The following is a 57,671-nucleotide window of genomic DNA, read 5'->3' as shown; positions in this document are numbered from 1 at the left end:
TAGAGGCGGCGCTCAGAGGCGGGTCCAGGACCAGGTGGTCGCCGCCTCCAGCGGCTCCAACGGGGTGACCAGGCGCGGAAGCGTGTTCAGCCCGTCCGGCGGCCCGGTCTGCGGCTCCACGCACACGGCCGCTTCCTGCTCGTCGTAGACGACCACCCACTCCTCGCGGCTGGTCACCTTCAGCTCCAGCTGTCCGGGCCAGGTCAGCGTGACGTCGACGCCGCCGGGCATGCCGAAGCAGTCGTCCCAGGGGCCGGGCTTAGGGGCGACGCGGTTGCCGGTCGGCAGATGGTCGTCGCCGCGCTCCTCCTGCCAGGCCGGGTCGAAGGAGACCTGGACGTCCTGTCCTTCCCGCCCGTCACGGCCGCCGAGGTTCCGGTTGAACCAGGGGTGCCAGCCGATCTGCGCCGGGAACGACGAGTCGAGGGCCTCGACGGACATCGCGATCCGCAGCTCGGCCCCGGCCAGCGTGATCACCTGGGTGACCAGTCCCGGGTAGGGCCAGGGCTCCACCAGCGCGTATGTCAGCACCACCTCGTCGGCCTTGCGCCGCGCCACCTTCCAGGCGCCGTCGCGGGCGGTGCCGTGGATGGCGTTCGGGCCGGCGTTGAGCGGCATCTGGCGTACGGTCGCGCCGTCCCGGAAGCGGCCGTCGCGGATCCGGCCGCACCACGGGACCATCGGGAAACAGCCGAACCGCTCACCCTGGCGCAGCAGTTCGAGCCCGCCGACCCGCAGCCCACCGACCCGGCCGCCGTTGCCCGGCTGCACGGTCACCTCCGCGTCACCCGCGGTCAGCGTGATGTCTTCGTCACTCACGGGACGACCCTACTGGGACAGGACGAAGGGTCCGCGGAGCAGGGGGCCGAGGAGCGGCGGGAGGGGCCGGGGGGACGTCCCGTCCGGCCGTCGGCGGCCGTCAGCCTCGTCGGCGCAGCGCCCTGCCGACCACGATCGCCGACGCGACCACCAGCGCGGCTGCCGGCGCGGCCCAGCGCAGCGTGCTGTTCGGCGCGACGGTCTGCGGGGCCGGGACCGGCGCGTAGCGCCCGCGCGGCGGAGCATGGTCCACCTCCTCCGCGCTGCGGCCGATCATCGTGCGGCGCGCGTGCGCGGCCTCGGCGGGCGGCTCTCCGGGGCCGGCGAGATCGTCCGGCTCCGACGAGGACGGCTGCGCCTCGAAGGCGCCCTCATGGGCGGCGGGTTCCTCGACGTCGTCCGTCTCACCGGCGTCGCCCAGGTCGTCGGGGCTCTCCGGAGCCTCCAGGTCTTCGGCGTCGACGACCGCGCCGTCCGCCTCGCCGCGGCCGGTCGCCTCGCCCTCGCCCTCGCCCTCGCCCTCGCCCTCGCCTTCAGCCTCTGCCGCGCCGTGGGCGGGCGTCTCGTCGGCCGCGTCGGCGCCGGTGGGCTGCCCGGGGGCATCGTTGCGGGGAGCGGCTCGACCCGGAGTCCGCGGCGTTCCGGCAGCCGACGCGTCCTCGGCCGTCCACGCGGTCCCGGCGCCCAGATTGCCCGCGAAGCGGTTCAGCAGGCGGGCGACCGCCGAGTCGACCGCCTCCGGCGGCAGCTCCGTGACCCGGCCGTCCGCCGAGGCCGTCCCCTCGAAGCGGAGCGTCGTGCCACCCTCGGCGTCGCGCAGCCGCAGCATGAGGGCGAGTTTCACGGATCCGTTGCCCCGGGCCTCGGTCGCGTCGCCTTCCACGGCGTATCCGCCGTCCTCGCGCGGCGAGACGCGGACGGCGCCCCGATAGGTGATGGTGTGGCCGCCGATCCGCACCTTCAGCCGCCCCGCCACGGGCTCGGTGCCGGCGTCCTGCTGGAGCCCGGGAACCGCCCGGGCCACCTGCGCGGGATCGGCGAGGGCCGCCGTCAGCCGCTCGGCCGGAACCGGAACGAACACCTCATGCTCCATGAGTGCGGAGCCTACCCAGCCCGCAGGGGAAACCACCCGGTGAAACCAGGATTCCGCCGCGCAGCGCTCAGACCGGTGGTACGCGCGCCCGCCGGGGTCACGCCGCCGTCGGGCCGTACGGGGGTGGACGCAGGACCTCGGCAGGTCAGTAGCGCGGATGCACCAATGTGGACGCCCGTGCTCCCGTCACCCGCGTGCCTTCGGCCGCTCGCGCGTCCGCCGTCAGAGCGGCCTGGGTCAGGGTGTGCAGGGGGCGCGCGTGCGGGTCGAGGCGCAGCGGCGGGCGGGCCTCGGCGGCGGCCAGGACGAAGCCCCAGTCGCGAGGCGCGCGGGCGACGTCGGTGGTGCGGTCAGGACCCGCGGTGAAGCCGGTGGCGCGGCCGTCCACCCGGTAGGGGGCCGTGCGCAGGCCGGCCGCGCGCAGCGTCGCCTCCACCGTCCAGAACACACGCGCCCGGCTCGCGACCGGGCCCGCGTGCACCACGAGGCGGCCGCCGGGGGCCAGGGCCCGCCGGGCGAGGCCGTAGAACTCCTGGGAGTACAGCTTGGTGCTGGCCGTGATGCCCGGGTCGGGCAGGTCGGCGACGACCACGTCGTACGTCGCCGCGGACGCCTCGCGCAGCCACTGGAAGGCGTCCGCGGCGCTGACATGGACGCGCGGGTCGCGGTAGACGCCGCCGTTGAGGCGGGACAGCGCCGGGTCGGTGCGGGCCAGCCGGACCAGGCCGGGGTCGGGGTCGACGACGTCGACGCGGCGGACGCCGGGATGGGCGAGGGCCTCACGGGCCGCCAGGCCGTCGCCGCCGCCGAGGATCAGCACGCGCGCGTGGGGGCCGTTCATCGCGGGGTGGACCAGCGCCTCGTGGTAGCGCCGCTCCTCGCGGCCGCCGAACCGCAGCCGGCCGTCGAGGTAGAGGTCGGGGGGACGGCCGTCGGCGCCCCCGGTGAGGACGATCTCCTGGACGCCCGTCTGCACCGCCACCCGGACGTCGTCGCCGTAGACCGCCTGCCGTGACGCCCGTTCGAAGTCGTCGACGAGGACGGCGGCGGAGGCGAGGACGCCGAGGACGATGACGTTGGCGACGAGCAGGAGGCAGCGGGCCCGGCAGGTGAGGTCGCGGCGGAACAGGCCCAGCACCAGGGCGGCCCCCGCCACGACGTTGACCGCGCCGGTCAGCAGCGAGCTCGTCAACTGGCCCAGGAACGGCAGCAGCAGGAACGGAAAGGCGAGGCCGCCCACCAGCGCGCCCACGTAGTCCGCGGCGAACAGGTCCGCCACCGCGCCGCCCGCGTCCTGGTGGCGGACGCGCTGGATGAGCTCCATGAGAAGGGGCACCTCGGCGCCGATGAGCAGGCCGATGGCGAGGGAGAACGCGACCAGCAGCACACGGGGGCCGCCGGCCCACAGGCCGCCCCAGGCGCCCGTCCAGGCGAACACCGCGTACAGGGCCATGGCGCTGCAGCCGCCGACCAGCGCGAGGGCCGCCTCCAGCGCGCCGAAGCCGGCCGCGGCGAACCGGCGCAGCCGTTTGGCGGCCAGGGAGCCGATGCCCATCGCGAAGACCATGACGGACAGCACGACGGACGCCTGGGTGACGGAGTCGCCGATCAAGTAGGAGGCGAGCGCGACGAGTTCGAGTTCGTAGACGAGACCACAGGCGGCGCAGACGAAGACGCACGCGAGGACCAGGAACCGCCCGGTGCCCGGCCGGACGGGGAGCCGCGCGGGACCCCGCCAGGACGGCGGGGCGCCGGGCGGAGCTGGTGCCTGCGCTTCGATCACGACTGCGACGTTACGTCACGGTGCGGGCACCCTTCGTCACCCACACGTGTGGAACTCGGGGCGCTGTGCGGGCCGGTGCGTTTAGGTCGCCGCCAACGGGACGGGGTCACCCGAGCGTGCCCGGATGCCCACTCTGGTGCGGGTCGCCACCAACTGGCCGTCCTGCGGGTAGGCGTGCCAGGTGCGCCAGTGCACCTGGCCCTCCTGCCGTTGGGCGAGCAGTGCGGTGAAGGCGTGCGGACTGCCCGGGAAGACGCCGGCCAGGCCGTGCGGGTGCTCGGAGACGAGGGCCAGGAGTTCCTGGGCACGGCCCGCGAACTGGCCCGGCGAGAGCACCTCGACGCGCGCCGCGAACTCGTACTCCCAGTCGCCCACCCGCTTGGCGACGCCCAGCGGGAGGGGGGTGCTGCTGCCGGGGATGCAGGCCACCGTCTCCGAACAACAGCCCTGCTCCTCCTCCAGCAGCACCTGGTGCGAGGCGCCGAGGAGTCTCAACTGCAACTTGGCAGCGGACAGTTCGAGGTCGAGGGTGGCGAGGGCGGGCAGCGGCTCGCGCCCCAGGGCCCAGGCGAGATCGGCCGCGCGCGTGTCGGTGTAGGAGGTGCTGAGGGTCGTGAGCATGGGTCGGCTCCGCGGAGAAGCAGAAGATGAGGAGTGGATCCGGCGCGCCCAGGACGACACCGGGAGACGGCCCCGGTCTGCCCGGTCTGGGAATGTCGTTTGCTCGGGGCGTCCGAAGAGGGTCCGAGGGGCTGCGTCGGTGGTTTAGAGGGAATCATGAACTGCGGAGCCGCCACAGCGTTTTTACCCAACTTCGTGGGGTTTCCATCCCTCAGGGGGCTACACAGCTCAATTGTTCAACTATGGCGTGCGCCGGGCGGCGTTCCGTGCGCCCGCACGCCCCACATGAAAGCCCGGGAAGCGGGTACACGCACCGGCCGTCCTGGGCGCGGTGCGACCGCGGGGCCGCCCGGTGGTCGGCGGCGGGCCCCGCGGTCCGGATGCGGCTCCCCCCGCGGGGAGCTCAGCTGCCCCGTGTCAGCTGCCTCCGCCGCATCCGCCGCCTCCCCCACAGGAGGAGCCGCCCCCGCAGGAGGACCCGCCGCCGCAGGACGAACCGCCGCCGCAGGAGTGGCCTCCGTGGTGGCCCCCGTGCCCCCCGTGGTGGCCCCCGCCGGAGCCGCCGTCCGCCCCGCCGGCCCACCAGCTGCCGGCGGCGGCCCCGCCTCCGGACGTGCCGCGCGAGCGGCCGCCACGGCGCGGCTTCGCGGCCCCGCCCTTACGGGCGTTGGCGAGCATGGCCGCCACGAACACGATCGCGATCACCGCCAGGATGATGCCGAAGACCATGGCGTCACCCTCCTTCCGAGTCCCCCGAAGCAACCCCCCGTGGGCGCCTCGCGCGGTGCCTGAGCGCCACGTGAACGGGGGATGCCCGTCCGCCTCACCGGCCAAAGCCGAGTTGAGGAACTTCAGAGGGTTCTCCCGCGGGAAAAGTCCCTGACCTGGGCAGAAGAGCAGGTCAGGGGCCATGTCACCGGCTCGAAATCCAGTGGAGCGCCGCCCCCGGCCGCCACTACCGTGCTGCCCGTAGAAGTCGTCTGGGCAAGGACGTGCCGTTGTACACCGTGTGAGACCTCCCGAGCGCTGATTCGTCGCGCGTCGCACCTGTGCGCCGCGCTGCTTTTTGCTGCGGACTTCTCACTGGAACCGGTGTACTTCTGTGTTCGAAAACTGGGTGGTCATGCCCACCTGCCTGCCTCTCGTCCTCCGCCGTTGCCCCGCCTGCGCGTCCGAGCGCTTCCGGGCGAACGGCAAGTTCCGTGTCAACGCCCACCACAAGCTCATCGACGCCTGGCTCCTCGTGCTCTGCACGGGGTGCGGGGACACCGCGAAGCTCACGGTCCTGGAGCGGGCGAACGTGCGCTCCGTACGGCCCGAGTTGCTGGACCGGCTGCACGGCAACGACCGCGGCCTGGCGGCCGAGTTGCTCCAGGATCCGGTCCTGCGGCGCCGTAACCGCGTCGCCCTCGACTGGGACGGCGCCTGGCGCCTCGACACCGGCGGAGCGGGTCGTCCCGACCGTGAGGCGATCGACGTCTCGGTCCGCTTCGCGGCGCCGATCCCGGTCCGTCCGGTGCGGCTGATCGCCGAGGGCTTCGCTCTGTCGCGGGCCGAGGTCGAGCGGCTGGTCGCGGAGGGCCGTCTCGTCTCGGCGGTCCGGTTGAGCGGCAAGCTGTCCGGGGACTTCACCTTCACGCTCAAGCGCTGAGCCGTTCCGGCGGGTGCTGAGCCGTTCCGGCGGGTGCTGAGCCGTTCCGGCGGGTGCTGAGCCGTTCCCACAGGCGCTGAGCCCTGCCTGGACGCCGGGGCCTGTCCGGCCGATCGCGCCGGACGGGCCCCGGCTGCGCCGGACGGGCCCCGGCTGCGCCGGCGTCCCGCGGCGCTCCCGTGAGTGGAGAACGCGACCCGGCCGGGGCTCCGTCGACCGCCGCGGAGATGCCATGTTCCTCGACGTGCCGAAGCTGCTCGGCCGAAGGCCGGCGTTCTCGTGGAGCAGGAGGCGGAGCCCGACGAAGAGCACGTAAACGTTCCCCGGCCCTCGACGGTCCCTGCACCGCGCGAGGCCGCGACCGGCCATGAGTCAGGATGGTCCCGGAGAACCGGCGAGCACTCGAGTGAGAACGGTGGATACATGAACGCCAGGCCGCTGCTGAACCGAAGGCTGGACGGACTCGGGACGACGATCTTCGCGGAGATGTCGGCGCTGGCGACCGCGACGGGTGCGATCAACCTGGGCCAGGGCTTCCCCGACACCGACGGACCCGAGGAGATCCGCGAGGCCGCCGTCCGGGCCCTGCGGGAGGGGAAGGGCAACCAGTACCCGCCCGGCCCGGGCGTCCCCGAACTGCGCGCCGCGATCTCCGACCACCAACAGCGCTTCTACGGCCTCTCCTTCGACCCTGACACCGAGGTCCTGGTAACCGCCGGCGCCACCGAGGCCATCGCCGCCACCCTGCTGGCGCTGCTGGAGCCGGACGACGAGGTCATCGCCTTCGAGCCCTTCTACGACTCCTACGCCGCCTGCATCGCGATGGCCGGCGCGAAGCGCGTGCCGCTCACCCTGCGCGCGCCGTCCTTCCGCCCGGACCTGGACGAGCTGCGCGCCAAGATCACCCCGCGGACCCGCCTCCTTCTCCTCAACACCCCGCACAACCCCACCGGAACGGTCCTCACCGCCGAAGAGCAGAGCGCCATCGCCGCACTCGCCGTCGAGCACGACCTCCTCGTCGTCACCGACGAGGTCTACGAGCACCTTGTCTTCGAGGGCACGCACCGCCCCATCGCGGCCCTGCCCGGGATGCGCGAGCGCACGGTCACCATCAGCTCGGCCGGCAAGACGTTCTCCTTCACCGGCTGGAAGGTCGGCTGGGTCAAGGCTTTTTCGCCTACCTATTGGACCCGGGCCGCGTGAACGCCCGGTCGGGCATCGGCGAGGATGGCCGCGAAGGATCGACGGATACCCGGGTGAGGATGGTGGAGAGATGAGCGGCAGGCCGCTGCTGAACCGCAGGCTGGACGGGCTCGGGACGACGATCTTCGCGGAGATGTCGGCACTGGCGACCGCGACGGGCGCGATCAACCTGGGGCAGGGCTTCCCGGACACTGACGGGCCGGAGTCAGTACGGGAAGCGGCCGTACGGGCGCTACGGGACGGGCGCGGCAACCAGTACCCGCCGGGACCGGGCATCCCGGAGCTGCGCCAGGCGATCGCCGACCACCAGCGCCGCTTCTACGACCTGAGCCTCGACCCCGATACGGAAGTCCTGGTCACCGCGGGGGCAACCGAGGCAATCGCCGCAGCCATGCTCGCCCTCCTCGAACCGGGAGACGAGGTGATCGCCTTCGAGCCCTTCTACGACTCCTACGCGGCCTGCATCGCCATGGCCGGCGCGAAGCGCGTACCGCTCACCCTGCGCGCCCCGTCCTTCCGCCCGGACCTGGACGAACTGCGGGCCAAGATCACCCCGCGGACCCGCCTCCTTCTCCTCAACACCCCCCACAACCCGACCGGAATGGTCCTCACCGCCGAAGAGCAGAGCGCCATCGCCGCACTCGCCGTCGAACACGACCTGCTCGTGGTCACCGACGAGGTGTACGAGCACCTGGTCTACGAAGGCACGCACCGCCCCATCGCGGCCCTGCCGGGCATGCGTGAGCGCACCGTCTCCATCTCCTCCGCCGGCAAGACCTTCTCCTTCACCGGTTGGAAGGTTGGCTGGGTCATGGCTGACAGCCCGCTCGTCTCCGCTGTCCGGACGGCCAAGCAGTACCTGACCTACGTCAGCGCGGGCCCCTTCCAGTACGCGATCGCCGAAGCACTGCGCCTGCCGGACGCGTACTTCGACAGCTTCCGCGCCGACCTCCGCCGCAAGCGCGACCTGCTCGGCGACGGCCTGCGCGCGGCCGGGTTCGAGGTCTACCAGCCCCAGGGCACGTACTTCATCACCACCGACATCACGCCCTTCGGTGAGAAGGACGCCTACGCCTTCTGCCGCGCTCTCCCCGAACGCTGCGGCGTCGTCGCCATCCCCAACTCCGTCTTCTACGACGACCCCGACGCCGGCCGCAGCCAGGTGCGCTTCACCTTCTGCAAGAGGGACGACGTTCTCGACGAAGCCGCCGGTCGGCTGCGACATCTGGCGTCTTGAGGTGATCTCTCACGAGGCCGGGTGACTGCCGTTCTTGGTGACTCGCCGAACCACCGTACTCGGCTGTCGTTCAGTTCCGTTTGGTCACTGGCTCGGTCAGAAACGGGCTGGGATTGCCGTGCCAGGTGATGGTGAGGGCGTCACGGGCACGTGTGGCAGCGACAAACAGCATCGAGCGGGCCTTACGCAACTCCCGGCGGTAGCGTGCCGGATCATCAGCACGGTATCGGTCGATCGAATCCGTGCGTGGGACAAGCTTGTTGCTTGCACCTACGATGACGAGGCGCTGGTACTCGAGACCCTTGAAGCGGGGCATGGTGCCCACATGAATCTCGCCGTCGCCGCGAGGGCCGTCCGAGGTCAGTTGGGCGTAGCCGAGACCTGCCTTTGTGGCGAGGTGGTAGATCACCTGGCTCACTTTGTCTCGGTCAGGGACTGCGACGGCGATCAGACCGCGGACGTCGCCTGCTGCACTGTTTTCGTGGGCAAGTCCGTCGCGCCATTCACGCAAGGTGGCGGCAAGGCCGTCGAGTTCCTCCTCCCAAGTGGCGTAGCCGCGCAGTTCGGGTACAGGTCCGTGCAGAACGGAACGGTAGCCCGACAGGGTGTCGGTCCCGTCGTCGAGGTCGTCATATGTCTCGCCGGACATCACCGTCAGGGCGCGGGCGAGGATCTCCTTCGTGGTGCGGTAGCTCAGGGACAGGCGGGCGGAGCGTCCTCGGACGTTGATTCCGAGAGAACCGAGGGAGACATGGTTGTCGTAGACCCGTTGGTGCGTGTCACCGGCGATGAACATGTCGTTGTCGCCGGGGGCGACCATGGCTCGCAGCATCTTCCAGTGTGCCGCGCGCAGGTCCTGCGCCTCGTCGACGACGATGTGCTTATAGCGGTGTTTCAGGTCGCTCATTGATGCCTCGGCGTCGCGGTGGATCAGGTCGCGACCGCCGACCTGATCCTTGTACGCCTGACGGGACTGGATGCGGCCGGCGCGCTCCATCTCGTAGCGGGCGGCGCGTTCGGCGGCTTGGCCCCAGGTCTCGATGTCCTTCTTGTCGAGGCGGGCGGTGAACTGGTCGAGGATTTTCCACACGGCGGCTCGTTCGGGGCGAGTGAGCGGGCGTCCACGGCCAGCTCGGCGCGTCTGGAAATAGGCCGTGCGCGTCCCCACGGCCTGGCCGAGGATGACCTGTTCCCACTCCTCAATGAGGAACTCGGTTTCCCAGGACCCTTGCTGGCCGACCTCAGCGAGAACAGTGCGCAGCTCGGTGAGAGCCGTGCGGTCATCGACGCGGCGTTTGACGCTGCCCGATAGCGCGTTCTCGCTGACGACCTTGTAGGCGAGTTCGTCGATGTGGGCGATCTCCACGCGGGCGAGGAGATCAGGGTCGCCGATGAGGTCGGTGAGGCGAGCGCGCAGGTCAGCCGTGAGGTTCTTGGTGAAGGTTGTCAGCAGAATGGGCTTGTCCCGGCCCGGCTTCAGCTGCCGTACGAGGTGGTGGATCCGATGCAGGGCGACGATGGTCTTGCCGGTGCCAGGGCCGCCGGAGACGCGGGCGGGGCCGTTGTAGTCACGATCGACCAGTCGAGCCTGGGTGGGGTGGAGGAACACCTTCCATGCCTGGAAATCGCCGTCTTCCAGGACTTTCTGCAGGGCGTCATCGATGGTGGTGACGGCGGTGCGGGCGAGGGCGGCGCCGAAGTCTCCGAGGTCGATCTGGTCGGTTGAGGCAACCGCAGCGGTGATCTCGGCACGTACTTCGTCCGGGCTCATTCCAGCGGCCAGACCGTACAGGACGTCCTGGGACAGCAGCGGTGCTCCCGCTACCAGGCGGTCGAGGTCGGCGGTGTCGGTGAGGGTGAGCGCGAGGTCGATGAGCGGTTCAGCGACGCCAAGTTCGCGGAGCAGCTGCCGGGAGTGCCCGGCAAGCAGCGGAGATGCCGGGGCAGCCGGCTCGGCGTCGGGCTGTGCATCCGGTCCGGAGGTGGGGGCGTCCTCGGTCTCTGCGGTGGTGGTCGCGTCAGGTTCGGCCGGGATGAGCTGGATGCCGGCGCGGCGCAGGGCGCCTTCGCCGACGACGGAGAGGTCGACGAACTCGATCTCTCCGGAGACGCGGTTGATGGCGACGGATAGTTGCTCGTAGACGTCTCGACGGTGTCGAACCGCGATGACCAGCCAACTCTCATCCCCCGTCTCGTCCGTCCCGGTGCGGGTGAGCAAGGCGCGGTAGGAGTCGTCGATCCGAGCGGAGAAGATTTGCGAGTCGCCCTTGAGCGCCTTCAGCTGCAGGCCGTTGCTGTGCGGGTTCTCCCGGAAGCGATGGGAGAAATCGTAGAACTTGGCCTTCACCGAGCGGTCGAGCTTGTAGAGCTCTTGCTCGGCTTTCTGGTACAGGCTGAGCCGGACAGTCATCAGGTGGCGCCTTCCAGGTCGTCGATGGGATTGCGTGGCGTGCTGGCGCCTCTTCAGCTGCCGGGAGCTGCGTCCGGGAGCAGGGCGAGCAGCTCGTCAAGGTGGGCGAGCCAGTCGACGGCGCTGCGAATGGTCCAGCCTGCGGCCCTGTAAGCGGCGTCGCGGGGCTCGGCTTCTGGGGCCGTGCTGCCGTGTGTCACGGCGGAGACGACGGCGACCTTGGCGGTGTCCTGATCCCAGGCGAAGTCGGCTTGCCAGCCTCCTTCACCGAGCTCGAAACCGAAGATTGGGGCGGTCTTGCCCCGGTTGGCGACTGCCTGGGCGAGGCGAATCAGGTCGGCTTCGCTGCCCTCGTCGAGCAGTGGGATGATCTCCTCGTCCCACGCTGGGTCCCGAAACTCAGGCTCGACGGGCTGATTGGCCGCATTCTCAGTGTTGCCTGTTGGCTGTGCTTCGGGCGCACCACGCTGGGGAGTCGTCGCGCTGCTGAGCTCTCCTGCGGGCGTTGCCGGGACGCTCAACTCTCCATCCAGCACGGCTGTACCGCTAAGCCCGGGCTCGTACTGCTCTCTCAATAGTTCCAGGATGTCCTTGTCGCCTCGAACTCGCAGGTGAGCGAGTACCTCATCCATGGTCGTCGCGTCTGTGAGACCGATGCGTCTGCCCAGAACGGCGGGCATGTCCTTCTCCGTGACCTGGCCGGACAGAGCCATGAGCCGTAGGGCTCGCTGCGTGTCCGTGAGGTTGAGTTCCGGTTCGTCGGCCAGGCGCAGTGCCTTCAGGCGACCGTCCTTTGCCGCCACGAAGACGTGGTCCCCCTCGACCGCATCCATGCGTTCGAGCAGGGGGCGAATTGAACCGCAGCTGGGCTGGTTGCGCCAGACGAGTTGGATGTCACCGACGTCGTGGGACAGTTCCAATCGACCGCCGGGAGCGAGGCCCAAATGCGCTGCGAAGCCGGCCGGGATGGTGAACCCGGATCCGCGCAGGTGTTCACCGTTCACGTCGAGTCGGTACCACCAGGTGCCTTGGCCGGTTTGGAAACAGCGCCGGGTCTGTGCGACGTCGCGTCGCGGCTGGTAATCGGCCGCGCCGGTCTCGGTGGAGGCCGCTACGCGGATCCAGCCTCGCTTAAAGCGCTCGAATTCCGGAGCGGCGAGATAGGCACGCACGGACTTGTCAGAAACGTCGAACTGCGAGCAGAGCGAGGTGACGATGTCCTCGGACTTGGCTTCCCCACCGACGGATTCGAGTTCCCGGATGATCATCTCTCGGATGCCGAGGTACTCGACACCGCCCCAACGCCGCAGACCGTACAGATCCCGGTCGCGCCGCATGAAGCGGTCGTCGGTCTGAATCTGGTTGCGCAGGCTGGCTAGCGCCGTTCCGTCGTCCAGGCGTGCCAGAAGGTCCTCCATCGCGAGAGGGCGCCCGACGAGCATGAGAACCGCTTCGGCCCGGTCGTTGACAGAGCGGCCCCAGGGCAGCAGGTGTCCTTCGGCGACGCGGAAGCCCTTGACCGCCAGTAGCCACGCTTCCGCGGCTGCCTCGCGAATGCCAAGTTGTCCTAGCAGCTCCACCACCTCGGCCCAGACCGGGGCCGACTCACTGCAGCGGCGTGTCAGCTCTGCCCGCGTCTGTTCGATGCGCTCGTCGAGATCGCCTTCCGCCAGCCAGCCGCTTGTCCAAGTGCGGTCGGGAAGCAGCGAGGCGATGAGCTGCCAGAGAGGGAGGTCGAGAGCGGGGACTGTGAGTTCGTGGACCGGGTGGAGTTCGCGTAGTTCGGTCTCGGTGGCCACTGGTCCAAGAAGTTCCTGGACAGCGAGGAGGTGTCCGAGGAACGGCTGACCGGCGGCTGAGTGGAGCCACAGCTGGAGCTTCTTCTCCAGCTCGACCTGGATCTGCCGGGCTCGCTCCCGGCTTACCCCGAACTGCTCGCCGAGGGTCTCCAAGGAGGTCCGGTTCTGGCCGAAGGTACGTCCTGCCGCGACGGCCAGCTGACGTTCGCCCCAGTCGTTGATGAGGCTCTCGAGCGCGTCGAGGGGCCTCTCCAACAGTGCCGACTCGGCTGCCGGACCGGCTTTCCCACCGGGCGTCGCTTTGCTCTGCTCGTCTGCGTCCGGGGCGGGGGTGCTGCTGTCCTCATCTGGGTGTTCCTGGGCCCAAGCTCGCAGGGTGTCGGCGGCGGCGCGGATAGCGGGCGGGGCGTCGGCCGGGACCAGGAGCACCAGCATGTCTGTGAGAGCGCGGACGTCCTGGTCTGGCTCTGCGGCCGATTCGTCACGGGAAGCCGCGGCGATGGGTTCCATCAGGTTCCGCCCACCGATGAGGAAAGGGCGAAGGAGCGGTCGGACCAGCCCCGCCAGTGCCTCAACACCTTCCTCGGCGCCTGCGTCCGACGCCGCTTGCTCGATCGTGACCCGCAAGTCCGCTTCCTGGCCCTCCGGGCAGAAGCACAGGTTGGGAAGCGCCTCGCCGAGCGTCAGGTGCGGCCAGTGGGCACGCAGGGCCTGCGCAGCGCGGTGGGCCACTTCCTCAGCGCTGATGGTGGCCATGACGTCGGTGAGCGACGTGTCGTTCCACCACATTCCAGGCAGGCGGGGGTCTTCCAGCAACGGGCCCAATTGGCGTGGATCACCCCAGCGCAGTGACGGCAGCAGGTCGACGAGCGCTATACAGAGGGGGGACTTAGATTCGATCGGGCCAGTCACGTGAGGATCCACATCTCGTGCGTTCGGGGGTGTTTCAGGTCAATGGTTGCCAACCAGCTGGGGCCGGAGAGCGGACCGTGGCTCTGTGAGCTGCGAAGACCTGCAGCTCAACACCAGTAGGCGCACTGCGGGCGCCCGACGGGCCGCCCGCGGCGGCGTCCTGCTACCACTCCAGGGCGTCCAGCATGTCCTTGACGGGGTCATCGTCCTGGTCAGCCGCCGGTGTGAGCGCGTCCAGCACGAGCGAACTGACGATCGCGACCAGGTCCCGGCTACCCCGAGCGTTGATCTCTCCCTGGAGGTAGTGCAGCCCGCCGTTGGCGTAGTCCTCGAAGATCTTCAATCGGTCGGCGAGCCGGTCGTCACCCAGGATCTTCGCATCGTCGGGGACCTCGGCAGCGGCGATCAGGTCGATGAGCACATCGCCGTAGGGCCGGTTCTCAACGAGGGCGTAGCGGATCGGTTCACCCGACTTCTCGAACTCGACACGCCGTTCTTTCCTGCGGCCGAGAGCGGCGGCGAACAACAGCGCCTCGTAGTTGGCTCGGAAGGGGCCGTCCTTGCCAGTGAGGAGGGCCAGCAACTGCTCGTGTTCGGCAGGGCGCCGGAACCGGATCTCAACGGCCATCAGGCAGTCACCTCTTCAAGGACGGTGTGGTTGAACTCGCCGTGAGAGACATAGGGGAACTCACGGCCGTGGATGGTGATGCTGTCCTCATCGGCGTCCGAGTTCGTGGTGTATGAACGCAGCACATACATGCGCGATGCGGCCTGCCCGAGGTGTTCCAGCACCATGCCGCGGGACTGGGACTTCGACAGCAGGGTGATGATCTGGGACGTCAGCTTCGGCAGCGACTCGGCGATGTCGTTCTGGTATGCCACATCGAGGTTCCCGAACGGAGCGTCCATGACGACGGGATACACTCCGCCACCCCCCAGGACAGCGTCTGTGGCCTTCTGCTTGCGGTCGTACGTCTCCTTCGTCAATTCGGAGACGGCGCCAACGAACGACAGGCCCAGGATCTGGTTCTCACCGGTACTGCGGGCCGCCGCGACGCCCGCCGAGTGATTGACGAGTTCAAGGGCGAAGGAGGTGGTCAGGCTGGGCGTGAAGGGCCTGATGCAGATTCGTCCGAAGACGCTTTTGACCTTGGCATCGAGCTGCTGGCGGACCTCCTCGGTCTTCACTGCCAAGATCCTCTGGAATGCGTCGAGGACTTCGTCGACCAGCAGGACCTGACGCTGGATTCGCTTGGACTCCTCGTCCTGCACACGCGCCGAGTGGAACTGCCGCCGCACCTTTTCGATCTGCTCGTCCAGCTCCGTCAGCTGTGACTGGGCTTCCCGGTGCTGCTGCAGCGCGTCCAGGCGCTTTCGGTCGAACTCCTTGCGCCGCTCCTCCAGGCGCTGCACGTCCATCACGTCAACGCCCTCGAGCTCGCGGGCGATGTCGCTCATCTCAGCGTCGATCTGCTTGATCGACGCTTCGATGTCCTCGATGTCGGCAACGCACTCACGCAGTTTCGCGAGCAAATCAGCACGGGCCAGGGTGAGATCGGCGGTCTTGCCGCGCAGGTACATCCAGCGGCTCTCGACATCAGCGAGTCCTGCGTTGTAGCGGCGTTCTTCCAACGCTATGCGTGCTTCAGAGCCCTCGGGCAGGTCACGCCCGCACATGCACTGCCCGTCCTCAAGCAGGCCGTCGATGTAGTCACGCTGGATGCCCGCGGGCAGTTCCCGGCGCTTGCGCATACCTTCGGCCAGGTCCAGCACCGTGCTGTCGATGCCGCCCGTGAACGCCAGGAAGCTGTTCTTGGCCAGGAGGTCCCGCTTTCGCTCCTGGCGCTCGATGCGCTTGGCCACCAGTTCATCGAGTCGGAACTTGAGTTTGGCCCGCTGGCGCTGCAGCGGAGCCGCCTTACCGTTGGCCAGAAGTGCTCGGTTCGCCGCCTCGACTTCGCGCTCATAGCCAGCAGCGTTTTCCGAGAGCTGGAGCAGCTCCTTGTGCACGTCGATCTTCTGCTGCTCCAGCCGGTCCTGCTCGGCGGTCAGCGCCTGCAGCCGCCCGTCACCGTTGCTACCCACCTGACGGCTCAGCTTGCGGGAGGCGGCCGGCAGGTGGGTACCGATCGCACGTTCGATCTCTTCCAGACCCATCAGGGTCTTGATCGCCTGCTGGACCTCATCCGTACGGTCGCCGGTGAACATTCGCTCCATGCGTTCACCGTTGAAGAAGAAGAACTGGCGCAGGCCCGCGGGGAGAATCTTCTGGATACGATCCTGACCGTTCTGGACCGTTGTGCTGGCTCCATGCTCGGATTGGGTGACAGTGAGCTTCGGGGGCAGTGCGCTCTGCTCGTCGGCGTTCTTGGTTGTGGTGACCGCGCGGTGCACGGTGAAGTTCAGCCCCTCGTGCTCGAACTCAAGTTTCACCGAAGCGCTGACCAGTCCGCCGAAGGGGGTCTGCGCCCACACGTAGTCGTTGATCACACGCTCTTGGCGCTCCACGTCGTCGGAGAAAGTGCCGTACAAGGCCCACGTGAAAGCATTGAGCAGGGTTGTCTTGCCCGCACCGTTCATGCCGAAGATAAGGACAGCGGGCTTGTCCTCTGAAACCTCAAGATCGAGCTTCTGAGTGCCGTGAAAGACACGGAAGTTTTCCAACGTGAGCTTGAGCAGTTTCATTTGGCCAGCTCCTTGGCGGCACGAACGATCTCATCGGTGAGGAGGGTTGGGTTCTTGACATGCAGGTGCTCACGTTCGAGTTGCCACACCTTCGCCACAAGCTTCCTGGCCTCTGGCGACAGGCCGTCCATGATGTCCTTCAAGCTCTCCGTCGTTCCCATGACCTCTCTCCACACTTCGGGCTGTACTGGCGTTGCTCACATTGCTTCAGGTGTCCAAGAGCCCGTAGCGCAGGCGTAGCGGGCGCAGGATGTCCAGGGTGCGTGCCTCGTTGTCGGCGAGCCGAGCGAACTCAGTAACCCGTGTCAGCTCACGGGCTACCATTCGGCGTTCGGTCTCGTGCTGCAGATCGCTTGCTCCGTCCGGTGGGACGACGATGAAGTCGACGATGTCAGCGCGTTCCTTCCCCGGGGCCTTGCGAAGGACGCGACCTCGGCGCTGGATGAACTGCCGCGGATTGGAGGAGCTGGCGAGCAGGTAGGCAGTGCGTGCCGCCGGCACGTCGACTCCCTCGTCGAGGCACTTCATCGACAGCAGGACCTGAAGTTCTGTGCCTGCGGCGAATCGGCGCAGCAGATTCTGTCGCTCGCCGCGCCTGGTTTCGGCGGTGTACGAAGCTGCCGGCATACGCAAGTCCTGACCGACCAGGGACAGCGCCTGCTGAAGTTGGGTCTGCTCGTCGATGTCGCCGGTCTCGTAGGCGAGGGGATGGCGACCCTCGGCGCAGTACAGCAGCTGGTACCAGTCGTCGCGGCGCGCGGTGATCTCACGGTGCAGGGCAGGCAGCTTGGCTCGCGCGTGCCCCAGGATGTTCGAGCGCTTGCGCAGGAGCTTGCCGAGCGGGCTGTCGTCGTCGGTATCGTCGGAGAAGCCTTGGACCGCGATGATCCTGGCGATCTTCTCGGTCACTTCCGCATAGAGGAATGCCTCCTCGTCGTCCAGCTCGACCAGAACCGGAGTGTAGGTGTAACGGCAGAGTGCGCCCGCACAGATGGCGTCGCCGATGCCCATCTCGAAAACGACATCGCCAAAGTAATCCGTCAGCGCGGAAGTGCCCTGGTCGTCGAACCAGCGCTCCGGCGTGGCCGACAGCCCGAGCCGATAGCCGGCCGAGGTGGGAAGCTTCTCTCGCAAGCGCTTGGCGCCCAAATTGTGGCACTCGTCCGCGATGACGAGCAGGCGACCGCGGTAGCGGGCCAGGATTCCCTGCAACGGGTCTGCAGCGAAGGTGGTGTTGGTGGTGACGATCACACCGCCCTTCGCCGTCCCCAGCGCCAGGGCATCGAGAAGCGACGAGGCTCTCCCGTACCAGCTAGCGGTGGACTCGTAGGCGCGGACCGGCTGCATGCCGAACCACGAAATGTCCTTTGACCACTGGTCGACCAAGTGCTGATAGGGGGCGATGACGAGGGTCAGCAGCGGTTCGTCCCGGCTGCGCAGCATGCGGGTCAACTGTGCTGCGGCGGACAGCGCAGTCAGCGTCTTGCCCGTGCCGGTGGCCATGCGCAGGATGCCGCGACCACCGTTGGCGAACCACCGCTCGACGGCCTGTTTCTGGTAGTCCCGGACGGTCAACTCGCCGGGGATGACGAGCCGTCCGGATGCCTCCGGGCGGGGCAGGGTGATGACAGCACCGTCCATGGTCGGCAGCTCGGGCTCGATCTGAGATGCGGTGCGGTTCGCGCACTCCTGGATGACTCCTTTTGCGGCGGCGGTAAAGTCGATCACCCGTAGCAGCGGGGTTCGATCGTCCCAGAGGTCTTCGAAGTCCTGGCTGATCCGTACGGCGCGCGTGCTGTCCCCCGGCTCCCAGGTGCGGAACACCTCAATGGACTCAAAATTACCGACCAGCCCTGGCATGGTCTCGTTGGCGCTGCCTTTGAAGGCCACCAGGTCGTGTCCGTCGCGGAAAATCCCGATCTTCTCGTGGTAGATACCGATCCTGTCGCCCGAGCTGATGTATGCGAGCTTGATGTCGAGTCGGCCGTCCGCCACGAGCAGGCCGAGCTTGCCAAGCCCCCGGGCTGCCCGCGGGTCCTGGGTTGCCTGCTCGATGTCGCGCAGAGCCGCCTGCTCCAGCACGGCACGCAACTCGTATCCGGCTTGTATCTGCTTCACGTCCTCTGCGTTGAGCTGTGGGGAAGCGACGATGCGCATCGTCCCGCCGCGAGCCGCGAAGTCATCTAGTCCCCGGCCAAGCACGGCCAGCACCGATGCGCTGAAGTATCCGACCGCCCGGTCGTAGGAGGTAGCAGCGGCCAGGGCGGGGACGTAGAAGTCGCGGGCGATGTCGCAGCGGTCGCTGCGATAATCAGCGAGCAGATCGGCCGCGCGAAGCACGGAATCCTGTCTGTTCATCACAGCCCCATGAGATCGATCAGGTCGTCCGGTGACGGCCCATCATCGTCAGGACTCTCAGCACTGCTGTCGGCCGAAGCCCGCTCGTCATGCTCCTCACGCCGGACGTCGCTGAGACGACGTACCACGCCGCCACGCGCAGTGAAGGGAGGGGAAGAGGCGACCTGACGGACGCTGGATTCGTTGATGGTGAACTCGCGGGTCAGGATGGCGACCAGCTCATCCGTCGGAATCGAACCGTTGGCCAGGTCCACCTCCTCCGTGACGAGTTCCTTGATCGTGGTGTATGGGCGCAGTCCCCACTCATTGAGCGCCCAGGAGTCCACGTCGCTCCGCACGAACCGGGAATCCCTGGGCAGCTGCGCTTTCAGCGAGCGGATGTTCACGTCGGAGCCCATGCGATCGACCAGCAGATTCGAGTCCAGTGGATGGCCGAGCTCGTTGAGCACGTTCCAAGCTCGGTCGTTGAGTGTCTCGCGACGCGAACCGCTCCCGGCTGCGGAATCAGCATCAAGCGTGCGGGCAGGTGCTGCAGAAGCATCGCTGGAAAGGGCATCGTCAGGCAGCTCCCAGCCGTCGGCGCGCGCGACTGCGGCGAGGATGCGTGACATCAGCGTCCGCAATGGCTCGGGAAACTCGTCGCTGTCGCGCAGTAGATCGGCCAGCTGCTCGCCAGGCCGATGCTCGCAGGCGAACTCGCGGAGCTGCTCTAGTACGTCAATCAACTCCGGCGTCGCATCTCCAGACTGCGCGGGACCCGGGAGAGAGTCCTCGTGGGTCTGAGCGGGCGACCCCCTCAGAGCCTCTTCCAGGGATGCTGCTTCGGTGGCAGGTCGTGGCGGAGCGAGTTCGTAGTCGCCCTCCACCGCTGAGGCGCCCGTCTGATCAGTGACGGGCTGAGAGGTTTCGCCGAGTTCGACCTGGCGGTCGTCTACCAACCGCAACCCGCAGTAGCGGAGCCACCCCTCGGTAGCCTTGAGGGACTCGCTAGTACCTTCAATTAGCCGTCTGGTTGCGGCCCAGGACAGGCACTCTCCCGCTTCTAGATCAAGTGCGTCTCGGGTGAGCTTGCGCATTTCCTCGAGCGAGCCGCTGAACAGCCACTCTCCATCTATGGTCCCGGACCAGTGAAGAGCGACCAACAGCTCAAGCACCATCACGTTGCTGCCCGGCAACTTGACCGCGAGCCAAGGATGTTGCTCAAGCAGGTCGCTGCGTGTGATGGGGGCTACTGTCGCAGTGCTGAACAGCGTCAAGGCGGAACGGATCCCGGTGGAGTCCGAAGCCGCGGTCTCCAGCCGCTCGGGCAGTTCGTCAAGCAACCGCGTCATCCACGGCCGCATGGTGCGGTAGCGCGCGGCAAGCTCATCGACCGGCAACGGGGACACTGCACACAGATGCAGGGTGATTAGATCTTGCTGTCGAGCGTCCAGACCGACGAACCACTCACAGATCGCGGTGTCCGGCTCTGCGCTCGAACTTGATCCTGCTGCTGCCGGCACCGTGGACTCCTCGGTTCGGTCCCGCTGCGGGAACGTGACACCCGCGCGCACGAGAGCAGCGAGGACTTCGCGCTTTATCTCGATGCGGACCTTCGGCAGGTTGAGGATGTCCATCGCGGCCAGTTGCCCCACTTCGCCCAGCGTCCTGCCGCCCGCCGCTTCCAGCACTTCCAGTGCCCTCGCGTCCAACGCCAACTCCGCCGTCGGCATGTCCTTAGGCAGAAAGGGAAGCAGGAGGAGCAACTGCTTCTCGTCCAGCAGCACTGAACCACTGCCCCAGCAGAGGAAAGATGCGAACAAATCGAAGACGTCGTCCATGTACGGACGCCGCAAGCTTGTCTCTTCCGGCGTCTCACGCAGCCACCACTGCGCTGGCCCTCCCAGCCTCTGGAGTGCGAGCAACTCCTCGGGCTCCAGCTGATCCAGCCACGGCAGCACGACCTGCCACGTCGGCGTGGGCGACGAGAACGAGGGCGACATCTTTCCTACCTTTTACGTGCCAGTGGAACATCTACCGGAGTCGGCGGAGAAGACTGAAACGGCCCCCGCCGCCGAACCGCGGCTCACTCACCAAGCAGGTCGTCCACACTGGTCACCGGCTCATCCTCGGCTCCCTCTGCGCTTCCCGCGAGGTCCTCGGCAGCGTCGTCCGGCTGCTGCGTGGGCACGCCTTCCTGGGCGAACTGAGCCAGCCAGCTCTTGTACGGCTCGTCGGTGCCGTAGAACCACTCCTTGAGCGCACGTCCGAGCGCAGCGCGAGCCGTCTTCTCTGCCTCTGGCCGCAGCTTCGTGTCGTTGGCCTCGGGACTGCCGGTCTTGAGCGCCTTGAACTGCTGGTCCTGGCACAGTCCCAGGTAGAGGCCGCGTGCTGTGCTGAGCACGTCCTCAAACACCGCCCGATTCACGACCCATGGAGCCATGTGAGCCCACGCCTCAGGCGTGTCCAGCACCTGGAGCCAGAAGTACCGGAAGTAGACCGCCTGCGGGGTGTCCATATTGGCGATCTGGTTCAGGGGGTGGCTGACCTCGGTCTTATTGAATGCGAGCCGGCGGTCCTTGGCCTTACCTGATTCCAGAGCGAAGTAGGCGTTCCACGCTGCCACAAGCGCATCAGCGAACTGCGGGAGATCGTTGAGATCGGCACCGCCAGACTGCTTCTTGCGCAGCTCCCACAGCGACCCGAGGGTCATCATCATGCCCAGCTGGCAGGCATGCGTATTGAACACAGCGTACGCGGCTTTCGACTTCTTGAGCGCACCAGTGCGTCCGGAGTCCAGATAAGCCTGAGCCCGGTAGGTCTCGAAAGCCTCTTCGCGACCCTTCAACGCTTCCCAGGCGCGGATCACGTCGGACTTAGTCGCCTTCGCACCTGCGGCCTTCTTCTCCAGGTAGTGCTCGTAGCTGTCTCGCAGCGTCCAGAACACGCCCACCCCGCCGAACAGGGCATCGTGGGCGAGAGACAGACCCGTGTCATCGACGTGCCACTCATCCTTCGACTGCGTCAGCGCCTTGGCGTGGGCAGCGTAGGGGGCGGTCTTCGAGAGGAGGGTGAGGATGGCCCGCCCCCAAGTAGCCGCGAACCGGTCGCTGATGACGTCCAGCTGCCCCAGGGGAAACTCAGTGTTACCGATCTTGTCCCGTTGGTAAGTGAAGCCGCCATCCTCGAACTGATCAGGGAAAAGACTGAGGACGTCCAGCTGTTCCTGCATGAAGGTGTCTAGATCCGTCTGGCTGAGCCGGCCTCCGATCTTCTGCGCGACGTTGTTCAGGTACTTCGGGGGCCCGAAGACGCAACGGTCCACGGCAAATTTGAGGAGGTGGATGTTGGTCAGCACCGACCACCGGGCCGGCCGGGTGGAGTTCACCTCCGGGTTGTCGTACTCGACGGCGTAGATGGGCAGCAGAGAATCACTGGTGTCGTTGCGTAGCTCGCTGAGCATGCGGCGCGTCAGCACGTTGCTCAGTTCGGCATCGGACAGCAAGATGATCCGCGATTCGGAGGGCGGACGCGCTTCCTTGTTTACGTCGACAAAGAGCTTACGGGCTGCCTCATGGGGCTTTGCCTGCTCACCCGTCTCTTCAGGGAACCAGCACACTGTCACTGGAACCTCAATGCGGCTGAGGTCTACATCGCCGAAGTCGCGGAGGGCCTGGATGACCTGATTCTCGTAGAAGGAACGGAAGCGTCCGCCTACCCCGGAGTTCTGCCAGCTCTTGGTCATGGTGCGCTCCACTGCCAGCAGGGCCATGGCACGGTGCTGGCCGTCAAGGACCACGAGCTGCGCCTTGGAATCGTCCCACCACAGCTTGCCGAGGTTCGCCGAGTGGAGGCGGTCGTCGGCACCGACCAGACGCTGGACGCGGAAAGACGCGCCCGCCTGCTCCTGCTGCCAGCGGGCACCGTCGTCCTCGACCACGGACTGCTGGCCGAGAGACTCGAAGAACGAAGGGCGCTTGCTGCGGAAGGGCAGCAGGACCGCGACGATCGGTGGGAAGAACGCTGGCCCAGTGGGCTTGAGATCCAACAGGTAGGGGATGAGGTTTACCGCGACCCGGTGGTCGTCCAGATCGCGTTGCAGGAGCTGGTTGAAGTCCAGGTCACCTGCTTCCATGACCTCACGGACCGGCGCGAGGCTCTTGGTGAGCCGCCGCTCGGGTTCGTTGGTCTCCTCGCCAAGCCGGGCCTTGGTCATGATGTAGTCCACGCGGCCGGCCGGCGTGGCGAAGGTGCCCCACGTCCCCTGGACGTAGTTGTGGAAGGTGAGCTTGGTTCCTGAGCCGAACATCGTGTCCTACTGCCTTCCGAGAATCGGCGCGTACAGCCGGTGGAGCAGCCATTCGGCTGACTCTGCGGTGTTTCGCAGATGCTTGATGGTCACAGCGTTGTCCGCTTGGTCGCCTAGGTCGATGACCCAGGCTTCGAGGTGGCCCATGGCCATATTGCGAGCGGCTGCCCGCGCGCCGAAGGTCTTTCCCTTCGTCCGGACGGTCTCCGCGTCCTCAGGGTGTTCACGCAGCCAGTCGTACGCCTTGGTGAAGTCACGGCGGTGGGTGCGTAGGCGCTCGCGCAGATTTTCAGCGACACCGATGTACAGGGGCGAGGAAAACACCGGGGACGCCATCTCCAAAATGGTGGCCATCACCCGCCGTCTTTCCTCGCTGTCCAAGGAGTTCATTAGTATCGCGAGACGCTTGTCCTCCTCCGCAGAGGCAGCGTGGCTTCCCTCGTCCGGATCACGCAGGGGAGTGTCGAGTTCGAGCTCGCCCTCCCATGCGGCGCCGTACGAACCGCGCCCGCGCAGAGCGATGGGCAACGGCTCGTAGTAGCCGGCGTACTTACTGAGCAACCGCAGGAAGCCCTCGATCGCCTGATCACCCTCCGGGCTGGGCTTCATCTTCCAGTCGTGCGGACTAGCTCGAAAGCTCACATACCAGGCGTACAGCCCAGGGGTCTCAGGTGCCTGGTCGACGTCCAGCATGGAGTAGTGACTATGCGAAAGAGCATTGGTCAAAGCCGGAATTCCCTTGCTCATGCCGCGCTTCTGGACCCGCTCACCCGGGCTGAGCGCCACCGGGCTGGAGTGCAGGCTACGAGCCGGTGGTCAAATGTGCAGGTCGAGTTGGCGAGGTAGACGACGTCAAAGGGTGCTGCGCAGGAGCCCGGGACAGGTTGACGGCGCTCCGCTCAGTAACCCGTCGGCTACCACGCGGAGCGCAGCAAAAGATCTTGCAGCCTGTGCGCACTCGTGATCAGTCCTCCCCCGACGCGAAGGCGTCCCCGCGGCTTGCACCTACGGCCTTTTGTGAAAAATTATCGTAAGCGACACCACTGACACGCGGGGACCCATCGGATGGTTCCCCTCTCTGTACGGCACTCGCGGGATTTACAGCGCGGTGGGCGGGCGCGAGACCAGCCTGGGCCCAGCAGCGCCAGGAGAGCATCGCTTACTCACATGCGATCGGCCCAGGGCAGAAGGCGGTGGTGCCGCCTTCTGCCCTAGGCCGGTCATGTGCCCGCAAGTGGGGTCTACTCGCAGGCCGAGCCGACGAGCTCACGGATCGTGCGGATCTCCTGATTACCGGCGAGGTAGCCGATGCCGCGGTGCAGGTGGATCGTCAGCGTTCGGCTCAGGGACTCGTCCGTCAGCGGTTCGCCGTCGACCGCGCAGCGCTGCCGTAGCAGTGCGAGGTAGATGTCCCCGTACGTGCCCGCGAAGGTTTTCCAGGACATCTCGACGTTCGAGTCCGTGATGATCTCCTTGACCAAGGGGGCAGAAGGCTCACGCAGGGACATGGCCAGCGCCCAGCGGCAGAGGACGTTCCAGTTCTTGATCCCGGTGGTGCGCTTGAGCCAGACCAGCTGATCACGTGCTGGCTGGGACAGGCGGATGGTCTCAAGCGACATGCGCTGCTCCGGAGGTCCACCAGTAGCCCGGCTGCACGGATGTGGTGAACGTGGTGTCGTCGTGAACGAGGGTGTAGGTGTGAGCGAGCGAGGACTTGAGGCGGCCTAGAAGCCTCTCGTCGATCTCCTCATCAGTGGACAGCAGCAGGACCTGGTGGCTGGCATGCGGGAAGTAGCGGTCCACCAGGTGCTCGCGATGCCGACTGTCGAGTCGTCCAAGGGGGGTGTCAATGACGCTGGGAAGCCAGTTGCCGGCGACACGGGCGAGGCCCCACACCAGGGAAACCGCCAGTAGTTGGCGCTCGCCGGCGCTGAGGCGTCCGGGGTCGAGAGGCTCACCATCGGTATCGATCAGGGTCAGCCGGTAACGATCCGTGTCAATGCGCAGGTCGCTGACAAGACCGCGCTTACGCATCAGCTTGGAGAAACTGTCCAGGACCGCGACTTCGAGCCTGTTGATGTGCCGATTCAGCAGAGCGGCACCAAACTTGTCGAGGACGGCACGCTGTCGGTCGCAGTAGGCGATGACGCGTGCCACTTCCTCGGCCTTGACCAAGGTCTTGACCCGCGCTTCGTGGGCTCGTTGCAGCTCGGCAGTCAGCGCCTCGCGACGGCCCTTACTGGTGTTGTGCGCCGCGAGGGCACTGTCCAGGTCTGCCTCCAGCTGGTGAACCCGACGCAGTGCCTGTTCCCGCTCGGCAATCCGGGTGGCGATTTGCTTCTCATCCGGGACGCCGGCCAGCTGCCGGTCCAGCGCCTCGGCCGTAGCTGCCTGCTCTGCGGCTTGAGCGCGCAACTCCCTGCCACGTCGAAGCTCATGAGCCAGGACCTGGTCGATGCCTGCTAGCTGGGCATACCCGTCAGGCGTGAGCTCGAGAATGCGCTCGGCACTTCCGGCGAGCTCGCGCTCACTGCGGTCCCGCTCCAAGTGGGCGCGGAAGACCTGCAGATCATCGGTGGACAGGAGCCCATTCAGCCGGTCAAGGATGTCGCCGTCGCGGTCAGCGAGGACGCCAAGAATCTGGGCCGATTCATCGGCCTGTTGTTCGGCGATCGCCTGCTTGTGGGCAGCATTGAGCTGGTCGCCCACGAGCAACAGCGGCAGGGGGCCAGCGGCGAGGTCAACCAGGGCTGCCTCGGTGGCCGCGAGTGCCTTGGCGACATCCTTACGGCGGTTCTCCAGTTCACGGCGGCGTTCGTAGAGCTCTCCGCCGTCCTGCTGGAAGGAATACTCGGCGTTGTCCAGGACCACCTTGGCCGCGTCAAGGCGGGACCGCAGCTCGGCAACCCTTGCGTTGGTGGCGTCGACCTCCTCTTGGATGGTGTCGTGCCGGGCTTCCAGGGCGCGGATATGGGCGACCGTCTCTTGTTCCTCGCCGGTGAGTTTCTGGCGGCGCTGCAGCGCAAGCAGATCGGTGCGCAACTGCTGGACGGTGTTCACGCCAAGGAGGGAGTGCACAGCGGACTCAATGACAGCAGAGGCGCGGTCCGGGTCGGCGAGGGATTCAATCTTCTCCCCGTCGAAGAAGAAGAGGGAACCGATCTCCAGAGGAAGCAGGTCTTCCACGTGGTCGGCCCAGCTTTCGCTGATGGCCTTGCTGAAGTTGCCGTCGACGAGCACATTGACGTACTCGTGCAAAGTCTTACCGCTGGTGGCCCACTTGCGGCACACCTTGTAGACGCGCTCCTCGCCTTCGACCGTGATGGCGAACTCAAGCTCGATCTCGGCGCCGGTGGCGGGGTCGGCCTGGCGGTTGATGCACTCTCGCAAATAAGTCTCGTACGGGCGATTGCCGCGCCCGCTGCAGCGGGCGCGAGGTCCGTACAGAACCAACTGCAGGGCATCCAACAGGGTGGTCTTGCCACAGCCGTTCATGCCGCCGATCAGTACGATCGGCCGGCCGGGGGTCGTGGTGAGGTCGAGAGACTGCTCGCCCCGGTAGGCCCCAAAGTCGTGCAGGGTGATGTTACGCAGGAGCATCGGCGGAGTCTTCGTCCTCGATCAGGGGCAGGCGGTCAGCGATCTCTTCGTTCAGCTGCTTCTTTTTGAGCGCATAGGCATGCGCGTCGGCCTTGTCTTCGAAGAAACCACGCTTGACCGTCTTCTCCAGGGCTTCGAACAGACCCGAGCGGCGCGTCATGGTGCGGAACTTGCGCTCTACCTCGAGTAGTTCGCGGGCGGTGGTGAACAGCAGGTCGTCGCCATCACATACCTCGCGCAGCAGGTCGATCTCGCCGGCGCCCAGGGCAAGGTGCTCGTCCAGCGGACGGCCAGGGAAGTCCTCGCCGGTCTCCTCCTTGTAGATGCGCGGCAGGGAGTCCTCAACCTCATGCTTCTCGAAGACCCACAGGCGGCGAATCTCGTGAAGCTCCTCCGTAGTGATCAGCTCAATCCCGCGGACGTACTCGGGGGCGTCTGCTCGTACGCGAGACTGGGCTTCGAGGAGTTGCCGCAGCCAGTCCTCACGAGCCTTCTGGGTGTAGGGGCCATGGACGATGCGCTCGCCGAACAGCTGGATACTGCCGTTCATCTTGCGGAAGTCCCGAAGCTTGTGCTCCTCTTCACCGCTGACATCCAGCTTGTCGCGCAACTTCAGGAGCGGTGCCATCCACACCATCTCCTCGCCGCTATTGACCATGGCAGCCATGGACTTGTCCTGGTCCACAAGCGTGCAGGTCCAGCAGCCGAAGCGGCTGTCGCCGCAGGAAGGCGTTGAGTCGTCCACTACCAGGGGGCACTCTTGGTCCTCTGTGGCGCTCTGGTACATGGTCAGCAGATCCTTGTTGGGGTGCCCCCAAGGGTTGGGCTGCTGCATGAGGAAGGTCCATACCTCGTCGTTGGACCAGTCCTCGATCGGGCTGTAGACGAGCGAGTTGGGCAGGTTGCCGTTGGGAGACAGTCGCTCCTGTACCCGGCGCTTCTCGTGCTTGGCCATGGCCCGGGCCCGGGCCTGGCTCTCCTGCTTGCGGATGCCGAGCACCAGGATGGCCTCGCCGTGCCTACGGACCACCTTGCGGATAAAGGTGTTCGACGGCCGGATCTTCATGCGCTCGGTGCACCAGCGGAACTTCGGGCGAGGCGCCGGGTAGCCGCGCCCGATCAAGTTCACCCAGAAAGTGTCCTGAACCTTGGGGGTGAGGCGGTTCGGCTCGATCGGCAGCTGCTGCTCGACTGCGGCCTGCCGCATGGTCTCCAGGGACTGACTCACCCACGAGGCAACAACCGGGTTCTCCACCAAAGTGTCTGTGCTGATGACGTAGACGGTCTTCGTGCGCTGTTCGGCCGGCAGTTCCTGGAGAGCCAGCCACACCAGTTGCAGAGTGGCAGTGGAGTCTTTGCCCCCGCTGTAGCCAATCACCCAGGGAACCTCGTCCGCGGTATAGAGCTCGCGGATCTCCTCCTTGAGGTCGGCGGTCACCTTCGCGAGGCTGCTGCCCTCGAAGGGCACAGCTCGTCGGGTCGCGGTACTCATGACTCTCCTCGCTGATAAGCATCTTCGGCGCGTTGCTCCTCAGGGCTGAGCCTGAGCTTCAGCATGCGGCGAAGGTAGGTCACGGTCAAAGTGACCTGGGCGTGGCTCTTGGAGACCCGGCCGCCGATGATCGCGCGGCCCTCCCAGTCGGTATTGGTACGGGACCAGTCGACCGCGGCAAGCTTCTTCAGGCGCGGTTGCCATACGGTGGCGTCGACGGATTCACGCAACAAGCTGTTGCCGACACGTCCCAGGGCGTGCAAGGCGATGCCGTGGCTGTGGATGTAGTTCTGACGCACGTCGGGAGCGGTCATGCGGCGATCGCGAACCATCGCCCACTCGGGGATGAGCGTGTCAACGTATTCCCAGAACGCCTGGGCCAGCACGGCTGCCTCGTCACGTTTCAGCTCCAGCCCCTGGAGCAGGGACTGATTACCCGAGTGCAGGGCGCTGAGCGTGAATAGCTTGCGCGAACGTGCCGACAGCGTGCTGCTCTCCATCTCGACGTGTTGCTTGAACACCGAGGACTTCAGGGCCAGCAGCCGGGTCAGACTGGCAAGATCGTCACGCTGGTCGTAGAGCACGCCGATCGAGCGCGACGGGCGCACGGCGTGCCGATTCAGGTCGGCGAACATCTGCTGGGAACGCCCCAGACCCGCGTCGTGGAAGAAAACGACGGCGATCGTCTCGTCACCCAGGTCGGGGTTCTCTTTGAGTGCGAGCTCGATGGCAGCGCGGCGGTGCTGCCCATCGTTGATCAAGAAACGCGCCGCCATCGGCACGCGGATCTGCCCGGCGCGCATCCCAGCGCCCTCGCTCGCAATGCCCTCAAAGGCGATCTCGCCATCGATCGAGGCAGTGAGCGCACTGAAAACGTAATCGTCTGGATTGTCCAGAATGTACCGAGTGAGCGCTGGCAGCCTGCCCTTGTTGAGAACGCGCTGCGCGCGGACCTCCGGGGCGATCTCATCGTCATCGAAGACGAAGATTTTAGGGATCAGCCGGAGCGGACACATCGAAACGAAGAACTCGCGCCCCGCCTGAACTCCCCTGATGGCAGGAAAAATGTACTCGAAGCCGACAAACGTCGCCTCCCCCGCCGCCTGAGCTCCTCGTTGATCGATCACGGCGGTATCGTACGTGATCTCAGTGACGTACTGTACGGGATTCTCGTAGAAGTGAGTAATGATGTCGGTAACGTACCTTGATGCTGCCGCGACCACGCGCGTCGATCCACGCGTCGCTGATGTCGTGCTCCACTGGATGACCGAAGACTTTGGCAACGCTGGCAGCCGTACTCACGAGTACGGTACGCGCGCCAAGAAGGCGGTACAGCAGGCGCGTACGCAGCTCGCTGCGCAACTCGGCGCACCAGCCGAAGAGTTGATCTTCACAAGCGGAGCGACTGAGAGCAACAACATCGCGTTGCTCGGGGTCGCGCCGCACGGCGAGCAGACCGGGCGCCGGCACATCATCACCTCGGCCATCGAGCACAAAGCGGTCCTCGAACCGCTCGAGCACCTGCAAAGCCGCGGTTTCGAGGTCGACTTCCTCAAGCCCGACCAGCACGGCAGGATCAGCGTCGAAGCTGTCCGCGAGCGCCTGCGCCCGGACACCTTGCTCGTGTCGCTCATGCACGTCAACAACGAGACGGGTGTCATCCAGCCCGTCAGCGAACTCGGCCGAATCCTCCGCGAGACGTCCACGTACTTCCACGTCGACGCCGCCCAAGGTTTCGCCAAGCTCCCGGAAGACCTCACCGCGCCGATCGATCTGATCAGCATCAGCGGCCACAAGATCGGCGCCCCGAAGGGCATCGGCGCGCTACTGGTCCGTCGCCGCGGCTGGGACCGGCTCCCGCTACAGCCTCTGATGTTCGGCGGCGGCCAGGAGCGCAAGCTCCGCCCGGGTACCCTGCCCGTCCCGCTGATCATGGGACTGGCGAAGGCGGAAGAGATCTTCCGCAAGGAGCACCAGCAGTGGCTGGCCGGAGCGCAGAAGTTCCGCGAGCAGCTCCTCGCCGGGCTCGCCGGCATTCGCTACCACGTGAACGGCAACCCCGAACACTCCGTGCCGCACATCCTCAACCTCTCCTTCGAGGGCGTGGATGCCGAAGCCCTGATCATCGGCCTCAAGGGCGTCGCGGCCGTGGCCACCGGCTCGGCATGCACCAGCGCCTCCTACACTCCGAGTCACGTGCTGACAGCCATGGGCCTGCCTGATGAGATCGTGTCCAACGGGCTGCGCCTGTCCTGGCTTCCTTCCCAGGTTGATGGGTTCGAGGTCGGCGACCTGGCCGCTGCGGTCAACCAGCTCCAGCCGTAGGGGGCTCCGGCTCTGCATCCTCTCCCAGGCCCTGCGGAGGCGGGATCCCTCTGGGGCTCGCAGGCCGGCGCACCAGTCGGTGCCCGCGAAGAGCGCGCGAGCAGCGCTCCAGCTCGGCTTCCCAGCCCTGCTCGGTTCCGATCAAGTGTGGCTGGTCGTACAGTCCGGCCCGCACTTCGGCCTCCGTCAGCCGCCGGTACTTGGGCACGTCCGGGTCGTCCGGCGCCAGGAACTCATGCTTGCGGTGCAGCAGTGGCCGGTTGGCCGAGTTGTCGTAGGACAGGTGGGTCGTGTCCAGGCTGCGCATCTCGATCGAGTAGGAGGAGTGCAGTCTGGGGTGCGGGTCGGTGTCGAAGTCGGGGTAATCGAGCCAGCTGACGGCTCGTCCCTGGTGCTTGAGCTTCGCCACGGACCACTGCGGCGGGTGGCCGGCGGCGATGGCGGCGCAGTGCTCATACAGCCGCAACACGGTGGGCAGCCTGTCGATGGCGCGGCGGTGCACATAGAGCGCGGTCGGCGTGAGCTTGCCAGCTTCCGAGGCCCTCATCGCGCCGCGTACGTAGGTGTCGTCGCGCAGCTTGAGCAGGAGCCGGTCGGCGCGTTTGCATGCCTCGAGGTAGGAGGAGAAACAGGACCGGATGTCGAGTTGGATGGGCAGCGGTAGGCTGCCGAACGGGCCGCGTCCGTTGAACAGCTCCACTGCCAGGAACAGCAACGTGTTCAGCGTCGTGCGCTTGCCGCCCGCAGTCATCTTCTCCGGGTCTGCGGAGCGCCGAACCAGGCGCTGGAGTTCGGTACCCCGGAGGTGACTCAGCAGCTCTGATAGGGGAACCGACATCTCCTCCAGCCGGGGCAGTCGACCCCGCCGCTCGGTGAAGTCGACCACCGCGGCAATAGCGGAGGCAGTGTCCTCGGAGGCCAGCCACTCGGCATCGGGCACGATCCGGCGGGCGAGGAAGGCGATGCGGGCAGGATCGTCCCGGAACGCGTAGACGACTCCGGGCGCTGCGGACACGCAGCGGACGCCGGTGCTCTCCTGTACGAAGTCGCGCAACTCGCTCGCGCCAAACAGGTGCTGGAAGGTTCCACGTCCGGTCAGGACCCCATCAGCGAGCTGATCGCCGTTCACCTTGTTCCGTTCCCACACCAGGCGGGCGGAGACCACCAGGACCCGGCGCGTCAGGGTCCAGGCGCGCAGCAGGGTTTCGCGCCGTTCAGCCGGGTTCTCGATGACGTTCAACACGTAGGTGAGCAGCACCACGTCCGAAGGCTTCTGCTCGCCGTCCGGGAAGAAGTGTGGATCCCAGCCAGTAACGTCGAGCTGCATGTGATGCAGACTGCGCACGTCGTCTCCACGGCCGCAGCCAAAGTCCAGGACGCTCACCCCGGGCCTGATCTGCTGGTCGATGACGGCCTGCCGGGCAGGCATCGAGAGAGCCGAGCGAGTGATTGCCGTCAGGCGACGATCGCTGTTCCATACCTCGCGCATCTCACCTCGCCACACACGGATCCTGGCTTCTTTCAGAGAATATTCCCGAGCAACGGGAGATGGGCGACAAGTGCGGCGGGAGGAGGTGGCCCGAAATCGTTGGGAAGCTCGGAGGAGTCGACATGCCGGAAATCGGGGAGCAGCTCGCTCCACGGCGGTGTTTCAACAGGGTGCCGAGCGGCCTCCACCCGCTCACCAGCCGGACACCGGTTGTGCCGCCCTCGGCGATCCTCCGGAAGACGTCGAGCGACGTCAGGCTCCACGCCCGGGTTTCGCCCAAGGCTCGACAAGGTACGGCCCCCGCATCGCGCCAGCTGTGAGGGACGTGTGTGCGCCCACCACGACCACCATCATGACTTCCTCCTCACGCCCCAGATCTCTTCTCAGCCCTAGCGCTCACCGCTTGACCTGCGGGCGATCCCGCTGAACAACGCGCGCATCGCCGCCTTCGAAAACAGCAACGGAGAACGGGCGATGTCCTTGGAGTCACGCACTGCGGCGTGTTCGCCCAGATCCGCGACCTCCACGCAGTCGTTGGCGCCCCCGCTGTACGAGCTCTTCTGCCACCGCACGTGCGCGAGATTGACGTCGTACGGAGCTGTCGTGACATTGCGCGGGGCGGACGTGCTGGGCGTGCTCACTCTTCGAGCTCCTTGCTGATGCGTGCGATGCGGGTGCGGGTCTCCGACGGGTCGAGGGCAGTGCTCCTCAACTGGTCAAAGATGTCCGTGTAGTTCTCCACATCCTCTGGGGACTCGAGATACACGGAGTTCTTGGGATTCTCCAGCCACACCAGGTCCGGCGTGGGGTGCGGGAACGTCAGGATGACGAACGGGCCGTACAGCCCGGGATGCGCGCCGAGCGAGAAAGGCAGCAGCTGCACGATGACGTTCGGCCGCTCGCTCGCCTCCACCAGCTTCCGCATCTGGTCGCGCATCACTTCTTCAGAGCCGACAGTCCTGCGCAGCACGGCTTCGTCGAGGATCGCCCAGAGTCTGGCGGGGGTCTCACCACCCAAGCGGCTGTTCTGCCGCTCCATGCGGACCCTGACCAGGGACTCGACCTGCGGCGGGGACAGGTCCTTCCTCATCTGGGAGATCACGGCACGCGCGTAATCCTCGGTTTGGAGCAGCCCCGGCACGAGCATCGGCTGGTAGCTGGCGAGGTGTGTCGCGCCGGCCTCCAGCGCGAGGTATCCGTCGTAGCGGGTCGGGGTGAGCACTGTCGAGTACTTCCGCCACCAGGGCTTCTGCTGTTCCTTGTCTGCCCGTACGAGGTCGAGCACGTCGGCGCGCCGGTCCTCGTCTTTGACGCCGTACAGGTCCAGCAGTGCCCGGACGAGGACCGGCGTCGTACCGCGTTCGCCGTTCTCGATCCGGCTCAGCGACCCCTGGTTGACCTCCAGTTGGTCGGCGACCTCGGTGAGGGTGAGCCCGGTTGCGTCACGCAGTTCCTTCAGCCGTGCCGCGAGCTGTCGCCGGTACACCGACTGCGGGACCAGGCTTCTCTTCAAGGCCATGCCGGAAGTCTCTCCGTACCGGCGACGCCTCTACAACCCATACGGGTCAACTTCACCAGACATATTGCCTAGTTGGTGGTTGCGTCGGCATGCTGTCAGGAGTCGCGGCGCGCGTTGGTACGGGCGTGCGCCGCAGCCGACCGATGGGCGAGCACGGCCACGACCTCGCTACCGGCACGCGCTGCTCGCCGAGCAGGGCTGCGGGCCGCCGCCTCCGCGTCGTTCCTGCACGCCGCACCAGGAGGGTGGGCCATGCCACGGACAACGCTGCTTCGGCAGCTGCTCCAGCAACGGCACCTGACGACGCACGAGGCTTTCGCCGCCCAGTACGAGCGGGCCGCCGCCCGGCTGGCAGAGCTCGACCGAGACCCCCGCCTGGCCTCCCTCCAGGTCTCTCCACGCCAGTTCGACCGCTGGTACGGCGGGGAGTTGCTGACTCTGCCCCGTCCTGACGCCTGCCGGGTTCTGGAGCACATGCTGGGCAGACCCGTGTCCGAGCTGTTCTCCACGGCGTACGACGGCGACTCCGCGCACGACCGCGACGAGGAGTCGAGCACGGGCCAGCAGGCGACGAGTGCGCCTCCGCCACGCGAGGACGACGAGAACCCACTGGACATCGTCGCCCGCACCCGGCAGCTCACGGCCAGCAACGCCGACGACGCGACGCTCGCCTTCCTCGACTCCTCCCTGGAGGGCATCGCCAGCCGGTACGAACAGGACGGGCCGTACGTCCTCCGCCCCCAGGCCCGCCAGGTGCGGCAGCTCGCCCACACCTTCCTCGACGGCCGCCAGCCCCCGCGCACGCGCCGGGAACTCTTCCGCCTCGCCGCCCGTGCGTCCGGCCTGCTCGGCTACATGGCGGTCAACACTGGCGACTTCGCGCTCTCGGAGGCGTACTGCACCGAGGCCCGGGATCTCAGCCGTGAAATCGGCGACCTGGACACCGACCTCTGGGCGTGCGGCACCCTCTCCTTCGGCCTCTACTACGCCGGCCGGTACGACGAGGCGGATGCCTGCGCCGCCGCGGCCGTCGAGCGAGCCCCGCGCCACGCACAGTCCATCCGCCTGCTCGCCAACGGCCGGGCCCGGGCCCTCGGCAAGACCGGCGACCGGCGTTCCGTCGAGCAGGCCATCGGACAGGCACTCCGCCTCTCCGACCTCCACGAGGTACCCGTCGGCCTGACCTCCTGCATCTCCTTCGCGCCGTACGGCCGGGCCCGGACGCTGGCCAACGCCGTCACGTCACACGTCGCGCTGCGCAACACGGCCCAGGTACTGCGCGACGCCGAGCACATCGACGATCTGGTGGAGCACTCGACCTCCTCCTGGAGCCGTTCGCTCGTACGCCTCGACGTCGCCACCGCGTTGCTGCAGCAGCGCACGCCGGACATCGATCACGCGATGGCGCTGGGCCGTGAGGCCCTGCGGTTGTGCGGGGACTCGCCGATCAGCTCCGTCTACCAACGCTCCCGTGACCTGAATGAGCAGGCCGGGCCGTGGCGTGATCATTCGGCGGTACGCGATTATGGCGACGAGTTCCGGACCTGGAGCTCGCAGCCAGCGGCCCTGGCCATGGCGTCATCCGCGTCGTAGGCGCCGAGGGTGTCGTCGTATTCCGGGGCAGTGTGAAGCCGAAGGAGTACGTCGGGTGCCCCTGCTCAGCGCCGATCCCGCCGCGTTCCCCACCGAGCCTCCCGCCGACACGCACGATCCGGCGGTCACCGCGGCCCACGACTGGGCGGCGTTCAGCGCACTCGACGAGATGACCGACCACTGGGCACGCCCCGGCTGGTCGGACGGCAGCCGGGCGTACTACTGGATGCTGACCTTCCCGGATGATCAACGACTCGCGACTCTCGCCGGGCACTGTCAGGAGGAGCTGGCGCCCCTCGGCCTCGACCCGGTGCCGACGGACGGACTGCACATCACCCTCGCCCGAGTCGGAACGCCGGGCATCGTCACCCCGGGTCAGCTGGACAGCCTGGCGCGGGACGCCGAGGCGCTGCTGCCCTCCGCGTTCTCCGTACGCGCCATGCCGCTGGCCGGCTCCCGCGGCGCCGTCCGGCTGTCCCTCGGACCCTGGGAACCCCTGCTCCGGCTGCACCACGTGCTGGCCAAGGCAGGGAGCAGCGTCGGTCTGGCCCCGAAGAAGCCGACGTCCGCATTCCGGCCGCACCTGAGCCTCGCGTACAACAACCGCCGGCGCCCCGCCGCGCCCGTTGTGGAGACGGTCTCAGGACTTCGCGCTCTACCGGCTGTCGAACTCTCCGTGCCCGCCGTCCAGTTGGTGGAACTCCGCCGTGAGGGGCGGACGTACCGCTGGGATGTGCGGAGGAACGTCGCGCTCGGGTAGCCCGCTGGCGGCCAAGGCGAGAATTACGACCACTTCTTTGCCGATCGCGGTCGGCCGGACGGACCACGCGGAGGCCAACTCCTCGACGAGCAGCAGTCCGAGACCACTGCCCTTCAATTCATCCACCGACTCCTCCGCAGAGCGTGCCCGGACCCTGGAGACATCCCGTCCCGCGTCATGGACGCGCAGTACCGCCACGTCCCGGTAGACCTCCACACACATGCAGTCCGGTCCGCCGGCTGTGTGCCTGAGCGCGTTGCCCACGAGCTCCGAGGCGATCAGAACGGCGTCGTCGACCCGCTCCGGCGCGGCACGTCCATCGAGGAACTCTCGTACGTGTCTCCGCGCGAGGCCCGAAGGCTCGGTGCAATCGGCCAGCTTCACCCAATGACGCCGTACTGGCGTCCGCCTGCAGAGGCGCTCTTCGTCCACCGCATCCATCGCCGCTTCTCGTTTCCGCTTAGCACTGGACCGATCAGCCTCGCTACGCCTGAGCCGCGGCGGTACGCCGCGGCTCCGCCTCTTCGCGCGTCGCCGGACGGCGGACGAACGGCGTGCTGACGGCGTACCGCCGCCGACTGCCCCCGGCGAGGCTTTTCGTCGAGGCGCCGGACCCTTGGCGTCTCGGCTCACCTGGCTGGAGGTAACGCGGAATGAGCGGCAGTGCGAGGCAGACCGCACCACACGAGGTACCCCCGGGCACGCGCCTGGTGTTGTACGCCTGTCTGCCCGCGTCACTCGGTGAGGCCGCCGACCACAGCGTGGCCGGCGCACGGCGGTACGTGGCCGATGCCGGCTGGGAGGCGATCGAGACGTACGTCGACCGGGCGGCACCGTTCGAGAGCCGCGCCCTGTGCGAGGGCTGGCACAACGCTTTGGCCGCGGTCGAGCAGGGGAGGGCCGCCGGGATCATCACACCTCTGCTCGTGATGCTGGGGCATCTGGAGGAGGACAAGGCGAACCTGGCTGCCTGGCAGGCTCGGACCGGAGCGCTGATCACGACGCCGTGGGCGGTCGTCGATGCCGCTGGCGCCACGGGCGCACGGAGGTCGGCGGCGTGATGGCCCGGATGCGGCAACGGCCGCTTCTGCGGCTGCTCGACCAGGTCGGATGGGTGCTGCGGCATCCGGTGACGTACGTCGGTCGGTTCGGCTTCGGCACCTTTCAGGTGCTGTTCCTGCCCGTCCTGGTGACCGGCACCACTTTGACCATGCTCTACACGGGCCGGCTCCGGTAGCTCCGGCCCGTGTCCTCGGCTCCCCTCTCCGGATGCTCCGCATCCATTTCCCCCACGGAATCCGGTCGGTCCGGAGAGGGGTCGCACCGCAGGGTGCGAACGCAGGACCTGGCCGCGCGGTGATGCCACGCGCCGGCCGGGCAGCACGACGAACCGTTCGGATCCTTCCGACAGAAGAGGAAGTGCCATGACCGTCACCACGCTCAGCCCGATCACGACGACCATCACCGAGGCGTCCACCGCGACGGCCGTCCCCGAGATGCCCGCCGACCCGTTCGACATCGACCTGACCATCGTCACGGAGGTCGACGCCGACCTGCTTCCCAAGGCGTGCGGCACCGGTGACGGGTGCAAGCCGTCCTGCGCCTCGTCCTGCACGAGCGCCGTCTGACGGCACTCGTGCACGGGGTCGGGAGCGCTGCCGCTCCCGACCCCGCCCGTTCACAGCACTGATGGTGGAGGCACTGGAATTGGGAAGCGACGGAAAGCTCTACCAGCACACGGGCGTGGCCCTGCTCCGGGCCGCCGCGATGCCGTTGACGGATCTCCCGGGATGGTGGCCCGATCCGTCCGACACGGAGGCGTGCAGCAGGTGGCTGAAGCAGGTGTGGGCCGACGTGCGGTTCGCCGACGCGATCCGGCAGGCGAGTGGCGATCTCGCCACGCGCGTCGACGCGATCTTCGCCGGACAGTCGGCACGACCCAAGCAGGTCCGGCGCGCTGCCATGGCCACCGTCCGCTACGTGCTGCGCGCCGCCGGGCGACCGACCCCGTTCGGCCTCTTCGCGGGCGTCGCACCGGTCAGCGTGGGCTCCACGCCGTACGCGAGATGGGGAGACGCACACCGAGCCGTGGCGCGGGTGGACACCGAGTGGCTGGACGACGTCATCGTCCGTCTGGAAGCATGCCCCGACTTGCTGGAGCGCGTGGACGTGGTCCTGAACGACCTGGCGGTGCGTCGCGGCGGACGCCTGCACGTCCCGCACGGCGGACCGATGGGGGCCACCGTCCGACGCACCAGCGCGGTCCGTGTGATCGAGGACCTCGCGCGCGGGCCGGTCCGCTTCGTTGCCCTCGCCGAGCAGTTGGCCGCTTCCTTCCCCCGAACCGAGCCGAAGGCCATCGGCGTACTGCTCGGCGCGTTGGTACGGGAGAAGTTTCTGATCACCAGCCTGCGCGCGCCGATGACCGACACCGATCCGCTCTCCCACCTGGTCGAGCGGCTGCACGGCGCTGACGCGGGCACGGTCCCCGAAGTCGCACAGGTTCTGCACGAGCTCGAAGCGGTGCAACGCGCCGTACACGAGCACAACCGACTTCCGGCGAACCGCCAAGGGCCGCAACGGCAGGCGCTGGCAGCGCGGTTGCGTCGGCTTTCCGACGCAGGCCGCAGTCCCCTGGCTGTCGACCTGCTGCTGGACGCGGAGGCGCGGATCCCCGAAAGCGTCGCGCGGGAAATGGAGAGCGCGGCCGATGTGCTGCTGCGGTTGACGCGTCGGCCGACAGGCCAGGGTGTGTGGAACGAGTACCAGGTCGCGTTCTGGGAGCGATACGGGACCGGCACGCTGGTGCCGGTGAAGGAGGTCGTCGACCCGGCGGCCGGGCTCGGCTACCCGGCCGAGTACCCCGGCAGCCGCATGACCGCGCCGCCTCCGGCGCTCTCCGAGCGTGACGAGCGGCTGCTGGCACTGGCCTGGCAGACACTGGCCGACGGCAGTAGAGAGATCGTCCTCACCGACGACCTGATCGACCACCTGGCCGACGACGAGCCGACCGGGCAGGCGGCACCGCCCCACGTGGAGATGTGCGCGCGCCTGCACGCCGACAGCCTGTCCGCTCTGGAGCGCGGGAACTTCACGCTTACGGTGACACCGGCCCGCTCCGCGGGAACGCTCACCTCCCGGTTCACTCCGGTCGCCACCGGCACGGGACTGGACGAGATCTACCGCCAAGCCCCCGCGGGCGTCGAGAACGCGCTGACCGCGCAACTGTCCTTCCCGGCGCTGTACCCGCACACAGAGAACGTCGCCCGAGTCCCCGCGTATCTCCCGCACGTGATTCCGTTGGGCGAGCACCGCGGCCCCGACGACACCGCGCCGACACTCATCGACGTCGACGACCTCGCGGTCACGGCCACGCACACCCGCCTCTACCTGGTCAGCATCTCCCGCCGCCGTGTGGTGGACCCGCAGGTCTTCCACGCCATGGCCCTGGACAAGCAACCCCCGCCCATGGCCCGGTTCCTCGCCCACCTGACCCGCGCCTTCGGCCCCGCCTGGACCGGCTTCGACTGGGGGCCACAGGGCGCACGGCTGCCGTTCCTACCGCGCGTCCGCTACGGGCGCGTGATCCTCTCTCCCAGCCGCTGGAACCTGACCGCCGAAGCCCTTCCAGGCCGTGGCGCGGACACACGGGAGTGGACGGACGCCCTCGGCCGGTGGCGGAAGCGGTGGCACTGCCACGGCGCTGTCGAGCTGCGGGAGGACGACCGGACACGGCGCCTGCAGCTCGACGTGCCGGCCCACACTGCCGTCCTGCGCGCCCACCTGGACCGGGAAGACCAGGCCGTGCTCACCGAGGCGCCGCCCGAGGAGAGCTACGGCTGGATCGGCGGACACGTCCACGAGATCGCCCTGCCCATGACCAGCACCCGCTCGCCGGTCCCCGACCCGCTCTCCGGCTTCCTCCCCGTGCTCACCAACAGCACCCTCGGACCCGTACCGGGGGCGGCGCGGGCACCCTGGCTGAACGCCAAGATCTACACCCACCCCGACCAGTTCGAGGAGCTGATCGGCACCCACCTCGCACGGCTCGTGGCCCAGCTCCCGGACGCACCCGAATGGTGGTTCGTCCGCTACCGCACCCCGCACGACCTCGACCACCTGCGCCTGCGCATCCGCACCCGCAGCCCGGGGCAGTACGCCGCCTGCACCGAGCTGGTCGCCCGATGGGCCACCGGACTACGCCGTGAGGGACTCATCAGCAGGCTCGTGTTCGACACGTACACCCCGGAGATCGGCCGCTACGGCCCCGGCTCCGCCCTGCGCAGTGCCGAGGCGGTGTTCACGGCCGACTCGGCCTACGCCCTCGCCGCCCTGCAGAGCCTGGGAGCCGACCCCATCGACGGACGCGCGCTGGCCGCGGTCGGCATGGTGGACATCGTCCGCGCCCTGCTCGGCCCCGACGAGGGCATGCGATGGCTGACGAACCGCCCCGTGCCTCCCGCCCATGTCGATCGAGGCGTCAGTGACCAGGCCATCGACCTCGTTCGCCGCGCGACGCCCCGTGCCCGCGGCTGGGGCGACGCGCTCGCCCAGGCGTGGCACCGCCGCGCCGTGGACCTGGCGCTGTACCGCGAGCGCATCGCCGAGAGCATGGACCTCGACTCCGTCCTGGAGTCTCTCCTCCACTTGCACCACAACCGCCTGCGCGGCCTGGACCGGGAGGACGAGAGGATCTGCCGGCACCTGGCGCGTCGGTCCGCCGTCGCGTGGGCCGCCTGGCCGGGGGAGAGCCGCTGATGAACAACGACGCACTGCCGACACCCACCAGGCCCGGCTGGGGACAGTCGCTGTACTCCGGCGCGGCGGGAGTCGCCCTGCTGCATGCCGTCAGGGCCCGGGTCGGCGAAGAAGACCCGGACGCGCTCCGGCCGTGGGCCGCCGCCATGGTCAAGGGCCCGATCCAGGCCGCCCCCGAAGCATGTGGACTGTACGTGGGCGCCGCAGCCGTCGCCTACGTCCTCAGCTTCTCGCACACGAACACCGCCGCACGTGCCCTGGCGACCCTGGACAGACACGTCGCAGACGTCACGCGCCACCGCCTCGGGCAGGCACACGCCCGCATCGACCGCGGCGCGCTGCCCACCCTGGGCGAGTACGACCTCATCAGCGGACTGACCGGGCTGGGCGCGTACCACCTGCACCGCGGCCACAAGACGGAACTGCGAGACACCCTCGCCTACCTGGTGCGACTGACCGAACCGATCATCATCGACGCGCGCCCCCTGCCCGGCTGGTGGACCAGCGACAGCCCCGATCTGCGCCCATCGCGGAGATGGCCCGGCGGACACGGCAACCTCGGCCTCGCCCACGGCATCGCCGGACCGCTCGCGCTGCTGGCCACGGCCCTGCGCCACGGCCACACGGTGCCAGGACAGACGCGAGCCATCACCCAGATCTGCGACTGGCTCGACCACTGGCGCACCGGCACCGGCTCGCACACCTGGTGGCCGGGCCTGATCACCCGAGACGAACACCGACGCGGCAAGCTCCAGAGCCCAGGACCGACACGCCCGTCCTGGTGCTACGGCACCCCCGGCATCGCCCGCGCCCAACAACTCGCCGGCCTCGCCCTCGGCGACCGGGACCGGCAACGCCAGGCCGAACAGGCCCTCGCCGGATGCCTGGCCGACGACCGGCAGCTCGCCCAGCTCACCGACGCATCCCTCTGCCACGGCTGGGCGGGGCTCATTCAGACCGTCTCCCGCGCCTCCGCCGATGCCATCGACGACGAACTCGCGGCGAGTCTGCCCCACCTGCACGCCCGGCTCGACGAGCACCTGGGCCAGAGCGGACTACCGCACGGAGCCGGTCTCATGGACGGCACGGCAGGCATCCACCTGGTTCGTCTCACCGCCCCCGTCAACACGGCGCTCACCGTTCCCTGGGACCGCTGCATGCTCCTCGCGGGATGACGTCGCGAACCGCACCCGCACACCAGAGCACATGAGTACGATCTGCCCTCGCCGTACGCACGGCCGGGCACCTTCCGAAAGGACGCGATGAACACGGACACCGGCGCCTCTCCCGAGAACCTGCGCAACCGCCTGGTCGACGCCATCTTGAAACAGGACCCCTCCGGCCTCCGCGACGCACGCATCGAAACCGCCATGCGGACCGTGCCCCGCCACGCCTTCCTTCCCGACGCGCCCCTCCAGGAGGCGTACGCCAACAAGAGCGTCACGATCAAGGAGAACCCCGACGAGGACGCACTCCCGCTGAGCTGCGCTTCCCAGCCCGACGTCGTGCACTTCATGCTCGTCCAACTCGCGGTTCGCGAAGGCGACAACGTCTTCGAGATCGGGGCCGGCACCGGCTACAACGCCGCCCTGCTCAAACACCTCGCCGGACCGTCGGGACACGTCACCACGTGCGACATCGACCCCGACGTGACCGCCTACGCCCGCCGCATGCTGGACGCGAACGGATACTGCGACGTCCGCGTGGTCACCAGAGACGGCGCCCTCGGTGCCGAGGAGTTCGGCCCCTACGACCGCATGATCGCCGCCGTCGGCATGTGGGACCTTCCCGGAGCCTGGTGGGACCAGCTCGCCGTCGGCGGACGCCTCGTGGTCCCGCTGCGATGGCGCGGGTTGTCGCGGTCCGTGGCTTTCCGCCGCGAGAAGGACCGGATGCGGTCCGACTCCGTGAAGATGTGCGGCTTCCTCCCGGTGATCGGCCAGGACGGAGAGCGCGACGGCTACATCGACGACGACCGGCTCGTCAGGCTCTACTGGGACGAGGATCAGCCCATCGTCCCGGAACTCCTGCGCGACGCCCTCACCCGACCGAAGACGGTCGTCTGGACCGACGCCACGGTCGGCCCCGTCGAGTCCTTCGACGGCGTCTGGCTGCGCCTGAGTGCCACCGAGCGAGCGACCTGCCGTATCACCGCGAATCCCGCGGCGATGAAGGCCGGCCTTCACCGCCCCGCCTCGCCCGCCCTGAGCCCCGCTCTCGTCGAGGGTGACTCCATCGCGTACTTCACCCTGGAGCGCACCGCCGATGGTCCGGGCACCGAACCCCGGTTCCGGCTGGGAGCCGTCGGCTACGGCCCGGCCGGCGCCGATCTCGCCGAGCGGATCTGCGCGCAGATCCGCGCCTGGAGCCCGGCCAGGACCGTCGAACCCGCAGTCACCGCCTACCCCGCGGACACACCGGACAACGACCTCGCCGACGGAGCCGTGATCGACCGGCCTTCCGTACGGCTCGTCATCACCTACTGACGTCGGCGGGCGCGGCCGTCGGCAGTTGCGGCTGCGCCACCGACACGAGACGAAACGAGAACAGAGCGGCGTCGGAGCGCTGTGGTCAGCCCTGCGCGAGGTTCAACTCGCAGTCGGTGCACCGCCGTACGGCCCGTCGGTTCTGGTTGCCCGCGGTGGCAGTCGCCGGAGAAGCAGTGCTCAACCGCTCCCAGAGCCCAGGTGGAGGATTCGCGATCCACCCCCACCGTGACGGCCGTACGTCGTCCTCGGTCATGTGGTCGCACCAGCCGGGCCTGTGCGCGCACCGAGCCGGGGAGATCAGGATCGTGTCATCCGGGTGAGTACGCCACTCCCTCTTCACGAACGTGCCTACCGAACGCGAGGGCGCCGATGCGGACGAGCCCGGCGGACATTCGCATCCGAGCCCGATGACGATCTTGCTGCCGCACTCCTCGCAGCGCTCCTCTTCCACTGGTCTCGTACCCACCCTCACGCGGTGCCGGAGTCGACCCGGTAGACGATCTTCCCGTCGGACTCGGTGAACCCGCGCGACTCGTAGAAGGCCCGTGCGCCCGGGTTGTCGCGGTCAGTCATCCATTCCACCCGGCTGCACCCGGGGCGCGCGGCGGCCAGGGCGCGGAGTTCGTCCATGAGGCGAGCACCGATGCCCTGCCGACGCAGGGTGTCGCGGACGTAGAGCTCCTTCAGAAACAGGGAGTGCGAGGAGCCGGCGGCCGGCCAGAGGAAGGAATAGGCGGCGAGGCCCACGATGTCCCCGGTCTGGTCCTCGACGAGCAGGGCGGAAGCCAGCGGTGGCACGCCGAAGAGGGCTTCTTCCACCTGGAGGCGGCGCTCCTCGATCGGCTGGATATCTGTATCGGCGGCCCCGTAGAACCGCTCGATCTCCTCGATCAGCTCGGCCACGGCCGGGACGTCCCGCTTCTCCGCGGGACGGATCGTCACGGTCATCGGCGCCTCCTGTCCTTCCTCGATTGCTTCGGTCGCTGCTGCACTCGTTCGTTCCAACGCGTGATCCCCTCCTGGCGGTACGGCGCACGCGTCTACGGCGGCGAGGCGGCCTGCGCATAGGGGTTCCAGCCGTGCTGCCGCAGGGAGCCCTGGACGTGTCGGATGAGGTACTCCAGGTCCGCGCAGTAGACAGACGGGTTCCGGTAGCCCTGGGCTTCGCTGAAGCGGTGTGGGAGGTAGCCACCGCCGCACACGTCCACGAGTGGGCAGGCGCGGCACTGCTCGGCGAGCGCGTCCTTGCCGTGCTGCCGGTGCAACAGCTTCGGATGCGACAGAGCTTCGTCGAAAGAGTGGCGGAGGACGTCAAGCCCGAGCCAGGTGCCACCCTCCTCGACCGACCGCAGGGTGTCCACGGCCTCGATGGAGCCGTCGGACTCGATCACGACGCTCGTCGGCGGGGCCAGGCCGAGCGTCTCCACGGAGCCGCGCACGCCAGAGCTGAGGGCCACGATGTCCTCCAGCATCCGGACGCTGTGCGGGTGCTCGGGCCGGGCGAGCCAGGCGTCGTACACCTTGCTCATCCACAGCCCGTACTCGGGCACGCTCGGGTCGGAGCGGTGCGGCGGGTCGTCGTGGGTCGCGTGCGGCAGGCCGAAGTCGATCACCGGCGGTTCGAACGCCGCCAGGTGGTCGTGGACCTCCACGGGGTCATTGGCCAGGTCCACGACGGCGAGCAGCCCCGCGAACAGGTGTGGCCGCGACCGCAGGAGTTCGATGCCGCGCACGGCGGAGGCGGCGCTCGACCGTCCGGCGTGCGTCAGCCGGTGCCGGTCATTCGCACGCGGCGGTCCGTCGAGGCTGACGCCCACCGCGACCTCGTACTGTTCGAAGAGGTCCAGCCACGCACCGGAAAGAAGAGTCCCGTTGGTCTGGAGCTCGAAGAGGACCCGGGTCCCGGCCGGCGCGGCGCCCCGGACGGCCTCCAGCAGACCGGCCATGTGCCCGACGCCGACGAGAAGCGGCTCCCCGCCGTGCAGTACGACGTGGATGGTCCGAAGGCGGTGTGTGGCGGCGTGCTCACCTATTCGCCGCGCCGCAGCCCGGGCCACAGCGAGGTCCATTCGGGCGGGCAGGCGCCGCGCCGCCTGGTCCTTGGAGTTGAAGACGAAACAGTAGTCGCAGTCGATGTTGCAGCGGTTGGCGACCTTCAGGATGAACGTCCGGAAAGGAACGGGGCCTTCGGGTTCTGTCATCGAGCGGATGTGCTTACAGCGGCCGGGGCCAGATGAGCGAGGCCGCGTGGGCACCGTCGCCGACCCGGGCCGTCGCGTCCTCCTCTGCCTCCAGCCGTTGCCGGACGCGGACGGCCACGCGGTCCAGGACGGCGGTGCCGGCCGCCGTCGGCTCCGTGGACACCGGGCCGACGGGCGTAATGGTGCGTGGCTCGGTGACGGACGTGGGTGACGGCATTCAACGCTCCTCGTGAGGTACATGCCGGAGGTGGCACGGTGCGACGGGGTTGAAGCGACAGATCAGCCGGAAACGTAGCATCCTCAACCGCCCACCTGGCACAGGAAATTCGGCCACATGGTCGGCGTCAGCCGGACCGCTACACCAGCAACCGTTCGATGTCGTCCACGGCCGAGCTCACTCCCAACCGCCGGTACACGGTCACGGCGGCTCGCAGCGAGTCCACGCCGTGACCAGGCCCGTCAATCGTCCAGTCGCAGCGGCCGATGCCCTCCAGTGCCCGCGCCTCCTCCAGCGGGCAGCGGATGTCCCGCGCGAGCGTGAGCGCCTGACCAAAGTGCCGACGGGCGGCTGTCGGTTCATCGGAGGTGAGCAGCAGCATCCCCCAGTGGTTCAGTGCCTCCGCCTCGCCGCACCGGTCGCCCAGGCCCCTCAGGATCTCCAAACCGCGTTGGAACGCCTCGATCGCGCCGTCGCGCTCACCGACGATGCCGCGCGCCACGCCCAGCTCGCTCAGCGAGGCGGCCTCACCCCCGCGGCTGCCGAGCTCACGGTAGGCGTCCAGGGCCTCCACCAGAAGCCGGATCGCCTCTGTCGCATCCCCGGAAATGCGGTCCACGACGCCAAGGTGACGGACGCTGTTCGCGCGGCCGAACCGTTCACCGAGCTCAGTGAAGTGCGTCAGGGCCTGGCTGTGTGCCGTCCGCGCTGCCTCGATGTCTCCGGTCAGCCGTCGGACGACGCCCAACTCGTTCAGCGCGTAAGCCTGATGCACACGGTCGTCCAGCTCCAGGTAGATGTCGAACGCTTCCTGGTGATGCCGCGCGGCGATGTCGTACGCACCCATGAGGCAGTGCACGACACCCAGGTCCCGCAGGGAGTTCGCCTCCCCGTACCGGTCACCGAGTTCTCGGTAGATCGCCAGGGCCTCGCTCTGCGCCTCCACCGCAGCGTCGAACCGGCTCATCTGCCGGTGTGTCATGCCGAGATCCGCGAGCGCGTTTGCCTGCCCGAGCCGGTACCCCAGATCTCGATAGAGGGCGAGAGCCTCGGTCTGGGCGCGGGCCGCGTCCTCGTTGTCCGCCGTCAGGTACCAGACGATGCCGAGCTGGTTCAGTGCCTCGGCCTTGCCACGCCGGTCGTCGACCGCTTCGTACGCCGTCACGGCGTCGTTGAGGGCCTCGATCGCCTGCGGGTAAGCGGCCATGAAGCGGCGTACGACACCCAGTTCGGCGAGGGCATCACCCCGTGCCCGCTGGTCGCCGGTATGGCGGGCGGCCTCGGCGGCGGTCCGATGGAGCGCGACAGCCTGGTCCCAGGGGCCGGCCTGGCGCAGGAAGGGCGCCATGGCTGCGGCGAGCCGGACCACGAGGTCGTACATGGCGAGACCGTTCGCCCGCCGAACACAGGCCAGGATGTTTGCCCGCTCGGTCTCCAGCCAGCTCAGGGCATCCGCCCGCGACTCCAGGACCGGGGTCTCCACCGGCGAGGCGCCGTCCGGCGCCGGTGGCACTGCGGCTCCGCTGCGCACGATGTGCTCGTTCGCGACGGTGAGAGCGGCCAGGTAGTAGGTGCACACACGCTGGACGGCCTGTGCGTGGTCCATGCTGTCCCCCTCGGCGGCGAGACCGCGAGCGTAGTCCCGCAGGAGATCGTGCAGCCGGTAGCGACTCCCCGGTTGTTCGTCGATCAGGTGGTCGTCGTAGAGCGCCTCGAGGTGCAGACGGGCCACTACGACCGAGACGTCACCCAGAGCCGCACCGACGTGCGGGTCGAGATCGGTGCCGGGGAAGAACCCGAGCCGCCGGAAGAAGCGCTGCCGCTCCGGCGCGAGATCCCGGTAGGAGAGATCGAACGTCGCGGTGACGGCTCGTTCCCCGGCGCGCAGCTCTCCCAGCCGATCCCGCGCCGCAAACAGCCGCCCGCGCAGGTCCTCGGCGGTCCAGGACGGATGGTGCCGCAACCGTGCCGCGAGCAGTGACACTCCCAGCGGCAGACACCCGCACAGCCGCACCAGCTCGTCCACCACATCCCGACCGAGAGCGTCGGACGGCCGCCCACTGAGTCGCACGAAGAGGTCGACCGCGTGATCCGGCGGCAGTGCTTCCACCGACATGACCACTTCCTCGTTCGCCACCAGCCGCTTGCGACTGGTCACCAACACCAGGCACCCGCTCCCGCCGGGGAGCAGCGGCTCCAACTGTCGGTAGCTGGCCGCGTTGTCGAGAATCAGCAGCGCCTTCTTGTCCGCGAGCCTGCTCCGCCACATGGCCGCCCGGGCCTCCGTGACCGCTCCGACGTCGTCACCGACGGGAATCTGCTGCGTCGGCACGCCGGCGGCCGCGAGAAGCGAGGCGAGCGCCTCGCCGGCCTGCACCGGAGTACGCCCCGGCGTGTGCCCGTTGAGATTCACGAAGAGCTGTCCGTCGGGGAACCGCTCCGAGAGCAGGTGGCCGGCGTGCACGGCGAAGGTGGTCTTCCCGACGCCGGGCATGCCGTCGATCACGTGAACGGGCAGCCCCTCGCCGCGCTCCTGTGAGACCCGCACCGAACCCACCAGCCGCTCCAGCTCCGCGGCACGGTCGGTGAACGCGGCGGTGTCGCGCGGCAACGAACGAAGCACCTGGGCGGCCCCCGGCGGTCCCGCTCCATCCTCCGGTCGCCCCGGAGGGGTGGGAGGCCGCGTCTCGGAGAGCCCGGCGAGCAGGGCCGTCAGCCCCGCCATCGTCACGCCCAGCACGACGAACGAGAACCAGGCGTGCTCCTGTAACCACCCAAGCCAGCCGGGCCACCGCGACTCATCGGAAACGGCGTTCGTGACGAGCCCGACCAGCATGGTGGTCAGAGCGCCGCCTCCGGCGACGACGGCGATCGCGATCCCGCGCCGGAGTCTCATACAGAGGCCCCAGCAGCCAGGGAAGCGGCCGATTCCCCCCTGGTGCCGCTGATGAGACACCACGCACTGCCAACCGACCTGGTCACGAAGGCAACCCCCGAGTACGACGCCCCAACTTCCCTAACGGAACAGTCCTCGTAGACCTTGGTCAAGGGCGCGTCTGCGCCACGGGGGTGCACCAGCTTCCGCAAGGCGCGCTGTCGGCTACGACAACGGCAGGGCTAGGACTCCCAGGCTAGTCGATCAAGTGCGGGATGTGGACCGCGCTGCGTGCCATCGGCGGCCGTCCGTCGCGGACCACCGCGACGTATGCCGCTGGCGATCACACGCCGGAGCTGCGATGGACGCGGCCCGCCTCTTTGGGCAATCCTGTCCTGTAGGTTCTCTCGGCTCGTGGCATGGGGGCAGGTTCGCGACCTGTGGATTCTCTGAATGTCTCGCGAAGTGGCCTGAGGAGTTGTCTCATCGCCGTGTCGCTCTCCTCGTGATGACCCAGCTCGGTCGGCGTTTCTGGTTGTCGACGGAACGATGTGAAGGACCCCGGCGTCCGTCCGTTTGCCGTACCGCCGCGAAATAGGCACGCTGGAAGAAGGCGCAGTTCGTAGCGTGTCTCACGGGGCGATGTGTGCGAGGAAGTGGTCTCCCATGACACTCGCAGCTGGCGTGCTTCTCGACAAGGACTTCTGGGGCGGCGTCGCCCAGTGGGGCCTCATCCTCGTGGGTCTATTCACCCTGGCCCGTGTTGCCGCGTTCGCCGTAACCCCAAGAGTCGTCTGGAAATACCAGCCGCTCCACTGGTGGACTCTGGCGTGGACGGGCTGGCTTCTGCTGGTTCTGGCATCCATCCCATGGACGCTCTTCGACCTGACCGGGGACCGCAGCCCGGCCAGCATCGCCGCTGGGACCGGGATGTTGGTCACCGGAGTGGTGGCATTCGCCGCTCTCGCCATAGCCGTTCAACTAGCACTTCGACGGCCGACGGTTATGTCCTTGCCAGTGCCAGCCGTGTGGTGGGTGACGCTCGCGGTGCTGGAAGCAGGCTGCGTCGCCGCATTCGTCACTGATGCCCCGGTTCGGGGCTACACGGCGACCGGGACGGTGTCCGCAGTCGGTGTTCTCATGTTCGGGTTCGCTCTGGGCACGCGGCTGAAGCTGCGGGTCACCGTCCGGAAGGACGGCAAGGAGGATCCAGTCAGCACTGCCTATGCCGTCACACGCATCGCGACGATGGGCCACAAAGTGCGAGGGTTGGAAGTGCCGAAGGGTACGGACGCCGCTCTGCCGGAGGACGCGGTGGCGGCCCTGCCGCAGGAGGGCCGCGTAGCGGCGGCCCTCCTGCGCATCGCGCTGTCTCTGTTCGCCATCGCTCCCTGGCGCGCGGACATCGCCCTGCCCGACGAGAAAACGGCGACTGTGACCCTCCGACGCAACGAGACCACGGCGGACTCGACGATCATCTTCCGTTCCGAACTGGGGCTCAACGGTTTCGAACCACCACCAGAAGCAGGCGACTTCCGCACCATCTGCGAACAGGATGTGCTGACCGCCGCCGGCTCCTTCCTCTTTCTGTGTCTGGCGAAGTCCTATCCCGCGCTCCGCGAGGGACTGTGCGGGGCCAGGCACTGGCGCAGTCTCGCATGTCAGGTCCTGGCCGGGACTCCGCCATGGGCGGGCAGGCCCGAGGTGGAGCAAGAACTGCTGGCCAGGGCTATTGACAAGGACCCTGGGAACAGTGCCGCCCGCCTGAGCTTTCTGGTTGCCCGGTATGGCTCCATGGCGGAAACTCGGGACGATCAAAAAGACTTCATCGAGAGGTTGGAGCGCTTTCATAAATCAATCGAAAGAAAAGAGGACGACGGGACGGATGTCGGCTACCTCCCCCTCCATGTCCGAACACTCTGGAAACTCATCACTGCTCGGGTTAATTATGCAGCAATGTCCTCCAATAACATCAATGCGGCGAGAGTGGAGCGGGACGAAAAGGCGCGACCCGAGTGTAAAGAATTGAAAGACCTCTTGCGTCGCCTCAAGGGGCAGGCCCAAGGTGACGACAGCCTCATGCCCTTTTATGAACAAGTGGAGCCGAACTATAGAATACTGAGTGCTCAAATAGAGGGGGAATCCGCACCCCCCTTGGGAGAAGATATTTCTCTACTGAGCTCCTACAATCTGGCATGCCTCACTGTGGAACGCGATGATTTCCCTGAGGCACTCAAGAGGCTTAACTTCGCTCTTGGACTTAAGGAAAATCGCGGCGACGCGCTGACTGACCCGGTCCTCCGGCCCCTCCGGAAGACGCGCGGTTCTGAGTTGATGGTGCTCCTCGACAAGCCCAGACTGTCGAAAATAGAAGTTCTTGAGCCTCACGTTGAGCAGTTGGAGAAAGACGGCATTTGCTATCCTGCAGAACTGCTCGTTCGCAGCGCCAACAATGCGCAAATCAAGGAACTTGCCGCCTCTCTCAATGTGCCGATCGCTACGGTGATGTGGATGCGTGATGTGTGTAGGCTCGTGGAGTCCTGCCCCGACCCGCAGCAAGCGGTGGCGTGGACGAACCTTCTCACCCGCGAAGGCATTGACAGGCAAAAAGCATTGAGCCGCCTGGACAAAGCTGAAAAACGACGCCTTGAGAAGCTGTCGTGGACGGCAGACGGGGAGCCCCTCACTAGAAAGGAACTGAGAAAATGGGCTAAGTCCAAGTGACGCAGATAGTCAACGATGCCGCACACGGCATTCACGTGGCATCGGCTGTGAGATTACGGTATAGGATTTGATATCCTATATATCCATCTTTCCACTAGTTCACCGCAGGCGGACAGGAAAGATCCCGAAACGACTGGCGAACAGCCGCACAGCCATGTCACCCTCCAACACCTTGCCGGAAGACCTGGTCAGCGAAGTGATGCCGATGATCCTGGACGGCCAGTGTTCTACCCCACGAGCTCATGGAGGCGCCCCTGCTCCCGCACCACTCCAGCGACCGCTCCCGACCGGATTTGCCGGACCCGGTGTACTGGGTCACCCCGCGTCATCTGGCTGGCGACGACGGTGTGCTCGCCGAGCGGATCGGCGACATCCTGTCCGACCTCGGCTGGCGCATGTGGCCCACCTCCCGTCACACCCTTCTGTACATAAGCCCGGACGGGCTGCGTGGCGCCGAGTGGATCCTCGCGGCCTACCCGTTCGAGCTGGGCGGTCTGCCCGTCGCCTGGCAGCTGAGCGCCCGCGCGCATGCCGCCTCCGCGATGCCGGAGTGGAACGCCTATTTCACCACCGGCGTCTCCTACGAGGCGCTCGCCGATCTCCTCATGGCGCTCGACGCCCGTGAGGCGCCCGACGTCGGCTTCGAGGAGCCCGAGACGGTCCTCGACGCGCTGAGTGTCCGGGGCTGGATCCGCGACGTGGATCGCCCCCGCACCACTGCCACGGACCCAGGGTTCTCCTCCTGTGTCTCTCTGGAGATGCTGCCGCCGCTCATCGAGGACGCCGACCCGCGACCGGATTTGGTGGGTTGGCAGGCATGGGCGGAGCCCGTGCCCGGTGCGCCGTATCTGTGGTGCGCCAGCTTCAGCGCCAGCGTCCCCCATGACCTGGTCGCCGCGTTCGCCTCCTCACTCGCCTCCCCGGTCCCGGTGCCTCGCCACACTGTGCCCGAGATCGCGGAGGGGCGGCTCACTATCGTCCGCCGCAGCTGACAACCCCTGCCGCAGCGAAGCTGCTGTTGTTCGCCCCATCACCGAATCTCCCCGAGTTGCAGCAGGCCAGACGTATGAGGCGCGTCCCCCGTGCCTGCCCTATGACAGAGAAGGAGAGAGTCTTGTTCTTTCGACGCACTCGCGAGGACCGCGCGTTCCGTGAAGCCCAGCGTGCGGGCTACGAGTTGCTCCTGCGGCTGCAGTCCGCACGGCCGTGGCCCGACTGCCCCGAGCCGACCTCACAGGACCCTGTCGCGGAGGAAACGGTGGTGCCTGATTTCCTGCCGCCGGAGTTGCGGGTGCCGTCGCGCCAGGAGGTGGCCGGGGTGATGATGCGCTGGCTGCAGCCGCTCGTCGTCGACGGTGAGGTCCGTACGTGCCCCGGGTGCGGCATGTATCGGGACTGGATCGTCTTCTGCATGCGCGACGACTCGGTGTGGCTGCGTTGTCGGGCGGGCCACGAGACGAAGGAGCCCGGCCTGGATGCGGCCTGGTACAACCGCAACTCCGGTCCCGTCGACCGGTTCCACCCCACCCTCGAAGAGGGCCTGCGCCACCTCGGCCACTGAACCCCCGAAACCCCCGCTCCCCTTCGTACTGCCGGCGCCCGGAGGGCCGGCCTGGTCAGACCGTCCGTTTCGCAGGCACGGTCAGGACGATGGCCTGGTGCTGGCCCTCGGTCTTGATGGACTCGGCCAGGTCGTGCAGCTCGTCGACGCTGAGCATCGGGAACATGTCGGCGGTGGGGTGGGTCTGGATGATGTGCTCCTTGTCGGATGGGGTGCCGGTGGCGCGCCGCAGATGTCCTGCAGCGTCGTCAGATCGGGGGCCGGGCTGTCGTTGATCGGTTGTCATCGGGACTTTCGGTGCTCTCGGTAGTGGGTGCGAGGCGTGCGCGGCCGCTGCGTGAGGGGGCTGGTGCTCACCGCGGCCGGTGAGTGCGGGATGGCGGTGGCGCGGATGTGGGGGGTGTCGCGGCGGTGGCCCGCGCTGTGGACAGGACGTGGGGGATGTGGGGGCTACGGGCTTGTGCGGCTCGTGCACCTGGGCCGGGGGCGTGCCGGTCGCCGAGGCGTTGGATGCGCCAGACGAGAACTTCGGATGCCGATTTGGCGTCGCTCAAGGAGCGTTGCCGGGCTGCCTGTCGGAGGACGGTTGCAGGGCTGTGGCCTGCAGCTTCGGCGGCGGCGAGAGCGGCTGTGAGTGCGGGCCAGGCAGCCTCGGTGAGGATCTGTCCGGAGTGGGAGGGCAGGACCTCGTGCAGGGTGCGGGCGTACCGGTGGACGGTGCTGTCGGAAGGGCGGCGCCCTGCGAGTACGGCGAGGCTGGTGGGGGCGATCTGGTCGTAGGCGGTCTGGAGATGGATGAGCGTTTGGCGGGCGGCGGCCACCTGCCGGTCGTGGTGGTGCAGCGCGCTGCGGCGCTGGGCTGCGAGGACGACGAGAATGGCGGCGTCCAGGAGCATGGCCAGGCCGGTGTGGTCCGCGGGCTGGTAGCGCATGGCTTTCAGAGCGCCGCGCAGGGCGCGGGCGTGTTGGTGGTCGGCGTGGGCACGGGTGTGGGCGGCGTGCTCGAAGGCGACGGCGGCGCGGTGGAGTTCGGCCTTCAGGTGGGCGGGGGCGTGGGCGGGCAAGGCGTAGAGGACTTCGCTGAAGACGGTCAGGTGGGCTTGTGCAGCGCTGTCGTCCGCGTGATCGAGGTGGTGGGGGATGCGTTCTGCGGCGGCGGTGGCCTGGTGCCAAGGGCTGCGGCGGTAGTGGCCGGCTGGTGAGGCTGCCGTGGCGGTGTGCGCTTCGGCGGCGGCCAGACGCTGCTGGATCTGCGGGAGGGACAGGTCGGTGGCGAGGCTGGAGCCGGAGTACCAGATGGGTGTGCCGTCGTCAGGCAGGGCGACCTTGTAGCCGCCGAGGTCGCCGGAGGGCAGAGTGCGTGTTTCGACTTGAAGGCCGGCGTCGGCGAGCAGGTTGAAGAACTCGTCCAGGTCCTTCGCGTGGGAGAGCGCGGTGCGCACGGTGTGCCGCAGCTGCTCGCGAGCCGTCTTGTGGTGGCCCAGCCGTTTGGCCTTCTCCTGTTCGGCGCGGGTGGGGCGCTTCGCCGCCGGAGTGCCGGTGGCGGCTTCGGGGCCGCGCGGAACCCGTGTGAGGCCGAAGTCCTTCTCGATCCTGGCGAGTTCGGCCATGGCGCGGTGGTAGTCGTTCCAGTTCCGCGGCGGGCGCAGATCGCCGCGGACTTTGGTGGCGACGATGTGGATGTGGTCGTCCGCGTGGCGCACGGCAACCCACCGGCAACCGTCCGGATCGTCCTCCGGTGCGATGCCGGTCGCATGGACCATGCGCTTGGCGATCGTCGCCCACTCGTCATCGGTCAGGATGCGGTCCTCGGGCGCGGCGCGCACCGAGCAGTGCCACACGTGCCCCTCGGGTGCCTTGTCGCCGGCCTGCTTGACCCGCAGATCCAGGGCCTTGGTGAGCTGGCCGAGCCGCTGCTTGTGCCCGGGGCTGTCATACGGGCCTGGGTCAGGAACGAAGTCATCCCAGGACGCGACGATGTGCTGGTCGGTGTGTTCGTTGGCGCGGCCCTTGTCGAAGAGGTACGCCAGGACGCCGTAGGTGTTGTTGCCCGGCTTGACGATGTTCGCGATCAACTCAGGCCGTCCGCCTTCTGCCCGGCTGCCCGGAAGGCCGCGTCGTCGATCGCCCGGACCGTGTCGTGGGCGGTGGCGAGCAGGCGCTCCGCCCGTTGCAGGATCGCGGCGTCCACAGGGTGTGGATCGCCGCCCGAGTTGAGGCGCCGGGCGATCTGGTTGACGTTGTTGCCGATCCGGGCGATCTGCGCCCGCTGGGTGGCGAGCTCGTCGACCGCATCGTCGTAGACCGTGCGAGGAGCGGCGACGGTGATCTCACCGCGGACGCGGGCCATGGTGGCGTCGGCGATGTATCGCGCCATGGTCACGTGCTCGGCTTTCGCCGCCGACTGGATGTCGTGCTTCTCATGCGGCGCAAAGCGGGCGGTGACGTGCTCGGAACGCTGCGCGTCGAGGTTCGCGCGGCGGTGCGGCGTACGCTGCTTGGCCCCCGTGACGAGACCGGTCGGCTGTTCGCCGGCGCTCACCCGCTCCTGCTCTGGCACGCCCTCGTGCCGGAGCTGCTCCTCCGCCACCCCCGGGGCGGAGGTGTTCGCGATGGACCGGCCTATGGACGGTCCATCGCCATTGCTTGCTGCGCGTGTGACGGGAGTGGTGACCATCTGCTTTTGGGGGATGGGGAGTTCGGCGTACTGGTCGCGCACGAAGAGATGTCCTTGTGTCGGGGTTGCGGGGGTGGTGGGTTCAGGCGGTTGCGTGTTGAGCTCGGCGAACTGCTCGGCTGCGAGGTCGAGCAGATCCACCAGACGCCGCTCCGGGAGGCGAGCGGCGTTGGCCAGGGCGTCGTCGATGCGCGGGTCGAGGGTGCTGACGGCATCCAGTCCGGCGGCGCGGGCGACAACCAGCCGCAGTTCAGCCTCAAGCCAGGCCCAGTGCTCGGTCGCGGGCACCGGGGTCCCTTCACCGGTCGAGCCCCTGAGCTGGCTCAGGTAGTCGCCGCCGGCGGACAGGATGTCGGGCAGGGGGATGTCGGCGCCGGCCATCCAACGGCCCTGGTCGAGCAGGGTGAGGATGGCGCAACGCAGCATGCTCATCCCGTCGCGTTCCGGAGCGGTGCAGATCGGGCAGGCGTCGTCGTTGCAGGTCCAGGCGGACACGGTCGAACGGGGCATGGCAGGTGGGCCTTTCAGCGATGGGTGGTTAGAGGTGCGGGGGTGCGTTCAGTGGGGGTGGCCTGTACGGGCGGGCGCCTGGTGCTCGGCCTTGACCGCGTTGACGACGCTCTGGGCAAGGTCGGTGCCGATCTGGTGGCCGTCGGCACGGACGGCTGCCTTGAGGGAGTCACGCGAGAGGCGACCCGTCTCCCGGTAGATGCGCTCCGCGTACGCGATGAGGGCATCCCGCGGCAGGTCGGGCTTGCGACCCGGGCGTTTCGGCTCCGGCTTCTCGCCAGGCTCGGCACCCGCGTCTCTGCCCGTACGCACCTCCGCGCCTGGATCAGTAGCGGATTGAGGGCGGCCGATGGATTCCGGGCGGTCCGACCGGTGTATGCCTTCGTCGCCCGGATTCGGTACGGCCTCCGGGCGCTCGGGCCTTGCCCGCTTCGCCGCGGCAGTGCTGGGCTGGCTGACTCGGGCTCCGGGCGTCTCCCACCGTTCGGGCAGCGGGAGCGAGGCCAACTGTGTGGCCTGCTGTCGGGTCCCGAGCTTCCGCAGCAGCAGCTCGTCCTGGCGAAGATCACCGTCGACGTCGGCCGTCTCCAGCGCTTCGTGCAGGCGCCGAGTCGCACGCCGGCCACGCCACTTGTTGCGCTTCGTCTCGGGCATCGCTTCGATGCGGAGGATCAACGTGACGGCCCGGCTCAGGGCACGCTCGCGGATGAGTCGTGCGGCATCGACGTCCTGGTCGTGGATGCCCAGGCGCGCCAGGAGTCGCTCGCGTGCCTGCCGGCCGAGGATCGCGAGCAGGCTGCGTGAGGCGGCCTCGGGGGTGTGGTTGCGTAGCTCGATGCCCATGGCCAGGTGCCAGAGGACTGCGGCCATGACCGGGCCGATCAGGGCGCGGACCATGCCGCCGACGGGACCGGACTCAGCGTAGGCGGGGATGATCTGGCCTCCGGTGATCACCCATACCAGGACGCCAGGCGGCCCCGGCGCCTGCCTGGGACCCTTCAGGTTCTGGCGCGCCATCAAGGCCATTGCGAACAAGGCCAGTTCAGCGGTGGCGAACATGAAGGCGCGCTCGACGGTGCTGCCCATGTCGAGGTAGTCGGCGGCGAAGCGCCAGCTGGTGTCCGCGCTGTAGGCGGTGCAGCCGATCGCGGCGACAGCGGCAACCGGGATGGCGGCGGTGCCACGTCGCTGCCCGACCCCGGGCCTCCGGGTGCGTCGGCGCAGCAGCCATCCAGCGAGCAAGGCGACGACGAGGAACGGCGCGCCGATGGCGAGCAGGGACGAGCGTTCGAAGGGGTAGGTCACGCAGCTCCCTGTCGGGTGATTTCCGCGGCGGCGAGGTCGAGGCGCGTCGGGTGAGGCGTGGTGCGGGGCGCATTGCCTCGGGCGCGGCCGTCGGGGCCCACGCGTCGACTGCGGCAGGGTTCGCCCTCGCGGGCATGGCACCACGGGCACCCGACGCCAAGGGAGTCCGGGAGCCCTGCGGCGACGGCGGCCTCGCGTGCGGCACGGGCCGGACGGTAGGGAGCGAGCGCGGCGCGGATTGTCGATGGGACGCACGATCCGATGGCGCGCACGCGGGCCTCCACGTCGGGGTGCGGGCCACCGTTGGTGAGCTGCCGGTGCGTCGAGGGCGCAGCCGTTCCGGTGGCCACGGCCTGCCGGGTGCCGAGCAGTTCGGCCCGCCATGCGGTCGGGTCGTCGGGGTCGGCGGCCGGCGCGGGGTCGGTGTGCCGGTCGAGACGGTCGTGGCGGTACGTGCGCCACGCGCGGGCGACGTCCACGGGCAGGATCGGGTAGGGAGAGCCGAGGACGTGCGCCCGAATCGCCTCGCGGACATCCCAGCCGTGGTCCGTGGCGAAGGGGACGTCGTGGAGCAGTTCGTGCCACTGGGCGAGCTGGTCGCGGGCCTCGCCTGGGTCGGTACGGATCGTGCGGGGGTCCAGGCGGCCGATGTAGGCGAGGACGGCGGCGACTTCGCGACGTTCCAAGGGGGTGGGTTACTCCATTCCTGTCGGTTCG

The 57,671-nt window shown here is 67.9% G+C and carries 46 protein-coding genes and 1 pseudogene (1 of these 47 only partly in view); 15 read left to right on the top strand and 32 right to left on the bottom strand.

Features of this window, described 5'->3' with window-relative positions; genetic code table 11:
• Positions 1-12: 12 nt before the first annotated feature.
• The 5 genes from IE239_RS31045 to IE239_RS31025 all read right to left on the bottom strand — a co-directional run bounded on the left by IE239_RS31045 (position 13) and on the right by IE239_RS31025 (position 5,045).
• Positions 13-819, bottom strand: coding sequence for an aldose epimerase family protein (locus tag IE239_RS31045; protein WP_190152749.1), 807 nt, complete (start codon positions 817-819; stop codon positions 13-15).
• A 100-nt stretch (positions 820-919) separates the two neighbouring features.
• Positions 920-1,912, bottom strand: coding sequence for an SRPBCC domain-containing protein (locus IE239_RS31040; protein ID WP_190152748.1), 993 nt, complete (start codon positions 1,910-1,912; stop codon positions 920-922).
• A gap of 145 nt (positions 1,913-2,057) precedes the next feature.
• On the bottom strand, positions 2,058-3,695 hold the full coding sequence (locus IE239_RS31035) for a polyamine aminopropyltransferase (protein WP_190152747.1): 1,638 nt from the start codon (positions 3,693-3,695) through the stop codon (positions 2,058-2,060).
• 81 nt (positions 3,696-3,776) lie between these two features.
• Positions 3,777-4,316, bottom strand: coding sequence for a DUF2617 family protein (locus IE239_RS31030; RefSeq protein WP_190152746.1), 540 nt, complete (start codon positions 4,314-4,316; stop codon positions 3,777-3,779).
• A 417-nt stretch (positions 4,317-4,733) separates the two neighbouring features.
• Positions 4,734-5,045 (bottom strand): hypothetical protein, encoded by a 312-nt coding sequence (locus IE239_RS31025; protein WP_190152745.1) that lies wholly within the window; start codon positions 5,043-5,045, stop codon positions 4,734-4,736.
• Between the two features lie 373 nt (positions 5,046-5,418).
• Between IE239_RS31025 and IE239_RS31020 the strand changes: the two genes are divergently transcribed.
• From IE239_RS31020 to IE239_RS31010, 3 genes and pseudogenes are all read left to right on the top strand, one after another.
• Positions 5,419-5,967, top strand: a complete 549-nt coding sequence (locus tag IE239_RS31020; protein ID WP_190152744.1) for a DUF1062 domain-containing protein — start codon at positions 5,419-5,421, stop codon at positions 5,965-5,967.
• 423 nt (positions 5,968-6,390) lie between these two features.
• A pseudogene (locus IE239_RS31015) lies at positions 6,391-7,146 on the top strand (aminotransferase class I/II-fold pyridoxal phosphate-dependent enzyme); the annotation flags it as partial.
• A 94-nt stretch (positions 7,147-7,240) separates the two neighbouring features.
• Positions 7,241-8,407: a pyridoxal phosphate-dependent aminotransferase gene (locus tag IE239_RS31010; RefSeq protein ID WP_190152743.1), complete on the top strand. Its 1,167-nt coding sequence runs from the start codon at positions 7,241-7,243 to the stop codon at positions 8,405-8,407.
• A gap of 70 nt (positions 8,408-8,477) precedes the next feature.
• On the opposite strand, the gene IE239_RS31005 is transcribed toward IE239_RS31010, so the two are convergent.
• From IE239_RS31005 to dndB, 13 genes are all read right to left on the bottom strand, one after another.
• Positions 8,478-10,817, bottom strand: coding sequence for a UvrD-helicase domain-containing protein (locus tag IE239_RS31005; RefSeq protein ID WP_190152742.1), 2,340 nt, complete (start codon positions 10,815-10,817; stop codon positions 8,478-8,480).
• Between the two features lie 53 nt (positions 10,818-10,870).
• A complete protein-coding gene (locus IE239_RS31000; protein WP_190152741.1) occupies positions 10,871-13,528 on the bottom strand; it encodes a sigma-70 family RNA polymerase sigma factor in 2,658 nt (885 codons plus the stop codon).
• Between the two features lie 163 nt (positions 13,529-13,691).
• Positions 13,692-14,156 (bottom strand): DNA phosphorothioation-associated protein 4, encoded by a 465-nt coding sequence (locus IE239_RS30995; RefSeq protein ID WP_190152740.1) that lies wholly within the window; start codon positions 14,154-14,156, stop codon positions 13,692-13,694.
• A complete protein-coding gene (locus IE239_RS30990; protein ID WP_190152739.1) occupies positions 14,156-16,213 on the bottom strand; it encodes an AAA family ATPase in 2,058 nt (685 codons plus the stop codon). The genes IE239_RS30995 and IE239_RS30990 overlap by 1 nt, the downstream gene beginning before the upstream one ends.
• On the bottom strand, positions 16,210-16,374 hold the full coding sequence (locus IE239_RS30985; RefSeq protein ID WP_190152738.1) for a hypothetical protein: 165 nt from the start codon (positions 16,372-16,374) through the stop codon (positions 16,210-16,212). Before IE239_RS30985 ends, IE239_RS30990 begins: the two co-directional genes overlap by 4 nt.
• Positions 16,375-16,420: 46 nt before the next feature.
• A complete protein-coding gene (locus IE239_RS30980) occupies positions 16,421-18,571 on the bottom strand; it encodes a DEAD/DEAH box helicase family protein (protein ID WP_190152773.1) in 2,151 nt (716 codons plus the stop codon).
• Positions 18,571-20,553, bottom strand: a complete 1,983-nt coding sequence (locus IE239_RS30975) for a hypothetical protein (RefSeq protein ID WP_190152737.1) — start codon at positions 20,551-20,553, stop codon at positions 18,571-18,573. Before IE239_RS30975 ends, IE239_RS30980 begins: the two co-directional genes overlap by 1 nt.
• An 83-nt stretch (positions 20,554-20,636) precedes the next feature.
• Complete coding sequence (locus IE239_RS30970; protein WP_190152736.1) at positions 20,637-22,859, bottom strand: ParB N-terminal domain-containing protein; 2,223 nt, start codon at positions 22,857-22,859, stop codon at positions 20,637-20,639.
• A gap of 6 nt (positions 22,860-22,865) precedes the next feature.
• Positions 22,866-23,606 carry a GIY-YIG nuclease family protein gene (locus IE239_RS30965; protein ID WP_190152735.1) on the bottom strand — a complete coding sequence of 247 codons (741 nt, stop codon included), beginning with the start codon at positions 23,604-23,606 and terminating at the stop codon, positions 22,866-22,868.
• Positions 23,607-24,100: 494 nt separating this feature from the next.
• Complete coding sequence (gene dndE, locus IE239_RS30960; protein WP_190152734.1) at positions 24,101-24,478, bottom strand: DNA sulfur modification protein DndE; 378 nt, start codon at positions 24,476-24,478, stop codon at positions 24,101-24,103.
• Positions 24,468-26,459 carry a DNA sulfur modification protein DndD gene (dndD, locus tag IE239_RS30955; RefSeq protein ID WP_190152733.1) on the bottom strand — a complete coding sequence of 664 codons (1,992 nt, stop codon included), beginning with the start codon at positions 26,457-26,459 and terminating at the stop codon, positions 24,468-24,470. The genes dndE and dndD overlap by 11 nt, the downstream gene beginning before the upstream one ends.
• Complete coding sequence (dndC, locus tag IE239_RS30950) at positions 26,446-27,951, bottom strand: DNA phosphorothioation system sulfurtransferase DndC (protein ID WP_190152732.1); 1,506 nt, start codon at positions 27,949-27,951, stop codon at positions 26,446-26,448. The genes dndD and dndC overlap by 14 nt, the downstream gene beginning before the upstream one ends.
• Positions 27,948-29,078, bottom strand: coding sequence for a DNA sulfur modification protein DndB (gene dndB / locus IE239_RS30945; RefSeq protein ID WP_229878418.1), 1,131 nt, complete (start codon positions 29,076-29,078; stop codon positions 27,948-27,950). Before dndB ends, dndC begins: the two co-directional genes overlap by 4 nt.
• 58 nt (positions 29,079-29,136) lie before the next feature.
• Here dndB and dndA point away from each other — a divergent pair, with 58 nt between their 5' ends.
• Positions 29,137-30,276, top strand: a complete 1,140-nt coding sequence (gene dndA / locus IE239_RS30940; protein WP_229878417.1) for a cysteine desulfurase DndA — start codon at positions 29,137-29,139, stop codon at positions 30,274-30,276.
• On the opposite strand, the gene IE239_RS30935 is transcribed toward dndA, so the two are convergent.
• The 3 genes from IE239_RS30935 to IE239_RS30925 all read right to left on the bottom strand — a co-directional run bounded on the left by IE239_RS30935 (position 30,257) and on the right by IE239_RS30925 (position 33,284).
• The gene (locus tag IE239_RS30935; protein ID WP_190152731.1) at positions 30,257-31,765 is read right to left on the bottom strand and encodes a DNA phosphorothioation-associated putative methyltransferase; all 1,509 of its coding nucleotides are present in this window, start codon (positions 31,763-31,765) and stop codon (positions 30,257-30,259) included. The two genes, dndA and IE239_RS30935, sit on opposite strands and share 20 nt — an antisense overlap.
• Before the next feature lie 389 nt (positions 31,766-32,154).
• Positions 32,155-32,406 carry a DUF397 domain-containing protein gene (locus IE239_RS30930; protein WP_190152730.1) on the bottom strand — a complete coding sequence of 84 codons (252 nt, stop codon included), beginning with the start codon at positions 32,404-32,406 and terminating at the stop codon, positions 32,155-32,157.
• Complete coding sequence (locus IE239_RS30925; RefSeq protein ID WP_190152729.1) at positions 32,403-33,284, bottom strand: helix-turn-helix domain-containing protein; 882 nt, start codon at positions 33,282-33,284, stop codon at positions 32,403-32,405. The genes IE239_RS30930 and IE239_RS30925 overlap by 4 nt, the downstream gene beginning before the upstream one ends.
• A gap of 252 nt (positions 33,285-33,536) precedes the next feature.
• Here IE239_RS30925 and IE239_RS30920 point away from each other — a divergent pair, with 252 nt between their 5' ends.
• The gene (locus tag IE239_RS30920) at positions 33,537-34,877 is read left to right on the top strand and encodes an NsdA family TPR-like regulatory protein (RefSeq protein ID WP_190152728.1); all 1,341 of its coding nucleotides are present in this window, start codon (positions 33,537-33,539) and stop codon (positions 34,875-34,877) included.
• Between the two features lie 55 nt (positions 34,878-34,932).
• Entirely contained in the window at positions 34,933-35,637 is a 705-nt protein-coding gene (locus tag IE239_RS30915; protein ID WP_190152727.1) for a 2'-5' RNA ligase family protein, read from the top strand.
• Here IE239_RS30915 and IE239_RS30910 read toward each other — a convergent pair.
• The gene (locus IE239_RS30910; RefSeq protein ID WP_190152726.1) at positions 35,533-36,078 is read right to left on the bottom strand and encodes an ATP-binding protein; all 546 of its coding nucleotides are present in this window, start codon (positions 36,076-36,078) and stop codon (positions 35,533-35,535) included. The genes IE239_RS30915 and IE239_RS30910 overlap by 105 nt on opposite strands.
• Positions 36,079-36,290: 212 nt before the next feature.
• Here IE239_RS30910 and IE239_RS42515 point away from each other — a divergent pair, with 212 nt between their 5' ends.
• The 6 genes from IE239_RS42515 to fxlM all read left to right on the top strand — a co-directional run bounded on the left by IE239_RS42515 (position 36,291) and on the right by fxlM (position 42,881).
• A complete protein-coding gene (locus IE239_RS42515) occupies positions 36,291-36,698 on the top strand; it encodes a hypothetical protein (RefSeq protein WP_229878416.1) in 408 nt (135 codons plus the stop codon).
• Complete coding sequence (locus IE239_RS30900; RefSeq protein WP_190152774.1) at positions 36,695-36,874, top strand: hypothetical protein; 180 nt, start codon at positions 36,695-36,697, stop codon at positions 36,872-36,874. Before IE239_RS42515 ends, IE239_RS30900 begins: the two co-directional genes overlap by 4 nt.
• 187 nt (positions 36,875-37,061) lie before the next feature.
• Positions 37,062-37,265: an FxLD family lanthipeptide gene (locus IE239_RS30895; protein WP_190152725.1), complete on the top strand. Its 204-nt coding sequence runs from the start codon at positions 37,062-37,064 to the stop codon at positions 37,263-37,265.
• Positions 37,266-37,326: 61 nt separating this feature from the next.
• Positions 37,327-40,395 (top strand): lantibiotic dehydratase, encoded by a 3,069-nt coding sequence (locus IE239_RS30890; protein WP_229878415.1) that lies wholly within the window; start codon positions 37,327-37,329, stop codon positions 40,393-40,395.
• Positions 40,395-41,570 carry a lanthionine synthetase C family protein gene (locus IE239_RS30885; protein ID WP_229878414.1) on the top strand — a complete coding sequence of 392 codons (1,176 nt, stop codon included), beginning with the start codon at positions 40,395-40,397 and terminating at the stop codon, positions 41,568-41,570. Before IE239_RS30890 ends, IE239_RS30885 begins: the two co-directional genes overlap by 1 nt.
• An 87-nt stretch (positions 41,571-41,657) precedes the next feature.
• The gene (fxlM, locus tag IE239_RS30880) at positions 41,658-42,881 is read left to right on the top strand and encodes a methyltransferase, FxLD system (RefSeq protein WP_190152723.1); all 1,224 of its coding nucleotides are present in this window, start codon (positions 41,658-41,660) and stop codon (positions 42,879-42,881) included.
• Between the two features lie 471 nt (positions 42,882-43,352).
• On the opposite strand, the gene haaN is transcribed toward fxlM, so the two are convergent.
• The 4 genes from haaN to haaT all read right to left on the bottom strand — a co-directional run bounded on the left by haaN (position 43,353) and on the right by haaT (position 48,198).
• Complete coding sequence (haaN, locus tag IE239_RS30875) at positions 43,353-43,832, bottom strand: cyclophane-containing RiPP N-acetyltransferase HaaN (protein WP_190152722.1); 480 nt, start codon at positions 43,830-43,832, stop codon at positions 43,353-43,355.
• Between the two features lie 92 nt (positions 43,833-43,924).
• Positions 43,925-45,085, bottom strand: coding sequence for an FxsB family cyclophane-forming radical SAM/SPASM peptide maturase (locus IE239_RS30870; protein ID WP_190152721.1), 1,161 nt, complete (start codon positions 45,083-45,085; stop codon positions 43,925-43,927).
• 13 nt (positions 45,086-45,098) lie between these two features.
• Positions 45,099-45,302: a HaaA family cyclophane-containing RiPP peptide gene (gene haaA / locus IE239_RS30865; protein WP_190152720.1), complete on the bottom strand. Its 204-nt coding sequence runs from the start codon at positions 45,300-45,302 to the stop codon at positions 45,099-45,101.
• A 139-nt stretch (positions 45,303-45,441) separates the two neighbouring features.
• Positions 45,442-48,198 carry a cyclophane-containing RiPP biosynthesis TPR protein HaaT gene (haaT, locus tag IE239_RS30860; protein WP_190152719.1) on the bottom strand — a complete coding sequence of 919 codons (2,757 nt, stop codon included), beginning with the start codon at positions 48,196-48,198 and terminating at the stop codon, positions 45,442-45,444.
• A gap of 645 nt (positions 48,199-48,843) precedes the next feature.
• Between haaT and IE239_RS30855 the strand changes: the two genes are divergently transcribed.
• The 3 genes from IE239_RS30855 to IE239_RS30845 all read left to right on the top strand — a co-directional run bounded on the left by IE239_RS30855 (position 48,844) and on the right by IE239_RS30845 (position 52,462).
• Positions 48,844-50,901: a hypothetical protein gene (locus IE239_RS30855; protein WP_190152718.1), complete on the top strand. Its 2,058-nt coding sequence runs from the start codon at positions 48,844-48,846 to the stop codon at positions 50,899-50,901.
• A gap of 242 nt (positions 50,902-51,143) precedes the next feature.
• Complete coding sequence (locus tag IE239_RS30850; protein WP_229878413.1) at positions 51,144-51,893, top strand: SPDY domain-containing protein; 750 nt, start codon at positions 51,144-51,146, stop codon at positions 51,891-51,893.
• Between the two features lie 122 nt (positions 51,894-52,015).
• A complete protein-coding gene (locus IE239_RS30845; protein WP_229878412.1) occupies positions 52,016-52,462 on the top strand; it encodes a hypothetical protein in 447 nt (148 codons plus the stop codon).
• A gap of 55 nt (positions 52,463-52,517) precedes the next feature.
• On the opposite strand, the gene IE239_RS30840 is transcribed toward IE239_RS30845, so the two are convergent.
• The 6 genes from IE239_RS30840 to IE239_RS30815 all read right to left on the bottom strand — a co-directional run.
• On the bottom strand, positions 52,518-52,748 hold the full coding sequence (locus IE239_RS30840) for a hypothetical protein (protein ID WP_190152717.1): 231 nt from the start codon (positions 52,746-52,748) through the stop codon (positions 52,518-52,520).
• Between the two features lie 67 nt (positions 52,749-52,815).
• On the bottom strand, positions 52,816-54,537 hold the full coding sequence (locus IE239_RS30835; protein WP_190152716.1) for a relaxase/mobilization nuclease domain-containing protein: 1,722 nt from the start codon (positions 54,535-54,537) through the stop codon (positions 52,816-52,818).
• Positions 54,534-55,649: a MobC family plasmid mobilization relaxosome protein gene (locus tag IE239_RS42510; RefSeq protein WP_229878411.1), complete on the bottom strand. Its 1,116-nt coding sequence runs from the start codon at positions 55,647-55,649 to the stop codon at positions 54,534-54,536. The genes IE239_RS30835 and IE239_RS42510 overlap by 4 nt, the downstream gene beginning before the upstream one ends.
• Before the next feature lie 48 nt (positions 55,650-55,697).
• Positions 55,698-56,954 (bottom strand): hypothetical protein, encoded by a 1,257-nt coding sequence (locus tag IE239_RS30825; protein ID WP_229878410.1) that lies wholly within the window; start codon positions 56,952-56,954, stop codon positions 55,698-55,700.
• Entirely contained in the window at positions 56,951-57,640 is a 690-nt protein-coding gene (locus IE239_RS30820; RefSeq protein ID WP_190152715.1) for a zinc finger domain-containing protein, read from the bottom strand. Before IE239_RS30820 ends, IE239_RS30825 begins: the two co-directional genes overlap by 4 nt.
• 9 nt (positions 57,641-57,649) lie before the next feature.
• Positions 57,650-57,671, bottom strand: the 3' portion of a protein-coding gene (locus tag IE239_RS30815; protein WP_190152714.1) for a helix-turn-helix domain-containing protein. 821 nt of this gene lie beyond the right edge of the window; only the last 22 of its 843 coding nucleotides appear in the window; its start codon lies off the right edge, out of view; it ends in the stop codon at positions 57,650-57,652.

The sequence above is a fragment of the Streptomyces humidus genome (genome assembly GCF_014649655.1).
Lineage (GTDB): Bacteria > Actinomycetota > Actinomycetes > Streptomycetales > Streptomycetaceae > Streptomyces > Streptomyces humidus.
This window is presented reverse-complemented; position numbering and strand designations above follow the sequence as displayed.

Excerpts from the sequence above, each read along its gene's own strand:
- IE239_RS31040 (WP_190152748.1), bottom strand. The coding sequence starts at position 1,912 with ATGGAGCATGAGGTGTTCGTTCCGGTTCCGGCCGAGCGGCTGACGGCG.
- IE239_RS31030 (WP_190152746.1), bottom strand. The coding sequence starts at position 4,316 with ATGCTCACGACCCTCAGCACCTCCTACACCGACACGCGCGCGGCCGAT.
- IE239_RS31025 (WP_190152745.1), bottom strand. The coding sequence starts at position 5,045 with ATGGTCTTCGGCATCATCCTGGCGGTGATCGCGATCGTGTTCGTGGCG.
- IE239_RS31010 (WP_190152743.1), top strand. The coding sequence starts at position 7,241 with ATGAGCGGCAGGCCGCTGCTGAACCGCAGGCTGGACGGGCTCGGGACG.
- IE239_RS31005 (WP_190152742.1), bottom strand. The coding sequence starts at position 10,817 with ATGACTGTCCGGCTCAGCCTGTACCAGAAAGCCGAGCAAGAGCTCTAC.
- IE239_RS30995 (WP_190152740.1), bottom strand. The coding sequence starts at position 14,156 with ATGGCCGTTGAGATCCGGTTCCGGCGCCCTGCCGAACACGAGCAGTTG.
- IE239_RS30990 (WP_190152739.1), bottom strand. The coding sequence starts at position 16,213 with ATGAAACTGCTCAAGCTCACGTTGGAAAACTTCCGTGTCTTTCACGGC.
- IE239_RS30985 (WP_190152738.1), bottom strand. The coding sequence starts at position 16,374 with ATGGGAACGACGGAGAGCTTGAAGGACATCATGGACGGCCTGTCGCCA.
- IE239_RS30980 (WP_190152773.1), bottom strand. The coding sequence starts at position 18,571 with ATGAACAGACAGGATTCCGTGCTTCGCGCGGCCGATCTGCTCGCTGAT.
- IE239_RS30975 (WP_190152737.1), bottom strand. The coding sequence starts at position 20,553 with ATGTCGCCCTCGTTCTCGTCGCCCACGCCGACGTGGCAGGTCGTGCTG.
- IE239_RS30970 (WP_190152736.1), bottom strand. The coding sequence starts at position 22,859 with ATGTTCGGCTCAGGAACCAAGCTCACCTTCCACAACTACGTCCAGGGG.
- IE239_RS30965 (WP_190152735.1), bottom strand. The coding sequence starts at position 23,606 with ATGAGCAAGGGAATTCCGGCTTTGACCAATGCTCTTTCGCATAGTCAC.
- dndE (WP_190152734.1), bottom strand. The coding sequence starts at position 24,478 with ATGTCGCTTGAGACCATCCGCCTGTCCCAGCCAGCACGTGATCAGCTG.
- dndD (WP_190152733.1), bottom strand. The coding sequence starts at position 26,459 with ATGCTCCTGCGTAACATCACCCTGCACGACTTTGGGGCCTACCGGGGC.
- dndC (WP_190152732.1), bottom strand. The coding sequence starts at position 27,951 with ATGAGTACCGCGACCCGACGAGCTGTGCCCTTCGAGGGCAGCAGCCTC.
- dndA (WP_229878417.1), top strand. The coding sequence starts at position 29,137 with ATGATGTCGGTAACGTACCTTGATGCTGCCGCGACCACGCGCGTCGAT.
- IE239_RS30935 (WP_190152731.1), bottom strand. The coding sequence starts at position 31,765 with ATGCGCGAGGTATGGAACAGCGATCGTCGCCTGACGGCAATCACTCGC.
- IE239_RS30925 (WP_190152729.1), bottom strand. The coding sequence starts at position 33,284 with ATGGCCTTGAAGAGAAGCCTGGTCCCGCAGTCGGTGTACCGGCGACAG.
- IE239_RS30920 (WP_190152728.1), top strand. The coding sequence starts at position 33,537 with ATGCCACGGACAACGCTGCTTCGGCAGCTGCTCCAGCAACGGCACCTG.
- IE239_RS30910 (WP_190152726.1), bottom strand. The coding sequence starts at position 36,078 with ATGGATGCGGTGGACGAAGAGCGCCTCTGCAGGCGGACGCCAGTACGG.
- IE239_RS42515 (WP_229878416.1), top strand. The coding sequence starts at position 36,291 with ATGAGCGGCAGTGCGAGGCAGACCGCACCACACGAGGTACCCCCGGGC.
- IE239_RS30895 (WP_190152725.1), top strand. The coding sequence starts at position 37,062 with ATGACCGTCACCACGCTCAGCCCGATCACGACGACCATCACCGAGGCG.
- IE239_RS30890 (WP_229878415.1), top strand. The coding sequence starts at position 37,327 with ATGGTGGAGGCACTGGAATTGGGAAGCGACGGAAAGCTCTACCAGCAC.
- IE239_RS30885 (WP_229878414.1), top strand. The coding sequence starts at position 40,395 with ATGAACAACGACGCACTGCCGACACCCACCAGGCCCGGCTGGGGACAG.
- fxlM (WP_190152723.1), top strand. The coding sequence starts at position 41,658 with ATGAACACGGACACCGGCGCCTCTCCCGAGAACCTGCGCAACCGCCTG.
- haaN (WP_190152722.1), bottom strand. The coding sequence starts at position 43,832 with ATGACCGTGACGATCCGTCCCGCGGAGAAGCGGGACGTCCCGGCCGTG.
- IE239_RS30870 (WP_190152721.1), bottom strand. The coding sequence starts at position 45,085 with ATGACAGAACCCGAAGGCCCCGTTCCTTTCCGGACGTTCATCCTGAAG.
- haaA (WP_190152720.1), bottom strand. The coding sequence starts at position 45,302 with ATGCCGTCACCCACGTCCGTCACCGAGCCACGCACCATTACGCCCGTC.
- haaT (WP_190152719.1), bottom strand. The coding sequence starts at position 48,198 with ATGAGACTCCGGCGCGGGATCGCGATCGCCGTCGTCGCCGGAGGCGGC.
- IE239_RS30855 (WP_190152718.1), top strand. The coding sequence starts at position 48,844 with ATGACACTCGCAGCTGGCGTGCTTCTCGACAAGGACTTCTGGGGCGGC.
- IE239_RS30850 (WP_229878413.1), top strand. The coding sequence starts at position 51,144 with ATGGAGGCGCCCCTGCTCCCGCACCACTCCAGCGACCGCTCCCGACCG.
- IE239_RS30840 (WP_190152717.1), bottom strand. The coding sequence starts at position 52,748 with ATGACAACCGATCAACGACAGCCCGGCCCCCGATCTGACGACGCTGCA.
- IE239_RS42510 (WP_229878411.1), bottom strand. The coding sequence starts at position 55,649 with ATGCCCCGTTCGACCGTGTCCGCCTGGACCTGCAACGACGACGCCTGC.